This is a genomic window from Exiguobacterium sp. LL15 (genome assembly GCF_024436095.1).
In the GTDB taxonomy this organism is placed as follows: Bacteria; Bacillota; Bacilli; order Exiguobacteriales; family Exiguobacteriaceae; genus Exiguobacterium_A; species Exiguobacterium_A indicum.
In genome coordinates this window covers 779,777-836,065 of the sequence record NZ_JANFNX010000001.1, presented here as the reverse complement: position 1 = coordinate 836,065, position 56,289 = coordinate 779,777, and the positions used below count along the sequence as shown (strand labels likewise).

General features: G+C 45.3%; 64 protein-coding genes (2 of these 64 only partly in view). 15 read left to right on the top strand and 49 right to left on the bottom strand.

Features of this window, described 5'->3' with window-relative positions; translation table 11 throughout:
• The 5 genes in view from NOM72_RS04080 to NOM72_RS04060 are tightly spaced (at most 46 nt apart) and all read right to left on the bottom strand, a layout consistent with a single transcriptional unit that may run on beyond the window.
• Positions 1-660, bottom strand: partial view of a SepM family pheromone-processing serine protease gene (locus tag NOM72_RS04080; RefSeq protein ID WP_023468815.1) — the 5' portion only. It extends 339 nt beyond the left edge of the window; only the first 660 of its 999 coding nucleotides appear in the window; it begins with the start codon at positions 658-660; its stop codon lies off the left edge, out of view.
• On the bottom strand, positions 660-1,151 hold the full coding sequence (gene coaD / locus NOM72_RS04075; protein WP_023468816.1) for a pantetheine-phosphate adenylyltransferase: 492 nt from the start codon (positions 1,149-1,151) through the stop codon (positions 660-662). The genes NOM72_RS04080 and coaD overlap by 1 nt, the downstream gene beginning before the upstream one ends.
• The gene (gene rsmD, locus NOM72_RS04070; protein WP_082202518.1) at positions 1,148-1,729 is read right to left on the bottom strand and encodes a 16S rRNA (guanine(966)-N(2))-methyltransferase RsmD; all 582 of its coding nucleotides are present in this window, start codon (positions 1,727-1,729) and stop codon (positions 1,148-1,150) included. The genes coaD and rsmD overlap by 4 nt, the downstream gene beginning before the upstream one ends.
• A 46-nt stretch (positions 1,730-1,775) precedes the next feature.
• Positions 1,776-2,033, bottom strand: coding sequence for a YlbG family protein (locus tag NOM72_RS04065; protein ID WP_023468818.1), 258 nt, complete (start codon positions 2,031-2,033; stop codon positions 1,776-1,778).
• 24 nt (positions 2,034-2,057) lie between these two features.
• Positions 2,058-2,525, bottom strand: coding sequence for a YlbF/YmcA family competence regulator (locus tag NOM72_RS04060; RefSeq protein WP_217448912.1), 468 nt, complete (start codon positions 2,523-2,525; stop codon positions 2,058-2,060).
• 95 nt (positions 2,526-2,620) lie between these two features.
• Here NOM72_RS04060 and NOM72_RS04055 point away from each other — a divergent pair, with 95 nt between their 5' ends.
• Complete coding sequence (locus NOM72_RS04055; RefSeq protein ID WP_241492307.1) at positions 2,621-3,367, top strand: ATP-grasp domain-containing protein; 747 nt, start codon at positions 2,621-2,623, stop codon at positions 3,365-3,367.
• A gap of 110 nt (positions 3,368-3,477) precedes the next feature.
• Positions 3,478-3,828, top strand: coding sequence for a YugN family protein (locus tag NOM72_RS04050; protein ID WP_023468821.1), 351 nt, complete (start codon positions 3,478-3,480; stop codon positions 3,826-3,828).
• Between the two features lie 146 nt (positions 3,829-3,974).
• Here NOM72_RS04050 and NOM72_RS04045 read toward each other — a convergent pair whose 3' ends face one another.
• The 9 genes from NOM72_RS04045 to cyoE all read right to left on the bottom strand — a co-directional run bounded on the left by NOM72_RS04045 (position 3,975) and on the right by cyoE (position 11,268).
• Complete coding sequence (locus NOM72_RS04045) at positions 3,975-4,232, bottom strand: hypothetical protein (RefSeq protein ID WP_023468822.1); 258 nt, start codon at positions 4,230-4,232, stop codon at positions 3,975-3,977.
• 6 nt (positions 4,233-4,238) lie between these two features.
• Positions 4,239-4,844, bottom strand: a complete 606-nt coding sequence (locus tag NOM72_RS04040; RefSeq protein WP_023468823.1) for an SCO family protein — start codon at positions 4,842-4,844, stop codon at positions 4,239-4,241.
• A 12-nt stretch (positions 4,845-4,856) separates the two neighbouring features.
• On the bottom strand, positions 4,857-5,318 hold the full coding sequence (locus NOM72_RS04035; protein ID WP_023468824.1) for a DUF420 domain-containing protein: 462 nt from the start codon (positions 5,316-5,318) through the stop codon (positions 4,857-4,859).
• A gap of 18 nt (positions 5,319-5,336) precedes the next feature.
• The gene (gene ctaG / locus NOM72_RS04030) at positions 5,337-6,242 is read right to left on the bottom strand and encodes a cytochrome c oxidase assembly factor CtaG (RefSeq protein ID WP_255997868.1); all 906 of its coding nucleotides are present in this window, start codon (positions 6,240-6,242) and stop codon (positions 5,337-5,339) included.
• A 131-nt stretch (positions 6,243-6,373) separates the two neighbouring features.
• Positions 6,374-6,703, bottom strand: a complete 330-nt coding sequence (locus tag NOM72_RS04025) for a cytochrome C oxidase subunit IV family protein (protein ID WP_023468826.1) — start codon at positions 6,701-6,703, stop codon at positions 6,374-6,376.
• A 1-nt stretch (position 6,704) separates the two neighbouring features.
• Entirely contained in the window at positions 6,705-7,334 is a 630-nt protein-coding gene (locus tag NOM72_RS04020; protein ID WP_023468827.1) for a cytochrome c oxidase subunit 3, read from the bottom strand.
• 1 nt (position 7,335) lies between these two features.
• A complete protein-coding gene (gene ctaD / locus NOM72_RS04015; RefSeq protein WP_029342162.1) occupies positions 7,336-9,204 on the bottom strand; it encodes a cytochrome c oxidase subunit I in 1,869 nt (622 codons plus the stop codon).
• Positions 9,205-9,239: 35 nt separating this feature from the next.
• A complete protein-coding gene (coxB, locus tag NOM72_RS04010; protein WP_081637364.1) occupies positions 9,240-10,271 on the bottom strand; it encodes a cytochrome c oxidase subunit II in 1,032 nt (343 codons plus the stop codon).
• A gap of 64 nt (positions 10,272-10,335) precedes the next feature.
• On the bottom strand, positions 10,336-11,268 hold the full coding sequence (gene cyoE, locus NOM72_RS04005) for a heme o synthase (protein WP_023468830.1): 933 nt from the start codon (positions 11,266-11,268) through the stop codon (positions 10,336-10,338).
• A gap of 325 nt (positions 11,269-11,593) precedes the next feature.
• Here cyoE and NOM72_RS04000 point away from each other — a divergent pair, with 325 nt between their 5' ends.
• Positions 11,594-12,487, top strand: coding sequence for a COX15/CtaA family protein (locus NOM72_RS04000; RefSeq protein WP_023468831.1), 894 nt, complete (start codon positions 11,594-11,596; stop codon positions 12,485-12,487).
• A gap of 46 nt (positions 12,488-12,533) precedes the next feature.
• Here the strand turns inward: NOM72_RS04000 and NOM72_RS03995 are convergent, their stop codons facing one another.
• The 4 genes from NOM72_RS03995 to NOM72_RS03980 form a co-directional block, all read right to left on the bottom strand.
• Positions 12,534-13,889, bottom strand: coding sequence for a cryptochrome/photolyase family protein (locus NOM72_RS03995; protein ID WP_255997864.1), 1,356 nt, complete (start codon positions 13,887-13,889; stop codon positions 12,534-12,536).
• Positions 13,890-13,964: 75 nt separating this feature from the next.
• Entirely contained in the window at positions 13,965-17,399 is a 3,435-nt protein-coding gene (locus tag NOM72_RS03990) for a pyruvate carboxylase (RefSeq protein WP_223040601.1), read from the bottom strand.
• Positions 17,392-18,663, bottom strand: coding sequence for an FtsW/RodA/SpoVE family cell cycle protein (locus tag NOM72_RS03985; protein WP_035396702.1), 1,272 nt, complete (start codon positions 18,661-18,663; stop codon positions 17,392-17,394). The genes NOM72_RS03990 and NOM72_RS03985 overlap by 8 nt, the downstream gene beginning before the upstream one ends.
• Before the next feature lie 70 nt (positions 18,664-18,733).
• A complete protein-coding gene (locus NOM72_RS03980) occupies positions 18,734-19,012 on the bottom strand; it encodes an Fpa/YlaN family protein (protein WP_023468835.1) in 279 nt (92 codons plus the stop codon).
• Positions 19,013-19,135: 123 nt separating this feature from the next.
• Between NOM72_RS03980 and NOM72_RS03975 the strand changes: the two genes are divergently transcribed.
• Positions 19,136-19,597, top strand: a complete 462-nt coding sequence (locus tag NOM72_RS03975) for a hypothetical protein (RefSeq protein WP_023468836.1) — start codon at positions 19,136-19,138, stop codon at positions 19,595-19,597.
• A gap of 39 nt (positions 19,598-19,636) precedes the next feature.
• Here NOM72_RS03975 and NOM72_RS03970 read toward each other — a convergent pair whose 3' ends face one another.
• The gene (locus NOM72_RS03970; RefSeq protein WP_023468837.1) at positions 19,637-20,953 is read right to left on the bottom strand and encodes a PhoH family protein; all 1,317 of its coding nucleotides are present in this window, start codon (positions 20,951-20,953) and stop codon (positions 19,637-19,639) included.
• Between the two features lie 40 nt (positions 20,954-20,993).
• Complete coding sequence (locus NOM72_RS03965; RefSeq protein WP_023468838.1) at positions 20,994-21,446, bottom strand: PNPOx family protein; 453 nt, start codon at positions 21,444-21,446, stop codon at positions 20,994-20,996.
• Positions 21,447-21,563: 117 nt separating this feature from the next.
• On the opposite strand from NOM72_RS03965, the gene NOM72_RS03960 reads away from it, so the two are divergent.
• Positions 21,564-21,767 (top strand): YlaI family protein, encoded by a 204-nt coding sequence (locus NOM72_RS03960; RefSeq protein WP_029342171.1) that lies wholly within the window; start codon positions 21,564-21,566, stop codon positions 21,765-21,767.
• 43 nt (positions 21,768-21,810) lie between these two features.
• On the opposite strand, the gene NOM72_RS03955 is transcribed toward NOM72_RS03960, so the two are convergent.
• From NOM72_RS03955 to typA, 3 genes are all read right to left on the bottom strand, one after another.
• Positions 21,811-22,908: a PQQ-dependent sugar dehydrogenase gene (locus NOM72_RS03955; protein WP_255997860.1), complete on the bottom strand. Its 1,098-nt coding sequence runs from the start codon at positions 22,906-22,908 to the stop codon at positions 21,811-21,813.
• Between the two features lie 121 nt (positions 22,909-23,029).
• Entirely contained in the window at positions 23,030-23,383 is a 354-nt protein-coding gene (locus NOM72_RS03950) for a YlaH-like family protein (protein WP_023468841.1), read from the bottom strand.
• 26 nt (positions 23,384-23,409) lie between these two features.
• Complete coding sequence (gene typA / locus NOM72_RS03945; protein ID WP_023468842.1) at positions 23,410-25,257, bottom strand: translational GTPase TypA; 1,848 nt, start codon at positions 25,255-25,257, stop codon at positions 23,410-23,412.
• Between the two features lie 185 nt (positions 25,258-25,442).
• Here typA and NOM72_RS03940 point away from each other — a divergent pair, with 185 nt between their 5' ends.
• Positions 25,443-25,613, top strand: coding sequence for a DUF5325 family protein (locus tag NOM72_RS03940; protein WP_158581850.1), 171 nt, complete (start codon positions 25,443-25,445; stop codon positions 25,611-25,613).
• A gap of 41 nt (positions 25,614-25,654) precedes the next feature.
• On the opposite strand, the gene NOM72_RS03935 is transcribed toward NOM72_RS03940, so the two are convergent.
• The 3 genes from NOM72_RS03935 to NOM72_RS03925 form a co-directional block, all read right to left on the bottom strand.
• A complete protein-coding gene (locus NOM72_RS03935; RefSeq protein WP_023468844.1) occupies positions 25,655-26,440 on the bottom strand; it encodes an inositol monophosphatase family protein in 786 nt (261 codons plus the stop codon).
• Positions 26,441-26,564: 124 nt separating this feature from the next.
• Entirely contained in the window at positions 26,565-26,753 is a 189-nt protein-coding gene (locus tag NOM72_RS03930) for a hypothetical protein (RefSeq protein ID WP_023468845.1), read from the bottom strand.
• 282 nt (positions 26,754-27,035) lie between these two features.
• A complete protein-coding gene (locus NOM72_RS03925) occupies positions 27,036-27,308 on the bottom strand; it encodes a UPF0223 family protein (RefSeq protein WP_023468846.1) in 273 nt (90 codons plus the stop codon).
• Positions 27,309-27,440: 132 nt separating this feature from the next.
• On the opposite strand from NOM72_RS03925, the gene NOM72_RS03920 reads away from it, so the two are divergent.
• Positions 27,441-28,928: an aminotransferase class I/II-fold pyridoxal phosphate-dependent enzyme gene (locus tag NOM72_RS03920; RefSeq protein ID WP_058713751.1), complete on the top strand. Its 1,488-nt coding sequence runs from the start codon at positions 27,441-27,443 to the stop codon at positions 28,926-28,928.
• A gap of 56 nt (positions 28,929-28,984) precedes the next feature.
• On the opposite strand, the gene NOM72_RS03915 is transcribed toward NOM72_RS03920, so the two are convergent.
• The 5 genes from NOM72_RS03915 to pdhA all read right to left on the bottom strand — a co-directional run bounded on the left by NOM72_RS03915 (position 28,985) and on the right by pdhA (position 34,274).
• Positions 28,985-29,290, bottom strand: a complete 306-nt coding sequence (locus NOM72_RS03915) for an SAV0927 family protein (RefSeq protein WP_023468848.1) — start codon at positions 29,288-29,290, stop codon at positions 28,985-28,987.
• Between the two features lie 110 nt (positions 29,291-29,400).
• Positions 29,401-30,813, bottom strand: coding sequence for a dihydrolipoyl dehydrogenase (gene lpdA, locus NOM72_RS03910; protein ID WP_029342176.1), 1,413 nt, complete (start codon positions 30,811-30,813; stop codon positions 29,401-29,403).
• 3 nt (positions 30,814-30,816) lie between these two features.
• The gene (locus NOM72_RS03905) at positions 30,817-32,109 is read right to left on the bottom strand and encodes a dihydrolipoamide acetyltransferase family protein (protein WP_023468850.1); all 1,293 of its coding nucleotides are present in this window, start codon (positions 32,107-32,109) and stop codon (positions 30,817-30,819) included.
• Positions 32,110-32,210: 101 nt separating this feature from the next.
• Positions 32,211-33,188 (bottom strand): alpha-ketoacid dehydrogenase subunit beta, encoded by a 978-nt coding sequence (locus tag NOM72_RS03900; protein ID WP_023468851.1) that lies wholly within the window; start codon positions 33,186-33,188, stop codon positions 32,211-32,213.
• Between the two features lie 3 nt (positions 33,189-33,191).
• Positions 33,192-34,274 (bottom strand): pyruvate dehydrogenase (acetyl-transferring) E1 component subunit alpha, encoded by a 1,083-nt coding sequence (gene pdhA, locus NOM72_RS03895; RefSeq protein ID WP_023468852.1) that lies wholly within the window; start codon positions 34,272-34,274, stop codon positions 33,192-33,194.
• Between the two features lie 377 nt (positions 34,275-34,651).
• Between pdhA and def the strand changes: the two genes are divergently transcribed.
• Positions 34,652-35,191: a peptide deformylase gene (def, locus tag NOM72_RS03890; RefSeq protein ID WP_023468853.1), complete on the top strand. Its 540-nt coding sequence runs from the start codon at positions 34,652-34,654 to the stop codon at positions 35,189-35,191.
• Positions 35,192-35,236: 45 nt separating this feature from the next.
• On the opposite strand, the gene rnjA is transcribed toward def, so the two are convergent.
• Positions 35,237-36,904, bottom strand: a complete 1,668-nt coding sequence (gene rnjA / locus NOM72_RS03885; RefSeq protein ID WP_035406688.1) for a ribonuclease J1 — start codon at positions 36,902-36,904, stop codon at positions 35,237-35,239.
• Positions 36,901-37,116 carry a DNA-dependent RNA polymerase subunit epsilon gene (locus NOM72_RS03880; protein ID WP_023468855.1) on the bottom strand — a complete coding sequence of 72 codons (216 nt, stop codon included), beginning with the start codon at positions 37,114-37,116 and terminating at the stop codon, positions 36,901-36,903. The genes rnjA and NOM72_RS03880 overlap by 4 nt, the downstream gene beginning before the upstream one ends.
• A 173-nt stretch (positions 37,117-37,289) precedes the next feature.
• Here NOM72_RS03880 and NOM72_RS03875 point away from each other — a divergent pair, with 173 nt between their 5' ends.
• Complete coding sequence (locus NOM72_RS03875) at positions 37,290-38,066, top strand: Cof-type HAD-IIB family hydrolase (RefSeq protein ID WP_050677552.1); 777 nt, start codon at positions 37,290-37,292, stop codon at positions 38,064-38,066.
• Between the two features lie 38 nt (positions 38,067-38,104).
• Here the strand turns inward: NOM72_RS03875 and NOM72_RS03870 are convergent, their stop codons facing one another.
• The 5 genes from NOM72_RS03870 to NOM72_RS03850 all read right to left on the bottom strand — a co-directional run bounded on the left by NOM72_RS03870 (position 38,105) and on the right by NOM72_RS03850 (position 43,531).
• A complete protein-coding gene (locus tag NOM72_RS03870; RefSeq protein WP_023468857.1) occupies positions 38,105-38,773 on the bottom strand; it encodes a potassium channel family protein in 669 nt (222 codons plus the stop codon).
• Positions 38,774-38,877: 104 nt separating this feature from the next.
• Positions 38,878-39,900: a cytochrome d ubiquinol oxidase subunit II gene (locus tag NOM72_RS03865; protein ID WP_023468858.1), complete on the bottom strand. Its 1,023-nt coding sequence runs from the start codon at positions 39,898-39,900 to the stop codon at positions 38,878-38,880.
• 12 nt (positions 39,901-39,912) lie between these two features.
• On the bottom strand, positions 39,913-41,310 hold the full coding sequence (locus tag NOM72_RS03860; RefSeq protein ID WP_023468859.1) for a cytochrome ubiquinol oxidase subunit I: 1,398 nt from the start codon (positions 41,308-41,310) through the stop codon (positions 39,913-39,915).
• A gap of 234 nt (positions 41,311-41,544) precedes the next feature.
• On the bottom strand, positions 41,545-42,657 hold the full coding sequence (locus tag NOM72_RS03855) for an N-acetyldiaminopimelate deacetylase (RefSeq protein ID WP_255997853.1): 1,113 nt from the start codon (positions 42,655-42,657) through the stop codon (positions 41,545-41,547).
• Entirely contained in the window at positions 42,641-43,531 is an 891-nt protein-coding gene (locus tag NOM72_RS03850; RefSeq protein WP_029342184.1) for a transcriptional regulator CcpC, read from the bottom strand. The genes NOM72_RS03855 and NOM72_RS03850 overlap by 17 nt, the downstream gene beginning before the upstream one ends.
• A 65-nt stretch (positions 43,532-43,596) precedes the next feature.
• On the opposite strand from NOM72_RS03850, the gene NOM72_RS03845 reads away from it, so the two are divergent.
• Positions 43,597-43,992, top strand: coding sequence for a disulfide bond formation protein B (locus NOM72_RS03845; RefSeq protein WP_023468862.1), 396 nt, complete (start codon positions 43,597-43,599; stop codon positions 43,990-43,992).
• A 49-nt stretch (positions 43,993-44,041) separates the two neighbouring features.
• Here the strand turns inward: NOM72_RS03845 and NOM72_RS03840 are convergent, their stop codons facing one another.
• The 7 genes from NOM72_RS03840 to NOM72_RS03810 all read right to left on the bottom strand — a co-directional run bounded on the left by NOM72_RS03840 (position 44,042) and on the right by NOM72_RS03810 (position 49,837).
• On the bottom strand, positions 44,042-45,313 hold the full coding sequence (locus NOM72_RS03840; protein WP_255997850.1) for an FAD-dependent oxidoreductase: 1,272 nt from the start codon (positions 45,311-45,313) through the stop codon (positions 44,042-44,044).
• 115 nt (positions 45,314-45,428) lie between these two features.
• Complete coding sequence (nadE, locus tag NOM72_RS03835) at positions 45,429-46,247, bottom strand: ammonia-dependent NAD(+) synthetase (RefSeq protein WP_035396689.1); 819 nt, start codon at positions 46,245-46,247, stop codon at positions 45,429-45,431.
• A 33-nt stretch (positions 46,248-46,280) separates the two neighbouring features.
• Positions 46,281-46,727, bottom strand: coding sequence for a BsuPI-related putative proteinase inhibitor (locus NOM72_RS03830; protein ID WP_255997847.1), 447 nt, complete (start codon positions 46,725-46,727; stop codon positions 46,281-46,283).
• A 79-nt stretch (positions 46,728-46,806) separates the two neighbouring features.
• Positions 46,807-47,019 carry a hypothetical protein gene (locus tag NOM72_RS03825; RefSeq protein WP_023468866.1) on the bottom strand — a complete coding sequence of 71 codons (213 nt, stop codon included), beginning with the start codon at positions 47,017-47,019 and terminating at the stop codon, positions 46,807-46,809.
• Between the two features lie 360 nt (positions 47,020-47,379).
• Complete coding sequence (locus NOM72_RS03820) at positions 47,380-48,471, bottom strand: conserved virulence factor C family protein (protein ID WP_023468867.1); 1,092 nt, start codon at positions 48,469-48,471, stop codon at positions 47,380-47,382.
• 86 nt (positions 48,472-48,557) lie between these two features.
• The gene (locus NOM72_RS03815; protein ID WP_035396687.1) at positions 48,558-49,271 is read right to left on the bottom strand and encodes an alpha/beta fold hydrolase; all 714 of its coding nucleotides are present in this window, start codon (positions 49,269-49,271) and stop codon (positions 48,558-48,560) included.
• Between the two features lie 8 nt (positions 49,272-49,279).
• Positions 49,280-49,837, bottom strand: a complete 558-nt coding sequence (locus NOM72_RS03810) for a GNAT family N-acetyltransferase (RefSeq protein WP_023468869.1) — start codon at positions 49,835-49,837, stop codon at positions 49,280-49,282.
• Positions 49,838-49,948: 111 nt separating this feature from the next.
• Here NOM72_RS03810 and NOM72_RS03805 point away from each other — a divergent pair, with 111 nt between their 5' ends.
• From NOM72_RS03805 to NOM72_RS03790, 4 genes are all read left to right on the top strand, one after another.
• The gene (locus NOM72_RS03805; protein WP_235147585.1) at positions 49,949-50,701 is read left to right on the top strand and encodes a hypothetical protein; all 753 of its coding nucleotides are present in this window, start codon (positions 49,949-49,951) and stop codon (positions 50,699-50,701) included.
• Between the two features lie 247 nt (positions 50,702-50,948).
• Entirely contained in the window at positions 50,949-51,242 is a 294-nt protein-coding gene (locus NOM72_RS03800; RefSeq protein ID WP_023468871.1) for a hypothetical protein, read from the top strand.
• Between the two features lie 346 nt (positions 51,243-51,588).
• Positions 51,589-52,914 carry a branched-chain amino acid transport system II carrier protein gene (brnQ, locus tag NOM72_RS03795; RefSeq protein WP_255997844.1) on the top strand — a complete coding sequence of 442 codons (1,326 nt, stop codon included), beginning with the start codon at positions 51,589-51,591 and terminating at the stop codon, positions 52,912-52,914.
• A gap of 65 nt (positions 52,915-52,979) precedes the next feature.
• A complete protein-coding gene (locus NOM72_RS03790) occupies positions 52,980-53,855 on the top strand; it encodes a DegV family protein (RefSeq protein ID WP_023468873.1) in 876 nt (291 codons plus the stop codon).
• A gap of 55 nt (positions 53,856-53,910) precedes the next feature.
• On the opposite strand, the gene NOM72_RS03785 is transcribed toward NOM72_RS03790, so the two are convergent.
• Genes NOM72_RS03785 through NOM72_RS03775 form a run of 3 tightly spaced genes read right to left on the bottom strand, consistent with a single transcriptional unit; the run spans position 53,911 to position 55,570 of the window.
• The gene (locus NOM72_RS03785) at positions 53,911-54,408 is read right to left on the bottom strand and encodes a hypothetical protein (protein WP_055968682.1); all 498 of its coding nucleotides are present in this window, start codon (positions 54,406-54,408) and stop codon (positions 53,911-53,913) included.
• Positions 54,408-55,028 (bottom strand): phosphatase PAP2 family protein, encoded by a 621-nt coding sequence (locus NOM72_RS03780; RefSeq protein ID WP_023468875.1) that lies wholly within the window; start codon positions 55,026-55,028, stop codon positions 54,408-54,410. The genes NOM72_RS03785 and NOM72_RS03780 overlap by 1 nt, the downstream gene beginning before the upstream one ends.
• A complete protein-coding gene (locus NOM72_RS03775; RefSeq protein ID WP_034786059.1) occupies positions 55,028-55,570 on the bottom strand; it encodes a phosphatidylglycerophosphatase A family protein in 543 nt (180 codons plus the stop codon). The genes NOM72_RS03780 and NOM72_RS03775 overlap by 1 nt, the downstream gene beginning before the upstream one ends.
• Positions 55,571-55,715: 145 nt before the next feature.
• Here NOM72_RS03775 and NOM72_RS03770 point away from each other — a divergent pair, with 145 nt between their 5' ends.
• Complete coding sequence (locus tag NOM72_RS03770; RefSeq protein WP_023468877.1) at positions 55,716-56,228, top strand: YjcG family protein; 513 nt, start codon at positions 55,716-55,718, stop codon at positions 56,226-56,228.
• A gap of 4 nt (positions 56,229-56,232) precedes the next feature.
• On the opposite strand, the gene NOM72_RS03765 is transcribed toward NOM72_RS03770, so the two are convergent.
• On the bottom strand, positions 56,233-56,289 hold the final stretch of the coding sequence (locus tag NOM72_RS03765) for a hypothetical protein (RefSeq protein ID WP_023468878.1). Its footprint extends 162 nt past the window's final position; 57 of the gene's 219 nt are visible here — the last part of the coding sequence; its start codon lies off the right edge, out of view; its stop codon occupies positions 56,233-56,235.

Here is a 56,289-nt window from a genome sequence, read left to right as displayed (position 1 = left end):
CTCAGGATCCGTCTTCACGTTCGAGATCGGGAGCGGTTCGTAAATGCCGAGCCCGACTCGCTTGACCTCTTTAGATAACTGATCCACTCGAATCGTCGTCTTCTTGTCTTCCGATTTACGCGTGAACTGAATCGGAACAGCTGTTTTGGCTTTTTTTGCTTGAATCGTCTTCATGAAACCTTCAAATGACGTAATCGGTTTTCCGTCAACACTTGTAATCCGATCCCCTGCCTTCAGTTTCCCTTCGGCTGGACCACCGGGAATGACGCCGGAGACGTAGACCCCTTCGAAATCGACATCGACCTTTTGATCCGCTAATTCATACGCTTCGATTGTTGCGTTATGTTGTGCTTCTTCCATATACAGCTTCTGACGCGTTTCATACTGCGCGTCCGACTCGCCGTCGTACAGATAATCACTTACACTCGATGTTTCGGAGAACGGTAGAAATAAGCTTTCAATGAGAAAGTAAGGCGTTGCCCGACGTTGTGCGATCGTCAGCATCATCAAATCTCCCGGTTCCTTGTCGCCTCCAGATACTTCAATCAAATCTTCCGTCGACGTCGCGTCACCCGGATAGGAGATGAAATAAGGAAGTGGTAAGAAAAATACGATCAAGGCAGCGATGATCGCTGCTAAGGCAGGTTTCCAAGCTTTCATCACAGTTCTCCTTTCGCATATTTCTGACGTAGCGCCTCTTCGACGGAAGGCGGTACGAGATCGGCAACGGAAGCACCATATTTGGCAGCTTCCTTGACGATCGAAGAACTCAAGAAGGAATACTGATTATTCGTCATCATGAATAGTGTCTCGATTTGATCGTTCATCTTCTTGTTGATAGAAGCGACTTGCATTTCGTATTCAAAATCCGAAACTGCTCGTAAACCGCGTACGATCGCGGTTGCTCCAACTTCCGCCGCATAATCGACCAGTAGACCATTAAAGGAATCCACCTTGATTTGAGGTAGGTGCGATGTCACATCGGCAATTAACTCCATCCGTTCCTGGACAGAAAAGAGTGGTTGCTTCGAAGAATTATTCAGTACGGCAACGATGATCTCATCAAAAATCGGAACGGCACGCTCGATGATGTCTAAATGTCCGTTCGTGATCGGATCAAAGCTACCTGGGCAAATGGCGATTCGTTTCATTCGTGGTCTTCCTCCGCTTCCATGAATTCGTACAACGTGATCGAGATGACAGCGGAATAACGAAGTCGACGCACGACTTCTAGTCGTCCGATTTGGTCCGGCAATTCAACCGCTGAGTCATGTTCACAGACGATGACACCATTGTCCGTCAACATGTCGTGTTGCTCTATGTACGTGACATGTTCCGTCAATCGCTCTTTTGCATAGGGAGGGTCTAAATAAATCAACTTAAACGGCTCTTCAGATGCGAGTTCCGCTAAAGCGATCGCTACATCTTTTTTCAAAACACGTGCTTGGTCCGTATAGTGCGTCGTTCGTAAGTTATCTTGGATCGTTTGGACCGCTTTATGGTGTTGGTCGACGAACACTGCCTCATCGCATCCTCTTGAAAGAGATTCAATCCCAAGACCACCGCTCCCCGCAAACAGATCCAGTGCTCGTCCTCCGTTGAAATAAGGACCGATGACGTTGAATAAGGATTCTTTTACCTTATCCGTCGTCGGTCGTGTTTGATCCCCTGGTACTGCTTTTAATCGTGTACCTTTCCGTTCCCCTGAAATGACTCGCATTTCCTTCATTCCTTTCAACAAAGAAGCGACGAGGATGTCCTCATCGCTCCATGGATTATGCTTCTTCTGGCATTTTACCTTTTTTGTTCGCGAACGTCTCCGTGATGAACGGTCGTTCTGAACGTTTGATCGATTCGACGAACGGGAGAGTCGAAATGACTTCCATCACCTGTTCATGCTGATCTAAATCGACATACAGATGAACGTATCGTTCACGTTTAGACGTAAAGTAGACGTTCCCGTAACGGCGTAATTGACGGGATGCTTTCATCGCATTGACATAGACGATGAGTCCCACTCGTTCCTTGATCACGCCAGCCTACCCCCTTCACCTTCGTTATCCGCTACAGCTACAGCTGCCACCGGTCGAACAACCTCCAGCGCATCCTTGATCGAAGAAAGGATTTCCCGTCGGTACTTTAATTTGCGGTGATACTTCTCCAGCGAGCTTCAGACTGATTTGTCCGAGTAACGTCTCGAGTTGTTTTTCCGCCTTTTTAAACTGCGCGACTTCCTCTTGTAAATCAAGTCGCCGTTTGACTTCATGGACCCTTTTCGTGATCGTCTGATAGTCAGGATGATACCGTCCGAATCGCTGTACGAGTTCGTAGTCCTCCTTGACTTGATGAAAATCGCGAATGACAGCCTGTGCCTCTGTTGACTCTTGCTGTGCTTGTTTCGCACATCTATATGCTTGCCCCGTTTCACTTTGAGCGAGAGATCGAATGAGGTCTTCCGCTGCGTTGATGAGGTCAATCGTCTTATCGGTATATATCACAACGAATCTCCTCCTTAACTTTACCATCTTATCATAACATTTCTCTCCCTCCTAGCCTGTTGAATTGTGTATAATTTGTTCAGAAGGAAGGAATGAACTTTATGCAACTGCTCTCTTTTAATATGTTCCGGACGATTGGAATCAAGACGGAACATGCCAAATCAGATTATCACTTTGATTCCTTGAAAAAAATCGAACAGGCGGATGTCGTCCTGTTCCCGGAATACTGGCAAATCCACTCAATCATCTACGGAATGAAAAAACCGATTTTCCCGTCGGCTGCTACGTTCCACTTAGGTCATGACAAGATCGAGATGACGCGGATTTTTCAAACCGTCATTCCGGATAACATCCCTCGAACCGGCATCTATGGAAAAAATGAATTCACCGTCGAACGTGTCTTACGTGAATTTTCGTTTCCGTTCGTTGCGAAGACAGTCCGTAGCTCCATGGGACAAGGTGTCCATCTCATCAAAAATGAAACAGACTGGAAGAAATACACGGATACACACGAGACGTTCTACATTCAGGAGTACATTCCGAATGAGAAGGACTTACGTGTCGTCGTCGTCGGCGATCAAGTTCTTGCTGCGTACTGGCGCGTCGGTGGTGCTCAGTTCTTAAATAACGTCGCTCAAGGTGGTGTCCTTGATTTTGATGATGTGCCACAAGGAGCGATCGACTTCGTGCTCGCTCTCGCGAAACAGCTCGATATCGATCACGCTGGTTTTGATCTCATCATCCGTGACGGACAGTGGTACGTTCTTGAGTTCAATGTCTTCTTCGGTGGGGAAGGTCTCAATCACCTTGGTATCCACGCACCGGATACGATTCTTGAATATGTCGAACGAAAATATGGAAGTTCATGAATTCTTCAAAATGACTTCACATCTTTTACGTCATCGTTTCATTCATTATGGTATGATAGTTTGGAAAGACTAGTATCTACTAGCAAACTGGGGTATAGGGGGATTCAAACATGAAGTTTGAACAATATGGCATCGAAGGCAAGGAACTGAAGTTCGGTCTTCTCGAAACAATCATGGAACATCACCGCTTCGTTCGTGAAGGACAGTGGGATTACGAACGCGCGATGTACGACATGAAATATGAAAAACAATCAACAGGTGAAGTATTCTACCTGCGTGTTCCTGTCTATGCGATCCAAGGCGAGATTGAAGACCGCCATGCTGTCGTTCGTATGATGACACCACTTCTCGGTAAACACTACTATCCACACGGTGTCGAGTATGATGAGACGTTCCCTCCGGAAATCGTCAAAGACTGCGAACGTCGTTTAGCAGCATTGCTCGAAACACTCGAAAAATAAGATCCACACGTAGAGGTTCCAATGAGGAGCCTCTATTTTTTTGTTTTTCATGCCAAACAAAAAAGCTAACGACCTCGCATCATCCACGAAATCATTAGCTGTTCTGTCCACCTGATTGTTATTCCTTAATACACGCGAAATCGCTTTTAACGCGCGACGAATTGTACATAAGATACGACATCGTCTCCGAGCTGAATCCCAAGCTGCTCGCGTACATGAAGATAAAGTGCGTGAAGTGACGTTGCCGGTGCATTGACCTTTACGCTAAATGCAATCTCTTCCCGGTCCATCCGTTTGATCCGGGAGTGATGGATTCCATAATCCTCGATCGCACAAGCAAGTAATTCCTCGATGGCTTGAATAGAGACGGTAACATCTCCTTGCATGTACTCTTCATAAGTCATCTACCTTCACTCCTTTGCTAATTGTGTGACCGAAGACATGACCTCTTCTAAGTCGACCGGTTCATCCGGTGTCTTCGCCATAGACGAAATCGCCCGTACTTTATTCTCACGGTCCAAAATGAACATTTGTGTTCCGTGTGTCACCAAGCCGCTCTCAGCCTTCGAGTAATAGAAATTCAACTGACGTGTCAAACGATCGATGACGACTGGATCTCCCGTCAATACTCTCCACCCTTTGGCATCTGCTTCAAAGTTCGAAGCATACTTTTTCAAGACTTTCGGTGTATCCACTTTTGGATCAACCGTCACTGCGACGAGTTCGACGTCACTTCCGTACAATTCTTCGCTCCGAAGCTTCTTCTCAAGCTTACGGTAATCATTTAACGTCAACGGACAAATATCAGGACAGTTCGAGTAGAAGAACGTCAACACTTTGACTTTTCCGTCTTCCGAATTGAATGATTTTCCGTCTACGGCATTCGTTAATTCAAATGGTGTCGGTTCAGCGATGACAGGTAACTTTTCTTTCATGAAGAAATAATAATATCCCCCGGCTGCCGCAACTAAGATAAGGACGACGGCAGCGACCGTCAAGTAACTATTCTTTTTCAAGTTGGCTCCCCCTTAATGACTCCAGATCGCCCGGAATACGTTCGTCGTCTCACCCGGATCGTAGACGACATATAGTAAGCAATACACGATCACACCAGTAATGGCTGTCAAAAACCAAACGATTGAGGCAACCGGTCCGATTTTACGGTGACGTGCAAAGTTCTTCTTATACGCGTGATAGAGTGCCATCAAACCGAGCACCCCACCAGATGTCGCAAGAAGAATGTGGAAGATCAAGAATCCTGTGTAGTAAGCTTTGACGGACTCTGGACCGCCAAAGGCTGTGTTACCGAGCAGAATCGTCCGCAAGGCATACATGATGAAGAATAATAAAGCGAGTGCAGCTGCAATCGTCATCACGGTTTGGTGAGCTTTCATGTTACGACGCGTTTGGGCGATTAAAAACCAGCCAATCGCTACGAAAATCGCACTGATGACAATCAGCGACACACAAATCAACGGCAAATAACTCATGTTCCAACTTCCTCCAATTTAATCCGCTTTTGGTGTGAAGGACATGCCTTCATCCACGGCAGTACTTTTTGAACGGCGCACCCATGTAAAGAAGGTCAGTCCGAAGAATAGACCATACACGAGTTCTTGACCGAGCTTCATGAGGACACCACCAAAGCGTTGGTCCTCTAATAAGTCATCTGTCGTTCCGAGCAATCGTTCCAGGTTCAATCCGCTTAAATCATTGTTCGGCATACAGTAAGCGAGTACTTTCGCGAATGTCGCCGGATCCTGATACGCTTGATACTGAAAACTTTGACTGAAGATCATGAAGGCACAGGCTGGTGTCAACAACACACCATTCGCTACGATGTAGACCATCTTCTTCAGGTCAGAAAGGCTGTCCGCCTCATTGACCGGTGCAATGATCGGATACCACATCGTCATACTCAAGAAAATCAATGTTCCGTGGAACAGACGGTGAACGGTATAGTTCGTCAAGACATAATCAAAAATAAATGGCATGTGATAGAACGTAAACAAGGCATTAAAGACGACAAGTGCAATCAGCGGCTTGATGAAGAAGCGAAGAATCCTACCAAGATACGGTGTATCGAACAAGCGCTTATAAAGCCACTCTGGTATCGCAATCAACAAGAGCGGCGGTGCGACCATATAGACGAATACCATCTGCAGCATGTGTGCTGAGAACGTGATATGTGCTAGCAGGTCTAACGGACTTCCAAAACCGATGTAAAAAACGATCAATGCCGCGAGCATCGAAAACTTTTGCCCAAGCGTTGTTTCCTGCTCATCCGGACGACGCAACTTTTCTGTCACGACAGCATATAGGATATACAATCCAACGAGTATCAACGCATAATACGGACTCCATAAGACAGTCCATTCGAATTGCGAAAGTGCTCCCCTTAAATTGCCTAACATATTTTTTCACCCCGTTCCTTTCTCTTACAAACTAAGATTACCGTTCCCCTATTTCATTGTAAAGGTTTCTCATAAAACGATTCCAAAATAAAAGACCATCCTGCTAAACGTTAGCAGAATGGTCACATTTCTTACCAGATCAACAGACGAAGCGTCGCAACGATCGTCAAGGCGACGAATACACCGAGACCCATCATGACTTTGATCCATGTGTTGCCTTTGTTGTTCATATGCATGAACATGTAAAGCTGCAGGTAAACCTGAACGATTGCCATGATGATCAAGAAACCACCAGCTGCCCAGTGCGGCATGAGATCAGCCATGACAGCACCGAAAGCGATGAGCGTCAAGAAAATCATGAGTGCGAAACTGATGAGTTGCAGTTGTGTCTCACGACCACGTTCTGCTTTCATCTCAAGCTCGATTTGATTGCGCGTAAGTTGCGGTTCGTGTTTTTCCATCTTATTTCACCATCCCCATGAGGTAGACGACTGAGAAGATAAAGACCCAGACGACGTCAATGAAGTGCCAGTAAAGACTTGAAACATAGTACTTCGGCGCATTCACGACCGTGATGCCACGGTTCCAGTTCCGGATGAGCAATGTCGAGATCCAGAGAAGACCGAACAAGACGTGCGCACCGTGGAATCCGACGAGAGTGTAGAAGGCAGAACCAAATGCACTCGACGTGAACGTATGACCGATGTGGTAGTAGTGATTAAACTCATAAATCTCACCACTTAAGAATCCAAGACCGAGAAGCAATGTGATGATGAGCCAAAGCTTCATCTTTTTCACATCATTACGTTTCATTGCCATCATTGCAAGAACGCTTGTTAATGAACTCGTCAAGAGAAGCATCGTCATGATGAAGACGAGACCCATTTCAAAGATGTCATAACTGCGTAATCCTTCTTTTGCACCGGAGTTATGGAGACCGATGTATGTCCCGAAGAGAGAGGCGAACAAAGTCGTCTCTCCTCCAAGGAAGAACCAGAAGGCTACATATTTATTCTTACCCTCAAGTGTCGCTTTTTCAACATGATCCGGAATACCGGTGATCGGGTTATTCGGTACTGAATGATGACCCATCTTACTTCGCCTCCTTTTCTGCTTCAAGGCGTAGATCTTCTTCGACGACTGATTTCGGGATGTAGTATCCTTCATCGTCAATCCAAGAACGGAAGAACATCGCGATCAATGTCATCGCAAGACCAATCAAGGCAACGACGAGACCAACAGTTCCATAGTCTAGGCGAAGAATGAATCCGAGACCTGCAAGGAATAGACCGACTGACATGACGAATGGCAAGATCGTGTTATTCGGCATGTGGATATCGCCGACTTCTTCCGATACAGAAACTGTTTTGTTTCCTGCCATTTTTTCGAGCCAATACGTATCCAAACCTTTGACGAGTGGGATTTGAGCGAAGTTATACTCTGGAGTTGGAACTGGAAGTGTCCACTCAAGTGTACGTCCATCTCCCCAGACGTCGCGTTTTACATATTCTTTTGACATCAATGCTGCTGCAATCGAAATGACGAGAACGATCGTCGACACACCCATGAAGGCTGCACCGATTGATGAAAGTAAGTTCATTGTTTCCCAGCCTTGGTTTGGCAAGTACGTGAAGACACGACGTGGCATACCTGTAAGACCAAGAATATGTTGCGGGAAGAACGTCAAGTGGAAGCCGATGAAGAACAACCAGAATTGAATTTTTCCCCAGAATTCGTTGAGCTGTTTCCCGAACATAAGTGGGAACCAGTAGTAAAGACCTGCGAAGAGACCAAAGACAACCCCACCAACGATAACGTAGTGGAAGTGAGCTACTACGAAGTAACTGTCATGGTACTGGTAATCGGCAGGTGCAACAGAAAGCATGACCCCTGTCATACCACCAACAAGGAATGATGGAATGAACGCGACCGAGTAAAGCATTGCGACTGGGAACGTCAATTTACCGCCCCATAGCGTAAAGAGCCAGTTGAAGATCTTGACCCCTGTCGGTACGGCAATCGCCATCGTTGCTACGGCGAAGATCGCGTTTGCGACCGGACCGAGACCAACTGTGAACATGTGGTGGACCCATACCATGAATCCGAGGAAACCGATCAACATCGTCGCAAAGACCATCGTCGTGTAACCGAAGAGACGCTTACGAGCAAATGTAGGAATGATTTCAGAGAAAATACCGAATGCCGGTAAGATCAAGATATAAACTTCCGGGTGACCGAAGATCCAGAAGAGGTGTTCCCAGATGACGATGTTCCCGCCCGCTGCCGGGTCGAAGAAATGCGCTCCGAAGAGTCGCTCGAACGTCAAGAGGAACAATCCAACCGTAAGTGGTGGGAATGCGAAAACGATCAAGGCAGAAGCAACGAATGCTGTCCATGTGAAGAGCGGCATCCGCATCAGTTTCATACCTGGTGCACGCATGTTCAAAATCGTAACGAGGAAGTTAATCCCCCCCATAAGTGTACCGAAACCAGAAATCTGAAGACCCAACGCGTAGAAGTCTACACCGAGAGACTCAGGTACCGTCGAGAGTGGTGCGTATGCAGTCCACCCTGCGTTCGGTGCAGCGCCGAAGAACCAAGAAAGGTTCAACAAGACTCCACCGAAGAAGAACAACCAGAAACCAAGTGCATTCAAGAATGGGAACGCAACGTCACGTGCCCCGATTTGAAGCGGTACTGCTGCGTTCATGTATCCGATCAACATCGGCATCGCTGCCAAGAAGATCATCGTCGTACCGTGCATCGTAATCAATTGGTTAAAGAGTTCACCGCTGACGAAATCGTTCATCGGTTTAATCAATTGAAAACGAATCATTAGGGCTTCTACGCCACCGACTAGAAGGAAGAACAATCCAGACATGATGTAGAGAATCCCGATTTTCTTATGGTCGACTGTCGTTAGCCAGTCCATGATGCCGCTTTTTTTCTGCGGCATACCCATAGTATGTGTCCCCACTATGATTCCCCCTTAAAAAATTATTGGAGCTTTTTGTCCAATAGATAATCTGCCAATTCGCTCAATTCTTCATCGCTGATCTGATCTTCAGAGAATCCAGGCATTTTCGTACCTTGCTTCTCTTTTTGAGGATCGCGAATCCATTTTTCGAGGTTTTCTTTATCATGGTCGAGGTAACCCGCGATACGTTGACGATCACCGAAGTTCGTCAAGCTAGGTGCGACTTTCCCGCCACCATGACAGCTGAGACAGTTCTGGGCATAGACTTTCTCGCCAGTCGTCCAGTTCTTTTCATTCTTTTTATCAAGCTGCTTCGTCTCTGCTTCTTTCGCAGCTTTCATATCTTTCAACCAGTTGTCGTAGTCGTCTTGTTCAAGTGCAACGACTTTGAAGTCCATCAATGCGTGAGAAGGACCACACAACTCGGCACATTTACCGTAGTAAGTGCCTGCTTCTTTTGCTTGTAACCACATTTCGTTCTCAAGACCTGGGTTCGTATCTGTTTTACCAGAAAGAGCTGGTACCCAGAATGAGTGAATGACGTCTTTAGACGTCAAGTTAACAGCAACACGTTTACCGACTGGGATGACAAGTTCTTGTCCTGTCGAAACACCTTTGTCTGGGTATTCGAACTCCCACCAGTAGAGGTTTGCTGTAACGTTGATTTGTTCGTTTTTCTTCGCTTCTTTTGCATCTGCGAGTTCAACCGTAGTTTTGATCGTCGGAATTGCAAGAACGATCAAAAGAAGAATCGGAATGACTGTCCAGATGATTTCAAGCGTATGGTTCCCTTCGACTTGCTTCGGAACCGTGTTATCACCTGATTTACGACGGAATTTCATAAGTACGTAAATATAAATGACGGCTACGATCGCAAGGACGAACAACATGACCCACAAGCTAAGCTTGATGATCTCAAGTTGCATCTCAGCGCCTTCTCCGCGAGGCTGTAGCGCAGACAATTCCGGAATTCCACAACCTGATAACATGAGTGCCATCAAGCCGATTGGAAGAAGCCGGAAGAGCATTTTTACTGATTTTTTCACAACCATCCCCACTTTCTTTGTCCCCAATTTTGTCTTTCGTAATGGTGTACGTGAATTATGTCAAATCGTTTTAGAGAGAAACGAGTACGACCGTCACGATCCAAGCCGTGAAATAAAACAGTGAGAAGAAGAACATCTTCGACGCCCATTTGATTTCGGCTTGTTCATCTTGGATCTTCAGACCTTTCAGTCCCATATAGAGCCAATATCCACCGAGCAATGCCATGACGATCATGTAGATGATGCCATAGTGTGCTAAGAGGAGTGATGATGGAATGAGTACTGCAATCCACCATACAATTTGTCGTTTCGTGATCGCGAATCCGTTTACGACAGGTAACATCGGGATACCTGCTGCCCGATACTCCTCTGTCCGTCGCATCGCGAGTGCAAGGAAATGTGGTGGTTGCCACACGAACATGATGAGGAATAAAATCCACGCATCAATGTGAAGCGTCGGAGTGACTGCCGCAAATCCAATGATTGGTGGCACAGCTCCTGATATACCACCTACGACTGTATTGATCGTGTGCGTCCGCTTTAACCACATCGTATAAATCACGACGTAAACGAATGATCCGATCAATCCGAACACTGCCGCCACATGGTTGACGATCAACAACAATACCGTACCGGTCGCAAGAATACCGAGTCCTAGTGCGAGTATCCGCTGTCCATCCATCTTCCCAGTAACGCTTGGTCTTCCCATCGTCCGTTCCATCTTGTAATCGATGTCCCGGTCAATGTAGTTATTGAGGTAGCAACTTCCGGCAATGACCAATCCACTCCCGAGAAGCGTCCACAGTAACATCCACTTGGTTTGCCACAAGTACAACAGGACATCATCCGTTATGTACGATGCTGCTACGACATACCCCGCGAAGACCGTAATTAGATTGGCACGAACAATCCCCATTTTTGCTAGGGTAATATAGTCCTTGAATGTCGGCTGATCTGCTTGCTCGATCGCCATATCCAGTGCCTCTCCAGTAACTTTCGCCATGCTGTTCCCTCCTTTTCACCGTCTGCTTCCGTTTAGCACCTAAGCTTCACGTAATTTCTTCACAGAAATAACACAGACATGCCACGAAACGCCCTTTTCTCTATAAAAGATACCACATATCGAGGACCGTGACGTATGAAAATACTTTCGACATAATGAACAAAATGTGAAATCTATGTGATTTTCATCACAGTTCACCATATTTACCTAATACTAGAATAGCGTTGTTCTAAAAGATTGCAACCCTTTCAGTACTTTTTATGCGATACTAGACCTATGGAAATCCATGTATTTCGTATTTTTTTAGAAAGGTGGTGTCCAAATCTTGAATCGAAAACTTTCGATGTTTTCAGCCTTCGTCACGTTTACGATGATGATCGTCTTACTGATGGGTGGGACAGTCACAAAAACGGATTCGGGAGATGGTTGCGGAACGGATTGGCCACTCTGTCACGGGGAACTCATTCCGACGAACCCAAGTGTTGAAACGATGATTGAATATAGTCACCGCGCTGTGACTGGAGTCGTTGGACTCTTAATCATTGCCTTATGTCTCTGGACGCTCGTTGCCTTCAAGGATCGATTAGATACGAAGATCTTTGCGTTTCTTGCTTTCATCTTCATGTTGATTCAATCAATCGTCGGTGCTGGAGCAGTCGTTTGGCAACAATCAGACCTCGTCATGGCGTTACATTTCGGGATCTCTTTGATCTCCTTTGCTTCGCTATTGATTTTGACACTGTTGATCATGGAGCGTCCGGGTCAGGAATTCAGGGAATCTGTCCCAGCATTCTTACGGAAGCTCTTGTATGGTCTACTCATCTATACGCTGATCGTCGTTTATACGGGTGCTTACGTACGCCACGTCGGCGCTACATATGCTTGCGTTGGTTGGCCTGTCTGTTCTCAACCGTCCATGACGTTCGAAGCGTGGGTGCAGATGATTCACCGGATCATGGCAGGATTATTGTTCCTGTTTACCTTATTCGTCCATGTCGTTGCGATTCGCTTAAAGCATCGGACGACAACGATTGGTATGGCATTCGCGACGTTCTTCATCTCGTGCCAAGTCGCCACTGGGGCTTGGATCGTTCTTGGTGGACATGCTACGTATGTGCCGTTACTCCACGCCTTCTTGATCACATGTTACTTCGGTGTCTTATCTTACTTGACGTACCATGCATTCCGAACGCGTAAGGCAAATAGTCGTCTTCAATAAGGTCATAAAAAAGGATGTCCCTCGCTTGAGGGACATCCTTTTTTCGTTATTTGAATCGAGCAATCGCACGCTTTCGCGCTTCGTCATGTGCGACGATTGGTTCTGGATAGCCATAATCCTTGCGTTGCTCAGCAGTCGGTTCATGAATATACTGCTTTGATAAATCCTTGATTTCCGTGACATACTTTCGAATGAACGCTCCATCCTTATCGAACTTCTTCGATTGAGTCGTCGGATTGAAGACGCGGAAGTACGGGACGGCATCCGTTCCGACTGATGCTGCCCATTGCCAACCCCCGATGTTTGATGCCGCTTCATAATCAACGAGTTTCTGCTGGAAATATTGTTCGCCTTTCTGCCAATCGACCAACAAGTCTTTTGTCAGGAAAGAAGCGACGATCATCCGTAGACGATTATGCATCCACCCTGTTTGATTCAATTGCCGCATCGCTGCATCAACGATCGGATAGCCCGTCTTGCCTTCACACCACGCCTTGAAGCCCTCTTCATCTTTCTCCCATTCGATTTCCCGATATTGCGTATTGACGGCTTGTCGTTTTGATTCCGGGAAATGCATTAAAATCATGTAATAGAATTCACGCCAGATGAGTTCGGTGATGAAGGTCTGTTTCCCTTTTGATTCTTTTGCCTCCTGAACAGCTGCATAGACGGTCCGAATGCCGATTTCTCCAGTCCGTAAATAGCGAGAAAGTAAACTCGTACCGTCGACAGCAGGAAGATCACGGTTCTCTTCATAATCTTCAAGCGATTGTTCGACGAATTTCTTCAAGCGTTGTTTCGCCTGCTTTTCACCAGGATGGAAGACGGCTTCCGACTCTGCCTTTTTAAAATAAGCGTTGATGAAACTATTATCGTGCTGACGCTTTTGATAATGATCCCGCAGCGTTTGCCACTTGACTTCATATGGTGCAGGAATGTCTTTTTTCATGAATGCATTCTTATATGGCGTGAATACTTTATAGAACTTTCCATCTTGCTTTTTAATGTCATGCGGGTGAAGAAGATGCCGGTCTAGTAGTCGCTCCGTCTGACGATCTTTACGCTTTTTAATGATTTTTTCATCTCGCGTCTTGAATGGTTCGACATATTCCGCATTAAATAATAAAACGTCCGCATCACCAGTTGCGTCTAAGAAAGCCTGTTCATCGCCTTCGATGAAACGGATTGGCATCTCTTTCTCTTTGCAGGCATCAGAAAATATTTCGAGCGCTTGGAAGAAATATTGTTGCCGTGCTTCATATTCTCCGATGTAATCCGGATTGAGCCAAAAGACGAACTCGACCGTCGCCTTCGGATTTTCATTTAGTAATTCAACAGCACGTGCCAACATGTGGTTATCTTGTAATCGAAAATCACTTCGTACCCAACAAATAATGTTCAATCGTATCCTCTCCCACTACGTATTGAATGAAAAACAGGCAGCCCGCCGAGCGTGCGCCTGTTTTTCGTTGTGACCTTATACGAATTCAATCAATAAGTCTTGACTCGCGATGGCTTCGCCTTCCTTGACGTGGACGGCTTTGATTTCACCGTCTTCCGGTGCTTGGATTGTCGTTTCCATCTTCATTGCTTCCGTGACGAGGAGTTGCTCTCCTTTACGGACACGTGTACCCGTCTCGACGAGTACCTTCAGCACGCTACCCGGCATTGAAGCACCGATTTGTTTCGCATTGCTTCGATCTGCTTTTGGACGACTTGATGAACTTTCCTTAATACTGATGTCTTTGACTTCGACTTCACGAGGAACACCGTTCATTTCATAATAGATCGTCCGCATACCATGATCGTCTGGCTGACCGATTTGAATCAACTTGAGGTAGAGTGTCTTGCCTCGTTCGATTTCAACCTCGATCGTCTCCCCTAGACGCATTCCATGGAAGAACGTATTCGTATCAAGAACAGAGATATCGCCATATCGCGCGACATACGAACTGTAGTCCATGAAGACTTTTGGATAGAGCGCGTAAGCGAGTGCATCAAATTCTGTAACGGGACGTTCAAGTTTTTCGAACAACTCATGTTTGATCGCATCAAAATTGAGTGGTTCCATCATCTTACCAGGACGTTCTGTCAGTGGGGCAGCTCCCTTGAGAATAGCCTGTTGAACGTCTTTCGGGAAACCATCCGGTGGTGTTCCGAGCTCCCCTTTCATCAGTTCGACGACTGAATCCGGGAAATCAAGTCCACTTGCACGGTGCAAGACATCTTCTTCCGTCAGATGATGTTGAACCATGAAGAGTGCCATGTCTCCGACGACTTTTGACGATGGTGTGACTTTGACGATATCGCCAAACAGCATATTGACACGCGCATACATTTCTTTGACTTCAGACCAACGATCCGCAAGTCCAACTGCTTTTGCTTGTTGCTGTAAGTTCGAATACTGTCCACCCGGCATCTCATGGTCGTAGACCGTTGGATTCGGTGCGATCATATCGAGTTCGAATGCTTGATACAGATGACGCACGTCCTGCCAATAATCCGAAATCTGTTCAAACTTCTGTGCTGATACGAGCGGTTGACGTGGATGACCACTTAAGGCATGAATCAAGCTACCACCCGCTGGCTGACTCGTCAGTCCCGACATGCTTGATGCGGCGACGTCTACGACGTCGACACCTGCATCGATCGCACGCGCATACGTATAAATCCCGTTCCCACTCGCATCGTGTGTGTGGAGATGGATCGGTAGCGATACCGCATCTTTAAGTGCTGATACGAGCGCATAGGCTGCTTCCGGTTTCAAGAGACCCGCCATATCCTTGATGGCAATGATATGAGCGCCGCTTTCTTCCAGTTGTTTCGCCAGATTGACGTAATACGGCAGGTGATATTTCGGTCGATTCGCATCGAATAGATCCCCTGTGTAACAGACAGCTGCTTCCGCGATTTTACCTGTCGGCAAGACCGCATCGATCGCAAGTTGGATCGACTCGGGGTTGTTCAAGCTATCGAAGATTCGGAAGACGTCTACTCCTGCCTGCGCCGCTTCCTTAACGAACGTATGGATGACGTTGTCCGGATAGTTTTTGTAACCGACGCCGTTCGCACCACGAAGCAACATTTGAATGAGGACATTTGGCATCTTTTCACGCAATTTCATCAGACGAACCCATGGATCCTCCGACAAGAATCGATAGGCAACATCAAATGTCGCGCCTCCCCATGCTTCGACAGAGAACAGTTCAGGTAACAGTTTTGCTTCCGCCTCTGCAATCGCAACGAGATCCTTCGTCCGCATCCGCGTCGCAAGGAGCGACTGATGGGCGTCACGGAATGTCGTATCTGTCAACAAAACGTTTTCCTGAGCTGCCAACCATTTTGCGACGGCTTCTGGACCTTCCGCATCGAGAATCGCTTTTGCACCTGGTGTATAGTCTGTCGGGAGATTTTTCGGAATCCGGACGTCACGTGCAAGCGGCTTGTCCAATTTTCCGATTCCCGGGAATCCATTGACGGAAACCTCTCCGATGTACGTCAAAAGTTTCGTTCCCCGGTCTTGACGTTTCGGGAAGATGAATAATTCTTGTGTATCATCAATGAATGATGTGTTGTAATCCCCGCTAACGAACGCATGGTGCTTCAAGACGTTACTCAAGAATGGAATATTTGTCTTGATCCCTCGGATTCGGAATTCACTTAAATTTCGACGCATCTTCGCGACGGCTTGGTCGTATGTCAAACCATGCGTCGAGATTTTAACAAGCAGCGAGTCATAATATGGTGAGATTTCCGCTCCAACATAAGCATTTCCACCATCGAGACGTACACCAAAACCACCTGGTGAACGATAGGCTTTAATTTTCCCTGTATCCGGCAAGAAGCCGTTTTCCGGATCTTCTGACGTGATTCGGCTTTGGATCGCAAAACCAAGCATCTTAATGTCTTCTTGTTGCGGAATACCAACGAGGTCGCTATGTAACGATTCGCCTTCAGCAACACGGATTTGTGTCTGGACGATATCAACGCCTGTGATCATCTCCGTAATCGTGTGCTCGACTTGGACACGTGGGTTGACCTCGATGAAGTAGAACGATTCATCTTGTGTCACGAGAAATTCGACCGTACCCGCATTTTCGTATCCGACATGTTTCATCAAAGTGACGGCTGCGTCACAAATCTTTTGTCGACCTTCGTCTGATAGCGTCACACACGGCGCCACTTCGACGACTTTTTGGTGACGACGCTGTACGGAACAATCACGTTCAAACAAATGAATGATGTTCCCATGGGCGTCACCGATGATTTGAACTTCGATATGTTTTGGTCGTTCAATTAATTTTTCGACGTAAATCTCATCCGAACCAAACGCTTTTAAGGCTTCAGATTTCGCACGTTCGATCATGTCTGGGAGCTCTTCTTCTGTCCGGACGACACGCATACCGCGTCCACCACCGCCAAGCGATGCTTTGACCATGAGTGGATAGCCTGCTTCTTTTGCGAACGCATATGCTTCATCAATGGATGAGATCGGACCATCCGTTCCTGGAATGACAGGAAGACCGGCCTCAATCGCTGTCGTTCGTGCCCGTACTTTATCCCCGAACTTATACAGATGCTCTTCTTGCGGTCCGATGAAGATGATTCCTTCTTCACGACAACGTTTGGCTAGCTCAATATTCTCAGAGAGGAATCCATAACCAGGATGGATTGCATCACATTCGGCTTTTTTCGCTGTTGCAATGATATCTTCAATATCGAGATAGGCTTCAATCGGTTTTTTCCCTTCTCCGATCCGGTACGCTTCATCGGCTTTATAGCGATGAAGAGAACCCATATCCTCTCGCGAATAAATGGCAACGGTACGAATACCGAGTTCTGTCGCTGCACGGAAAACGCGAATCGCGATCTCCCCGCGGTTTGCTACGAGAATCTTCTGGATTTTAGTCAACTGATGCTCCCCCTTTAGTTAATGAGCTTGTGGCACTCATCGAACGTGCAGTCCGCACTTCTTTCTGATAAGCCACTCGATATTTGTTTTGCATGGAAATGTTCGCCATTACACCAAGCATCGTACTCATGACGAGTAACGATGACCCACCGTAACTGATGAATGGCAAGGTGACGCCGGTTCCTGGAAAGAGACCAGACATCGCCGCGATATTGATACATGTCTGAATGAAGATAATACCTGAAATCCCAAGCGCAAGCATACTCGAATAAATAGAAACACACCGGTTAGCGATAATCGCCCCTTGAATCATCAAGTAGAACAGTAGACCAAGCACGACGAGGACACCGACGAATCCAAGTTCCTCCGAGATGATCGACATGATGTAGTCAGTTTCAGGTTCAGGCAAATAACCATACTTCTGAAAGCTATTCCCGAGACCTACTCCGAATAATCCCCCGTGTGCAATCGATATGACGGAGTTGATGAGCTGATATCCCTTACCTTCTGCGTCAAGGAAGGGATTCAAACTTGCCTGAATCCGTTGCATCTGATTATCCGAAAAGTTGTTCCAGGCATACATGAAGATGATTGGTACGGTGACGACACATAACATGATGTAACCACTCGGTAATCCAACTGCGAATAAAATCATCGCCGTGATGAGCAACAGAATGAACAATCCGCCGTCATCCGGTTGCATGCGAATGATGATTGCGTATGGTGCCAGTAACACAACCATCGGAATCAAAATCCAGTCCGAGAAACTAAGTAAAATTCTTCGGCCTGGAGACGTCGCTTTGATTTGACGATGGATGAAGTGGTGGACGATCCCAATCACGCCGTCCATCTTCCCTTTGTGCTTTTGATCAAAATAACTCGCAAGTCCGACGACGAGGACGAATTTACAGAGCTCAATCGGTTGAATCAAGAAGATACCGAAGTTCAGCCATGCACGAGCACCATTGAGTGGAGCCGAAAACAACGTTGCCATCAACATCAACCATGTAATCGCGTACAAGAGTAAGCGAATAACCGGTCCACGGAACACCTCATGATTTACTTGCGAAACGAAAAGGAACAAGGCGATCGCCATCGCATCAAACATCAACTGCTTCTCAAAGAAGGACGTATTCGCATAATCCCCACCGTTCCACACGCTCGCACTATAGACCATGACCGTACTGATCGCCATGAGGATGAGCATCGTAAAGAAGAGACCATAGTCAAAAAATGCTCGTTTTTCTTTAAACTTCGCTAACATATGTACACGTCCTTTTTTCATTTTCTAAAAAAAAATACCCAAACGCCGCATTTCACGTTTGAGTAGAAAATCAGCACGTCTCCGCATCATGTAAATCAGATAATTGCTGTTCAAGTGATTCGAGTAATTGTTTCCCCTCACCCGCATCAATCAGTTCAAGACGTACCGCAAAATCAATCTGACGGGATAATCCGAACATTTGTGTATCCAATACTTCCTCGTAAAGAGGACATTGTGGCATCGTTAAATTCGCAAGCTGGACCTCGATCAACCGGCGGATTTTTTGTGCATCCGCTTCTAGTAGCTCAAGAGCGCGCTGGCGATGAACTGTCTCGATTTCAGTTGACAATCCAATCCCTCCTCATCAAATGACGCGTTCCTGTTATAGCTAAACTTTACCTTACTTTCGCCAACAATTCAACGTTTCGGTATAATGGATTTGTTGGACTTACACATTTAGGGGGTAGAACAAATGATTTTTCCGATTAACGGTAAAGTACGGCATCAGTTGACGATTGATCCGACAGTCTGGATCTTTGATGAACGAAAGGTGGAAATCGAGAAAATCGGTCAACCAGCCGACACAAGTGAACAAGAAGCGTACTACGCGAAAATGGGGGCTGCGTGGGATAAAGGCATCATGGAAGGCAGTCGTACGGATCACAATCGTCCGATGACACGTGCTGAAAAAGAAGCCGCGCTTCAAGGGTCATTCGCCATGGCGCTTGCACCGTTCATCCGGAATGCCGAACTTTTACCAGATGCGATTGCCATTCGTTTTGAAGGCGAAGAAACGGTTGAACTTCCACTTGAGCAACTCGACGAAGTGTATCTGCAGTTCTCACAAGACGGCAAAGTATTAGCAGATGGACCCGTTCATCTGTTACACGGACAACGGATCGTCAAATCCGTTCATACGGTTACCGTCATATAAGGAAAACGTGGTGCGCCTGAATAGACGCACCACGTTTTTTCATAGTAAATCGGCTGCGAGGCGCGCCAAGTTCGAGCGCTCCCCTTTGACGAGTTTGACGTGTCCCGTCATCTTCTCATTTTTAAGTCGTTCTACGGCGTAGGATAAACCATTGGAATACTCATCTAGATACGGATGATCAATCTGTTGTGGATCCCCGACTAACACGATTTTCGAGTTTTCACCGACACGTGTCAAAATCGTCTTGACTTCATGTTTCGTCAAATTCTGCGCTTCATCGATGATGATGAATTGTCCCGGCATACTGCGTCCCCGGATATACGTTAAAGCTTCCAGTTGAATCGTCTTCATTCCGGCGAGAATGTTACCTAGTTCGTCTCCCGATCCCGTATTGAAAAGGTGTTCAAGGTTATCGTAGATGGGTTGCATCCACGGACGAAGCTTCTCTTCCATTTCACCCGGCAAGTAGCCGATATCGTTTCCCATCGGTACGACCGGACGAGCAACGACCAGTTTTTTATATTTATGCTCGTCTTCCACTTGCAGGAGACCCGCAGCGAGTGCAAGTAATGTTTTTCCGGTACCTGCCTTACCAACGAGTGTCACAAGTGGTACATCGTCACGTAATAATAACTCAAATGCCATCCGTTGTTGGACGTTTCGTGGAATGACGCCCCAGACTTGATCGACATCGATCGAAAGTGCCCGAATGATTGGCAGGTTCTGATCAACGACGGCGATGGCTGAAGCTTTCGACATGTTACTTTTTAAGATGACGAACTCATTCGGTTGCACTTTTTCTGGCAAGACATCCACCGAAAGCCGTTTGTCCTGATAGAAGGCATCAATATATTCCTGATCGACGGTCACTTCGATGAATCCTGTATAAAGACCGGTCAAATCAGCGATATGATCTGTCATATAATCTTCAGCGACTAATCCATACGCATCCGCTTTGACGCGGACTAAGATATCTTTTGAGACGAGAATGACATCTCGTGGGGTCGCTTCGGTTTGTTGTTCCTGATGAATCGACCACGCCAGTTCAATGATCTTATTATCGTTCGATTCATGCGTAAACGGCGAACCTTCATGAATGGAGTCCCCAATATCGACGCGAAGAATACCGCCATTTCCGAGTGGCACTCCCGCATGAAGCTGACCCGTTTCTCGTAATTGGTCTAAAATGCGAGCTGTTTCTCGTGCATTACGTCCAACCTCATCCATGTTGCGTTTTTTTCCATCTAGTTCTTCTAATACGATCGCTGGTATGACGACGTCGTGCTCCTGGAATTGGAAAAGAGAAAGTGGATCGTGAAGCATGACATTAGTATCAAGTACGTATATTTTTTTCATTCCATCGTTCGCCCCTTTAGAGTCGAGTTTGTGATGAATGTTACGCTTTTAGGATGCGATGAACGAGTTGATCCAACCGTTCAGCTGCCTGTTCATCGTATGTTTTTTCGATAGTTGGTCGTTGTGTGACCGCTGCTCCGTAAAACAAGATGTCACGTACCTCCTCAACGCGTCCCTCATAAAAAGCGAGTGGCAACGGAAGGTCTTCTTGCGGCGTAAACGCCTTGACGTCCGTACACGTTAAGCTGTACGTCGATTGATCTGCAAAAAAGATCAATGTGAAGACCGGATGTTCTCGTAATGTTTTAACGAGATGAGAATCTGCTTCGATTGTAAAACGAACCGTTTGCGAATCCGTCGCATGTACCCAACTGATTGCGTGTGTGATGGGCCAATGTTTGGATTGATCATGCGTAATCAAAAAAACAAGTGGTAATTGCGATAGTGCTTCTAGTTGATCTGAGTTGAGCTGTTGTTCAACTTTATTTGCCATGACATCACCCCCTCTACGACTTAGTGATGATATTTCGAGATATACTTCTCGTTTCCCTTTTTTACATCTGAATAATCTTCTAATATGATATACTAAGAAAAAAAGGGAGGACCTGGCATGCGAGTGAAATGTACGATTTGCGATAAGCGTGAAACGATTGATGATTGGTCCTTCACGGCGAAGCGATTACGCAATAAACCTGTTCGTGTCCACATTTGTGATGAATGTCGATCACGCGTAGAAGAACGGACACTTGAACGCCACGCTTCTGGGCAATTCCATCTATACCCGACTTGGGAAACGAAACGAAAACACTGGTAAACAAAAGGTCTGCGGGGAAATTCCCTGACAGACCTTTTATTGTTCATCGATTGATACGAACGAGTCGATCATCATCTGCCGATGGATTCCCTCTTCCGTCCGTATTATTTGTAATATAGTAAATCGATGTCTCGTCAATCCAGACATCTCGAATCCGACCTTGATTTTCGACGATTGTCTTGACTTGCTTCGTCTCTAGATCGATGGTTTGTAATCGTTGTCCGACAAGTGTTGCAAAATAAAGTGTATTCTCTGCCGTTGCAACTCCACTTGGTGCTACAGATTGTTCTCCTACTTCGTACCACGGCGTCACCAGTCCATCTGCTTGTTCTTTCCCTTCAATCGTCGGCCATCCATAATTCTTTTGCTCGATTCGGTTGATTTCATCATGCCCACTTTGCCCATGTTCACTTGCATACAGTTGATCATCGACGAAAACAAGTCCTTGTGGATTCCGATGACCGAGACTGTAGACATATCCTTTTTGATTCCCCTCGAACGGTTTCCCTTCAGATGTGATGCGTAAAATCTTTCCTGCCAATGAATCAATGTCTTGCGCTAGTTCGGGATTTGCTGCGTCTCCTGCTGTGATGTAGAGTGCGCCCTCAGGTCCCCACTCCAGTCGTCCCCCGTTATGAATCGTCGCTCCGGGAATATCATCGAGTAAGACACGTTCTTCCGTCCACTGATCACCCTCTTCTTTTATCGCAATGACGCGATTCGTCGCTTGTCCTTGTTTGGCGTACGTATGGTAGACGTATGCTGTCTGATTGTCCTTAAAATCAGGATCAAGTACCATCCCAAGCAATCCACCTTCTCCTTCAGCGAGGACATCCTCTTTCAGCTGAAGGCGCATCCGTTCATAATCATCTTTTTCTCCTTTGACAATCGTTCCTTCTCGTTCCGTGATGTAAAATACCTCTCCTTTTCGGACAATATTCCACGGAGCGTTTAGTTCTTTAAATACGACACCTTCTTGTGCTTGAGATGATTGCGTCGCTTCTTGATCACCTGAATCCTGTTGATTGTTTTCTTGTGTCGTCTGATTCGTTTCCTCTGTTGACGATTCTTCTGACGTTTGTGTACAACCCATCAGAATACCCGCTAACAGGAGGGGTGATATGACATACTTGATCTTCAATGTTTTCTCCCCCTTTTAGTATTCTAGTTCCCGCTACGCTTTAAATCATGCATCTGAATTGGCTCAAAAAAAGAACGAACCTCCGAAGAGATTCGTTCTTTTGATTCATGACACGCTTCCGTCAAGAAGCTGTCCGTTCACGTTCACGCTTGACCATCCACATCCGGAAGCGATAAATACCAAGTACGAAGACCATCGCAAGGAGTACTTCAGGAATCGGCCATGTCCAGAAGACAAGCGTCAATGCTGCCGAGAAGACGGCGAGCAAGAGATAGACGATCAGTGATTTCCACCATGCTAGTTCCTTAGCAAATCCTAACTTAAAGACGACAAGCGTCAAGATGACGACGGTGATCATTAAAGGATAAAATCCCGCTTCGATATTATTCGGATCACTTCCGATACCGAGAAGTTTCGCGATGAACGGAATATCGTATTTCGAGAAATCAGAAGCAACGGCAGCTTGTGCATTCATTGCCAGTCCCCCTATTCGTTCAAGACTTAATCTTTACCTAGACGACGACGTTTTTCTTGCTTTTCACGTTCGTTCTTGTTCAAGACTTGTTTACGGAGACGAACCGATTGTGGTGTGATTTCACAGTACTCATCTTCGTTCAAGAATGTCAACGACTCTTCAAGTGAGAAGACACGTGGACGTTTAAGAACGTTCGTTGAGTCTTTTGCAGATGCACGCATGTTCGTTAATTGTTTTGCTTTAACGACGTTGACAGCGAGATCGACATCACGGTTACATTCGCCGATGATCATACCTTCGTATACTTCAATACCAGGCTCGATGAAGATCGTTCCGCGGTCTTCAAGAGCTGAGATCGCGTAAGCAGTTGCTTTACCTGTTTCGATTGAGACCATAACACCACTACGACGTCCACCGATATCCGCTTGGATGAACGGACGGTATTCTTCGAATGTGTGGTTCATGATTCCGTATCCGCGTGTAGCAGAAAGGAATTCGTTACGGTAACCGATCAAACCACGTGAAGGAACGATGAATTCCATTTTTGTTTGACCGTTGTCCATTGTTTGCATGTTCGTCAATTCACCTTTGCGGAGACCGATCGATTCCATGACAGAACCTGTGTACTCTTCTGGTGTATCGATGACGACGCGTTCGAATGGCTCGACTTTGACGCCTTCTTCTTCTTTGATGATTACTTGCGGTTTCGATACTTGAATTTCGTATCCTTCACGGCGCATGTTTTCGATCAAGATCCCGAGGTGAAGTTCCCCACGACCAGAAACGATCCAGCGGTCCGGTGAATCTGTGTTTTCGATGCGAAGTGAAACGTCTGTTTCGAGTTCTTTTTCAAGACGCTCTTCGATTTTACGTGAAGTAACGAGATCCCCTTCACGACCAGCGAATGGCGAGTTGTTGACGATGAATGTCATTTGAAGCGTTGGCTCATCGATACGTAATAATGGGAGTGGATCAACGTGTGAAGTTGGGCAAACCGTCTCACCGACGTTGATATCTTCCATACCAGCGATCGCGATCAAATCTCCAGCTTTTGCTGTTTCGATTTCGACACGTTTTAGACCGAAGTAACCGAACAACTTCGTAACACGGAAGTTCTTCGTTGAACCATCAAGTTTTGAAAGCGAAACGCTATCGCCAACTTTGATTTCTCCACGGAAGACACGACCGACACCGATCCGTCCGAGGTAGTTATCATAGTCAAGCATCGTCACTTGGAACTGAAGTGGCTCCATTGTGTTATCGACAGGTGCTGGTGTGTGCTCAAGAATTAAATCAAGAACGTTTGTGATTGTATCTTCTTGTTTCTCTAATTCAGGTTCAAACGAACTTGAGCCGTTGACTGCCGATGCATAAACGACTGGGAATTCGAGTTGATCTTCGTCAGCTCCGAGGTCGATCAAGAGATCCACGACTTCGTCGACGACTTCAAGAGGACGGACCATCGGTTTGTCAATTTTGTTGACGACGACGATTGGTTGAAGTCCTTGCTCGAGTGCTTTTTTCAAAACGAAACGTGTTTGTGGCATACAGCCTTCACGTGCATCGACAACGAGGATAACGCCATCAACCATACGCATGATCCGCTCAACTTCTCCACCGAAATCGGCGTGTCCTGGCGTATCAACGATGTTGATGCGTGTGTTCTTGTAATCAATTGCAGTGTTTTTCGCAAGAATCGTGATTCCACGTTCCCGCTCGATGTCATTTGAGTCCATTGCGCGTTCTTCGACTTGTTCGTTCGTACGGAACGTACCAGACTGTTTTAAAAGCTCATCGACTAATGTTGTTTTACCATGGTCAACGTGGGCGATGATCGCAACGTTGCGTAAATCATTTCGTACTAATGTTGTCATAGGTGTGTACCTCTTTCTATTCATTTAAATAAATCTTATCATACTTTCGGTCAACTTTAAGAGTATAGCACAGGTAGAGTCCTAATTGGCAATGACTAAGATTCGACATCAGTCCGAAAGCCTTTTCATTATCCTTTATTCACGCTACACTGTTAACGTACTCACGGATAGAGGGGGAAAAGAACATGCGCCTGCTATTTTTATTACTCGCCATGCTTGCCGTAGGATCCATGGCAGCCATCGGCATCTTCATCGCGGAACAAAACGTCCCGATGACGATCGCCTCTGTCATCTTGATGATTGTTACGATGGGTGCTGGGTTCGTCTTAAAAGCACGTTTACGAAAACAAGCATGAGCAAAAAGGTTCCTTTCGTTCAAGACGAAAGAAACCTTTTTTCAATCCTCTTGTGTTTGTACGAATGTCAACACATCTTCAACGAACGTCTGGCTCCCTGCTAGCACACTCGTTTGTTCGAGAAATGACATCGATTCACCTGTGATCGTTCCGACACGCCCACCGACCTCTTCAATCAACAACTGACCGGCTGCGTAATCCCAAGGCATATTACGCATTGTGATATACCCGTCAACACGCCCTGCAGCTGTCCATGCGAGTTCGAGTGATGCTGCACCGATTGCTCGTACACCTACCGCGTGTCGTACGAGTGGCGCAAGACGATCCGTATTGATTCGACGATTTGGTGTCACCCAGGTCGCGTTCATACAGATGATTGCTTCTTTAACACTCCGCTCCTCGATTTGTGGTAATCGTATGCCGTTTTGATAAGCACCATGCCCTTTGATGACATGGAACAACTCGTCCGCCATGACATCGTAGACGAATCCATAACGTAACTCACCATCTATCATGATCGCAATCGAGATGGCAAACATTCGTTTTTGACGGATAAAGTTCATCGTTCCATCAATCGGATCAACGAACCAGATCGTGCCTTCGAGTGTATCGGGTCGAGCGATTCGCCCTTCTTCCCCATAAATATGATGATTCGGATAGCGATCTAAAATACCTTGAATCAATAAATCCTCGACGGCTTGATCAATCTCTGTCACTAAATCGCTTTTTCCGGTTTTTTGTTCGACGTGATACGAACCATCAATTTTTTCGCGAATGTACTTTCCCGCTCGTTTGATCAAATCTATCGCATCCAACTCAATCTGCATTTGAGTTCACTCCTTCATCGTTGTTTCCAGCTTCTTCTATAGTAACAAAAAAAGAAAACCAGCGAACAGTTCGCTGGTTGAAGAGTTGATATTTTATTATAAGGTAGAGATTGGAACGTTGAAATCAAGCTTCAAGACGTACCATCTCTTGACGATATTTTTCGAGGCGCTCTTTACTTGCGCCAACAGCTTCTGCGTCACTTGCCACCATCGCATCGTGTAATGTAGCAAGCTCATAATCGATTTCGAGACGCAATACAGGAATGCGTTTTTCTGCATCTTTTCTCTTGTATGCTTCTATCACTTGTTTCACAGTAACCACACTCCTTCGCGGGATAAACAGAGGTTTAATTTGTCAGACAATTGCGACTTATTAGTGGATTGAATCTATAATAGTACGATTCAACTTAGATGTAAAGCATCTAATTTTAAAAAATACAGTTTCACATATTTGTAAGGCCAACGTCTTGTATGTAGTATATAGCCGCTTCCTTTCCACTTTAAACAAATGTTGATCATTTCCCGCACATTTCCAGTCGGATTAAAAGATAAGACTCCTACGCGATCGCATAGGAGTCTTATCTTCATGATCCAATTATTTCTTCATACGAACAATCGGTTCTTCCTGACGTTTCGCTTGTTGCATCGTCCGATAACTCGAGCAACCGGTCTCTTCCATATAAAACTGATCCCACTGTTTTTCCTCGGATTTCGAGGTGACGATTTGCTTGAATTCACGATACGCTTCGAGCAACCGTTGTCGTTCAACACCTGTCTCATACGCTTGCTCGACTAAATTAAAGAAGTCGATGACTTTCACGATTTCTTCAGTCGACCAATCGGAATTGAGCGGATAATTCAATGCCATCATTCCCACTTCCTTTCTGCACTTTTCTATTTTACACGGAAAAGAAGCATAAAACAGTTGCAACCGTCCGAAAACTTGTTATAGTTAGCTTGTTTGATTGTATTTTTATTCGGTTTTAAGGGGGGAAATCTGGTGCAAACAAAAAGCTTAACACAGCTCGATACACCTTTATTCGATGCGCTACTCGCGCATGCGAAACGTCAACCAATTCAATTTCATATTCCCGGTCATAAAAATGGTCAGGGAATGGATCCAGCCTTTCGATCGTTCATCGGTCAGAATGCGCTCGATATCGATTTAATCAATATCGCTCCCCTTGATGATCTCCATCATCCAAAGGCAATCATTAAGGAAGCTCATCAATTGGCAGCTCAAGCCTTCCACGCCGACGAAACGTTCTTTTCCGTACAAGGAACTTCAACGGCCATCATGGCGATGATCATGAGTGTCGTCGGACCTGATGATAAAATTCTCGTTCCTCGGAACGTGCATAAATCGGTGATGTCAGCTATCGTTCTTTCTGGTGCGCATCCGATTTTCATTCACCCTGAATTCGATGAGACATTCGGAATCGCGCACGGCATCACACCAAGCGCGGTAGAACGTGCCCTTGCACTTCATCCCGATACAAAAGCCGTTCTCGTCATCAACCCGACCTATTTTGGCGTTGCTGGTGACTTAGAAAGCATCGTCAAGCTTTCCCATAGTAAAGGTATTCCGGTACTCGTCGACGAAGCACACGGCGTCCATATCGCCTTCCACGAAGATATGCCGCTGTCAGCGATGCAAGCAGGAGCTGATCTTGCCGCAACCAGCGTGCATAAACTCGGTGGCTCACTTACAGGAAGCTCTGTCCTGAACGTTCGTCGCGGACTTGTCTCTCCAGATAAAGTTCAAGCAGTGCTCTCGATGTTGACGACGACATCGACATCTTACCTGTTGCTCGCTTCTCTTGACTGCGCTCGGCGTCATCTTGCGATCAACGGTGAAGCGATGAATCGTCGGGCACTTGAACTTGCGACACGGATGCGCTTTGGATTAGCGAAGCTTCCTTATCTCGCTGTTTTCGGTGAATCCGATCTTCATTCGAGTGCGACGTTCGCCTTTGATCCAACGAAAGTGCTTGTTTCCGTCAAAGGGCTTGGCATTTCTGGTCACCTCGTCGAAGAGTTCTTACGTGAAGAACATCGGATCGAAGTTGAACTTTCTGATTTGAACAACATTCTCGTCATCATCACGTCTGGCGACTCAGAAGAGACGATTGATGCCTTTTTACATGCGATGTCATTACTTGTCGCACGTTATCAAAATAATGCCGCCGAGACGACTGATCATTCGATTGTTCTTCCAGACATCCCAGCGCTCGCTCTCAGTCCTCGTGATGCATTCTATGAAGAGACAGAGACGATTCCGTTGGTCGATGCGGTCGGGCGGATTTCGGCTGAATTCATGATGGTATATCCACCTGGTATTCCTATCTTCATCCCAGGCGAAATGATCACGGCAGACAACCTTGCCTATATTAAAGAAAACATCGAAGCCGGTCTTCCGGTTCAAGGTCTTGAAGATCATTCGCTTGAGACGATCAAAGTCATTCAACAATCGAATGCGATTCGGTGAAGACAAGATAAAGCAGTAATCCTTAGTTAATGAGGATTACTGCTTTTTTTGTCATTTCATTCTGCGTACTCATCGTTTGGTGAACAAGGAATGAATGCTGCGAGTGCTTCACCGATTACTTCGACATCCTCTCGTTCAATCGCAAATGTACGAATTAAGACATCTCCATTCAACACATCCTGTTGATCGAGTAACGCTGACTGACCACCGGTTAAACTGACGACAAGTACTTTCCCGAAGAATTGTCCCGTACAGACGACAGCAAAATCATAGCGGGCGAGTGCAGTCGTCCAGCCGACAAAACGAACCTTATCCATTTCCGATACGTAATACAGCTCCTCTAAGGTAGTCACGGATTCCATGTGCGTCCACCCTCTCCGATTTTTACTTTTTCTTTTCCTTTTTTGTATCAAGACCAAACAAAAAAACACCTCATACACGGTCGGCTCCCCGTGTATGAGGTGTTTCGAAATTATTTAATGATGTGGATTGGGCTACCGATTGCAACTTCAGCAGTTTCCATTGCGATTTCACCGAGTGATGGGTGCGCGTGGATTGTGAGTGCGATATCTTCAGCTGTCATACCAGACTCGATTGCGAGTCCCATTTCAGCGATCATATCAGATGCGCCTGTACCAGCGATTTGCGCGCCGATCAAGAGACCATCTGATTTACGAGTGATCATTTTCAAGAAGCCGTCTGGCTCGTTGAGTGCAAGTGCACGACCATTCGCAGCGTAAGGGAATTTAGACGCGATGTAGTCGAGTCCTTCTTCTTTCGCTTGTGCTTCCGTGTAACCGACAGTAGCGAGTTCTGGGTCTGTGAAGACGACCGCTGGAATCGCGCTGTAGTCGAGGTATGCAGGGTGTCCTGCAGCTGCTTCAGCAGCAATTTTAGCTTCGAATGAAGCTTTGTGTGCAAGTGGTGGTCCTGGAACGATATCACCGATTGCGTAGATGTTTTCGTTTGAAGTACGGCACTGATCGTCGATTTCGACAAGACCACGGTCGCTGACTTTGACTTCTGCCATTTCAAGACCAAGATCACCAGTGTTCGGACGGCGACCGACAGTGACGAGGACGTAGTCCGCTTCAACTGTTTGTGCTTCACCGTTGACTTCGAATGTTACTTTAACGCCATCTTCCGACTCTTCCACACTTTGAGCAAGTGCTTCGTTGTGGATTGTGATGTTACCTTTTTGTTTGAGCTTTTTCTTAACGACTTGCGTCATAGCAGGCTCGAAACCAGAAAGGATGTCTTTTGTTCCTTCAAGAATGACGACTTCTGTATCGAAGTTCGCATACGCTGTACCAAGCTCCATCCCGATATATCCACCACCGATGACGATGAGTTTTTTCGGGATTTCAGGAAGGTTCAATGCGCCTGTTGAAGAAAGAACGCGTTTTGACCATTTGAAAGCTGGAAGTTCGATTGGAGTCGAACCTGTCGCGATGATACATTTCTTGAATTTGTAAGGAGTCGAAGAATCTTCGTTGATGATACGGACTGTATCTTCTGATTGGAAGTAAGCTTCCCCAACGACAGTCTCGACTTTGTTCCCTTTAAGAAGACCACTAACGCCGCCAGTCAATTTGTTGACGACAGATTGTTTCCAAGATTGAACTTTCGAGAAATCGACAGTTGCATTCTCAGAAGTGATCCCCATATCGCTTGAACCTTTAGCATGCTGGAAGTTATGACCTGCAGTGATCAAGGCTTTTGATGGGATACATCCAACGTTTAAGCAAACACCACCGACGTTTTCACGTTCAACGATTGTTACTTTCATACCGAGTTGCGCGCCGCGGATTGCAGCAACGTAACCACCAGGGCCAGCCCCTATTACGAGTAAATCTGTTTCTTGTGCGAATTCACCTACTACCATTGCTTATCCCTCCATGATGAGAAGTTGTGGGTCGTTCAATAGGCGTTTAACTAAGTTAAGCGCGTTTTGTGCAGTTGCACCATCGATGAGACGGTGGTCGAAGCTGAATGAAAGTGCAAGAACTGGTGCAGCAACGATTTCGCCGTTTTTAACGACTGCTTTTTCAGCGATACGGCCGATACCGAGGATTGCAACTTCTGGGTGGTTGATGACTGGTGTGAACCACTGACCGCCAGCAGAACCGATGTTAGTGATCGTGATTGATCCGCCTTTCATCTCTTCGCCAGAAAGTTTACCTTCGCGTGCTTTACCAGCAAGGTCGTTGATGTCGTCAGCGAGTGAGAAGATCGATTTACGATCTGCATCTTTAACGACTGGTACGACAAGACCGTTGTCTGTATCTGCAGCGATACCGATGTTGAAGTAGTTTTTGTAGACGATTTCTTCGTTTACATCGTCGATTGATGCGTTGATTGCTGGGTATTTTTTAGCAGCAGCAGTCAATGCTTTTACGACGAACGGAAGGTAAGTCAATTTCGTACCTTGAGCAGCCGCAACTTCTTTGAAGTTTTTACGGAGTGCTACGAGGTTCGTAACATCGACTTCGTCCATGAGTGTTACGTGTGGAGCTGTATGTTTCGAGTTAACCATTGCTTTCGAAATCGCTTTACGGATTCCTTTGATTTTCTCGCGTGTTTCAAGTTCAGGTTGAGCAGCAACGTATGGCTTAACTTCTGTTTTTGGTGCAGAAGCAGCTGCAGCTGGTGCTTTTTCTTCTGTTGCTGGTGCTTCAGAAGTTTGACCACCGTTTGCGAATGCATCGATGTCTTCTTTGACGACACGACCGTTGTCTCCAGAACCTTGGACTTCACGGATGTCGACACCTTTTTCACGTGCATATTTACGGACAGATGGCATCGCGATGACGCGTTCTGATTTATGGATTTGAACCTCGTTTGGTTTGTCTTCCACTTTTTGATCCGTATCTTGAACGTCTTTCGCGTTGTCTTCAGCTTTTGGTTGCTCTGCTTCTTCAGAAGGAGCAGAACCTTCGCCTTCGACTTCGAAAGTGATGAGGACGTCGCCAACGACAGCTACGACACCTTCGTCAACTTTAACTTCTTTAACAGTACCATCAACTGGTGATGGGATTTCAACGACTGCTTTATCGTTTTGTACTTCAAGAAGAACGTCGTCTTCCTTGACAGTGTCGCCCGCTTTTACGAACCACTTTACGATTTCACCTTCATGAATACCCTCACCGATATCCGGCAATTTGAATTCAAATAAACCCATTTGAATATGCCTCCTTTTAGTTCACTCTTCTAGTCGATTGTTATCTGTAAAAACGGAAGCAAGGAGAGAATGGACCCCTCTCCTTATTTTCCGAAATGCTCTTAGAAATTGTAGACAGTTTTGACTTTCTCAACGATATCTTTGTGATCTGGGATCCAGACGTCTTCACCTTGTGCGAATGGGAAGATTGTATCTGGAGCAGCAACACGAAGAATTGGCGCTTCGAGGTCAAGGATTGCACGTTCTTGGATTTCAGTTGCAACCATTGCAGCGATACCCGCTTGTTTTTGTGCTTCTTGAACGACGACGACACGGTTTGTTTTCTTGACAGAAGCAAGAATCGTATCGATATCGATTGGGCTGATTGTCATCAAGTCGATGATTTCGACGCTGATGTTTTCTTTTTCGAGCTCTTCCGCTGCTTTAAGTGAAGCGTGTACCATCGCACCGTAAGTGACGATTGTTACATCTGTACCTTCACGTTTTACATCAGCTTTTCCGAGTTCGATCGTGTAATCGCCCTCTGGCACTTCACCGCGGAATGAACGGTAGAGTTTCATGTGCTCGAGGAATACGACTGGGTCGTTGTCGCGGATTGACGCGATCAAAAGACCTTTTGCATCGTAAGGTGTTGAAGGAATGACAACTTTAAGTCCTGGTGACTGAGCCATGAGTCCTTCGAGGTTATCTGCGTGAAGTTCCGGTGTTTTAACACCGCCACCGAATGGTGAACGGATTGTAACAGGTGCACTGTATGTGCCGCCTGAACGGTAACGGAGACGCGCAAGTTGTGCTGCGACTGAATCGAATACTTCGAATACGAATCCGAAGAATTGGATTTCCATGATTGGACGGAATCCTGTCAGACTGAATCCGACAGCAAGACCACCAATACCTGATTCTGCAAGTGGTGTATCGAAGACGCGGTCTTCGCCGAGCTCATCTTGAAGACCTTCTGTCGCACGGAATACCCCACCGTTTTTACCGACGTCTTCACCGAACAAGAGAACTTGTTCGTCGCGTTTCATCTCGACGCGCATTGCGTCAGTGATCGCTTGGATCATCGTCATTTGTGCCATGGGTTATTTCGACTCCTTTGCTGTATACTCATCAAGCTGCTCTTGCAGGTTTTGTGGAAGCTTCTCAGCCATCACGTTGATGAAATCTGTAACTTTTTGTTTTGGTTCTTTGTCAGCTTGTGCAAGTGCTTCCTTAACGTCAGCTTTAGCTTGCTCGATGACTTCGTTCTCTTTATCTTCGTTCCAAAGACCTTTTGCTTCCATGAAAGCACGGAAACGGACGAGTGGATCTTGTGCTTGATACTCATCATCCATGTCTTTTGTACGGTAACGTGTTGGATCATCACCAGCGAGTGTGTGTGGTCCGTAACGGTAAGTCAATGTTTCGATCAATGTCGGAACACCGTTGAGTGCTTCAACACGCGCTTGTTTCGTAGCTGCGTATACAGCAAGAACGTCCATACCGTCGACTTGGATACCATTGATACCAGCAGCGACAGCTTTTTGAGCGATTGTTTTCGCCATAGATTGTTTTTCGACAGGTGTCGAGATTGCGAAACGGTTGTTTTGAACGACGAAGATTGCAGGTGCTTTGAAAGCTCCAGCGAAGTTCATACCTTCATAGAAGTCCCCTTGTGAAGAACCACCATCACCTGTGTAAGTGATTGCGACTTGTTCTTTACCGCTTTTCTTAAGACCGAGAGCAACACCAGCCGCTTGAACGATCTGCGCACCGATGATGATTTGTGGCATTAAGACGTTAACACCTTCAGGAATCTTACCACCTGTGATGTGACCGCGTGAGAACAAGAATGCTTTGTAAAGTGGGAAGCCATGGAAGACCATTTGTGGAATATCACGGTATCCAGGAAGAATCCAGTCATCTTTATCCAAAGCGAATTGCGTACCAATCATTGACGCTTCTTGTCCAGCTACTGGAGCGTAGAAACCAAGGCGTCCTTGACGGTTAAGTGAGATTGCACGTTGGTCCCAGATACGTGTGTATACGAGACGGCGCATTAATTCCGTAAGCTCTTCATCCGAGAGGTCTGGCATAGCGTCTTTATTGACGACTTCACCTTTCTCGTCAAGAATGCGGAACGTTTCAAAGTTTTCTTCCACGTTTTTAAACATGTTTACGTTCATCTTTTCACCTCATCCTTTCACTGCGTTCAGCGAAATATTCCTCTGACTGATTTGCCCACATGACAATAGTGTCCAAAAAACGAAGTCCCGTGTGACTATCCTTTGAACATGTGTCTGTGTACCTATTCAGTTGAGTAAACTGTATTATCATGAATCGACACGTTATAGTGTCTTGTTCATTACGTTACAAGTATAAATCTGTAACACCTTAAAATCAAAGGAAATGTTTTATTTTTTTCGTGCTTCACATTGTGAATTCAATCACAAAACTAGAATATTCCATCTTCTGTATCATTCGATATTTTCCTACTGTGTTAGTTGTCATCATTCCCCACTTTCCTATGCTATACTTTTTGTAGACGAAAGGAGTGTTGTTCATGATCACCATGAATGAAATCGTACGCGAAGACGTTCCTGCTCTTCACGAACGGTCAGTAGAAGTGACCTTCCCTCTCAGCGATGAGGATAAGGAAACGATGCGACTCATGCGCGAGTTCCTCGCCAACAGTCAAGATGATGAAATTGCGAAGAAATACGATTTACGAAGCGGCATTGGACTTGCAGCACCACAAATCGGTGTCAACAAGCGCATGTTCGCGATCCGCTTACCAGATGGTGATGATTTGCTGGAATTTGGTATCTATAATCCAAAAATCATCAGTCATTCCGTCGAGCAGACGTATTTAACGGGCGGCGAAGGATGTCTGTCCGTCGACCGTGAAGTCGAAGGACATGTACCGCGCTATATGCGTATTACCCTAACTGGCATCGATCATAACGGAAATCCTGTAAAATTACGTTTAAAAGGGATGAAAGCAATCGTCTGCCAGCATGAATACGATCATCTAGATGGCGTCATGTTTTATGATCGGATTGATAAAAAAGAACCGTTCAAGGAATACGGTCCTGCCACGTAATACAAAAATCCTCGTTTCCGTTTTCGGAGACGAGGATTTTTTGAATCAGACTTCCATGATGATCGGCATGACCATTGGATGACGTTGTGTTTTTTCTGTTAAATACGGTGTGAGCGTATCATTGATGACTTGTTTGATGTCCGTCCATTTCGTATTACGGTTCGCAAGCGATTGATCAAGTGAACGCTTGAGAAGACGTTCAGCATCTTTAATCAAATTACCCGACTCACGCATGTAGACGAAACCACGCGAGATGATGTCCGGTCCAGAGACGAGACGATTCGTCTTCGAGTCAAGCGTCACGACGACGACGACGAGTCCCTCTTCTGAGAGAATACGGCGATCGCGTAAAACGATGTTTCCGATGTCTCCAATTCCTTTCCCGTCGACATAAACCGCATTCGCTTGAATCTTTCCAGTGATAGCGGCTGCATTCGCATCTAATGCCAGTACTTCACCGTTATCCATGACGAAACAGTTCTCTTCCGGTACGCCAGCATCCATCGCAAGCGACATATGCTTCTTCAGCATCCGGTATTCCCCGTGAATCGGCATGAAGTATTTCGGATTCAATAGACGTAACATGAGCAACTGCTCTTGTTGACTACCGTGACCTGATGTATGGATATCATTTAGTTTACCGTACATGACATCTGCGCCAGCTTTGTACAGCTGATTGATCGTCTTTCCGACAGAAACGACGTTTCCTGGGATTGGTGACGAAGAGAAGATGACGAGATCATCCGGAATGATCGAGATTTGACGATGTGTTCCGTTTGCGATACGGCTAAGTGCAGCCATTGGTTCTCCTTGTGAACCCGTACAAAGGATAGTCAACTCATTTGATTTATAACGTTTCATCTCGTTCGGCTCGATGATCGTACCCTTCGGCGCTTTGATGAAATCAAGTTCTTGACCAATCATCATGACCTTGTCCATGCTACGTCCGAAGACGACGATTTTCCGTCCTGCTTCTACAGAAGCATTGACGACTTGTTGCAGACGATAGATGTTCGACGCAAACGTCGCGAAGATGATCCGTCCTTCCGCTTTACGGAAGATGTCTGAGATCGTTTCACCGACTACGCGTTCACTCATCGTAAACCCTTCTACTTCCGCATTCGTTGAGTCCGATAGAAGACACAATACGCCTTCTTTACCGAGTTCAGCCATTTTCGCTAGATCAGCCGGCTCTCCGACTGGCGTGAAATCGAACTTGAAGTCCCCTGTATGCACGATGTTCCCTTGTGGTGTTTTGACGACGACACCGAACGAATTCGGAATCGAGTGCGTCGTACGGAAGAACGAAATGCTTGTTTTGCGGAACTTGATGATCGAATCCTCATCGATTTCATGAAGTTCTGCATTACGAAGCAAGCCATGTTCTTCTAATTTTACTTTGATAAGTCCCATGGCGATTTTACCTGCATAGATTGGTAAATTGACTTGCTTAAGCAAGAAAGGTAATCCACCGATGTGATCCTCGTGACCGTGTGTGATGAAGACGCCTTTGACCTTATCCTTGTTCTTGATCAAGTACGTGTAATCTGGAATCACATAGTCGATTCCAAGTAATTCATCTTCTGGGAACATGACACCCGCGTCAATGACGATGATCTCATCTTGGAATTGAACGACATACGTGTTCTTCCCGATTTCCCCGAGTCCACCGAGTGCGAAAACGGCGGCCTGATGGTTTTTGACGAACTTCATTCGAACGTCGCAACCTTGAAATCAGGATGTTGTTGTTCGTATGTCAAAAATTCTCCGCTGACTTCGCGGATGAACTCGATGTTGATATCTTTGAGGTGGTCAATCGTTGATCGCACGTCACGAATGCTTTCCCCTTCTACATACATTGTTTCTGTCCGTTCACGAACAGGTGCTTCCGAACGAAGCGGTTGGTAAAATACTTTAAAAATCATGCCTAGCAACTCCTTATCAGTACATTGTTTTTTGTCCTTAGTACAGTATACACGATACATGGACTATTTTTCATCCTTATTCGGCATGTTCCCTTCCGGCAACACGCTTTTGGTTATGCTATACTTTCTCATGAAAAGGTCATTTCGACCAAATAAAAAGAGAAGGTGAAACCATGGCAAATCAGAAAGTCGTCTTTTTCGATATCGACGGAACCTTATTGCATGATGGTCATTTTGTTCCGGAATCAACAAAACAGGCAATTCGTAAGCTTCAAGAAAACGGTGTATATGTAGCGCTCGCAACCGGACGTGGACCTGCGATGTTGTCTGGAATCCGTGAATTGCTCAACATCGATACGATCATCGGTTACAACGGACAAATCGTCGTTCATCAAAATGAAATCATCTACAAACGTCCGCAACCGAAGACGGATTTGACACAGTTGACACAACAAGCACGTGAAAACGGACATACACTTGTCTATCTCGGTGAAACAAAAGGCTTCACGACGAAATCGAATGACGTTCATGTCGTTGATTCACTCGGAGAGCTTGACATGCCGTTACCGGTTCACGATGAAGAAGCATTTTTATCGCATGATGTTTTCCAAACACTCGTCTACTGCACAGCTGAAGAAGAGAGCGATTATGTTAAACGCTATGACGCATTTGATTTCATTCGTTGGCACCCACATGCAATGGATGTCATCAATGTCGGTTCCTCGAAAGCAGAAGGGATCAAACAATTCCTGAAATTGACGAATATTCGCCGCGAAGATACCTTTGCATTTGGTGATGCTTTAAACGATCTAGAGATGCTTCGCTACGTCGGAACGGGTATTGCAATGGGCAACGGACTTCCAGAAACGAAAGCTGCCGCTGACTATGTCACGAAACCCATCCTTGAGGACGGTATCGCACACGGATTAAAAGAATTCCAACTCATTTAATTAAGTAAATATAAAGCTGAGGCACGCCTCAGCTTTTTTTAGTTCTTCACTTTATGAATCGCACGCTCTAGACGGTCGAGATCCTCATTTTCACCAATGACGACGAGATAGTCCCCTTTTTCAATCATTTCATCAGCTTGTAAAGAAATCAGAACGTTTTCTCCACGTTTAATGGCGACGACGTTCGCTCCGTATTTGCTCCGTAGATCAAGGTCAATCAATGTTTGTTTTGCCATCCGATCACTGACTTTAATTTCAACGATCGAAAATTCTTGAGATAAATCGAGATAGTCAAGAATATTTGAACTCATTAAACCATTTGCAATCCGGACTCCCATATCCCGTTCGGGGTGAACGATGAAATCTGCTCCGATTTTTCGTAATACTTTTTCGTGGTAATCGTTCGTCGCTTTGACAGTAATCGATTGTACCCCAAGCTCTTTTAAGATCAATGTCGTCAAGATGGATGCTTGAATATTTTCCCCGATCGCAACGATGACATGATCGAAGTTTCGGATTCCTAGACTCTTTAAGACGTTCTCATCCGTCGTATCCGCGATGACGGAATGCGTCGCAATTCCCATGAATTCATTGACGCGCTCCTCGTCGGAGTCAATCGCTAAGACATCATAGCCATTTTTCGATAATTCACGGACAATCGAGCCACCAAAGCGCCCTAGTCCAATTACTGCAAACTCTCCATTCATTTTCACAACTCTCCTTCACAATCGCTCTTCCTTAGTAGTGTACCTGATTCAATTTAAAATTACTATAAACGCCCCTGCGATTCGCAGAGGCGTTTATTCATCCATTATTTTGAGGATTTCCCACGTACATAATCGTTATCGAACAAGAAGAGTCGTAAAATCAAGTACAACGCCGGAATCAAGAGTAAGAGTCCGAAGATGAAGACAACGACGAGTGCGGAAGCCATTGTTTCGTTAACGACCGCTTTGTTGATATCGATATATGGATACAAGATATATGGTAAGTGCGTATAACCGTAACCGAACCATGCCACTCCATACTGTAGCATGACCGCGACGAAAGCAATTCCGTAATTCTTCTTCATGTAGACGAGTGTCACCGCAACGAGGAAGAAGATGAAACTAGCAGCGAACCACCACCAGTTCCCGTTTAAGATGTTCTCATAGTGCCATGCCGCTTGATTTTTCAATCCAAAGAAGACGAGTGCACAGACTAGAATCGTCGGACCACTCCAGAAGAGCGCCCACTTACGAATCAATGGCGTAGCCCCTTCATCCTTCGCTTTATCTGCATAGAACAAGAGGAACATCGCACTGATATAGAGGACGGATACGATAGCGAGTGCTACGACCGACCAAGAGTAAAAGTTCGTAAATAATTTTGTTCCTAAAAACTCAACCGTTTCATTCGTTTTACGAATGAATCCACCTTGACTGATCGTCAATGTCGTTGACATCGCCGCCGGAATCAATAGACCAGTTGCTCCATATAAGAACGTATAGAACATGCTGTCATTTGATCCATAATTGGCGAATGCATAGAAACTACCACGAATCGCAATCAATACGAGAACGATCGAGGCTGGCACGAGTAGTGCCGTACCGAAATAGTAAGCGGTATCCGGGAAGAACCCGACTAATCCGACGAAGAAGAATACGAAGAAGACATTCGTTACCTCCCACACTGGTGAGAGATAACGAAGAATCAATCGATTCGTTAAATGATCCCGCTTCGTATATTTTGAATAAAAGGCGTAAAATCCAGCACCGAAGTCAATTGAGGCAACGATGAGATATCCGTACAGGAAAGTCCAAAGGACCGTAATTCCTAGTGTTTGAACGTCCAAATCGTTCCCTCCTTACTTGTTATCATCCACGAACATAGCTTCCCCACGTGCGTGGTGGTTTTCAGCAAGTTCTTGAAGTTCTTTTCCAACCGGGTTTTTCTTGAACATCCGTAATAATACGACTGTACAAATCGTACCGAGCATCAAGTACAAGGCACTGAATAGAATCAACATCGGACCAACAGCAGTTGATGTCGTCGCCGCATCTGCTGTCCGCATGATGCCGTACAGTGTCCAAGGTTGACGACCAATTTCAGCATACATCCAACCTGCTTCAATTGAAATCATCGCCAGAGGTCCACCGATGAAGACACCTCTTAAAATCCATTTGTTATAAGGATTTAATTTTTTCAAACGGAATGCCAAGATGAACAAGGCAGAGATGGCAGCCAAATACATACCAATCGAAACCATGATATCGAAGAAATAGTGAACGATCAGCGGTGCTTGATCTTCTTTTGCGAACTCATTTAGACCAATGACTTCTGTATCTGGAGCTCCACCCGCAAGAATTGAGAGTGCATATGGGATTTTGACGGCACCCTTGATTTCATAACTGCCGTCTTCTTGCTGATCAAGTATCCCACCGAAGATCAACTCGGCTTCACTTGTCGTTTCAAAATGCCATTCAGCAGCTGCGAGTTTCTCTGGCTGGTATTTCGCCAAGTATTTCCCTGAGAAGTCCCCGACAAGTGCCGTCGAGAAGGCAAAAATCAATCCAGCCATGACCGTTAAGCGAAGTGCTTTTTTATGATACGCTGTTTCCGCTGCTGAGAGTGTTTTTTTGCGGAGTAAGTGGAACGCCGCGATTGCCGCCAAGATGAAGGCGACTGTTAAATAAGCCGATACGATGACGTGTGTTGCTTTTGTAGGTGTTGCTGTATTGAACATTGCTTTTAATGGTTCAATTTGCGTTAGCGTTCCGTTGACGATCTTAAATCCTTCTGGTGAGTTCATGAAAGAGTTGACCGTCGTAATGAAGAATGCTGATGCTGTCGCACCAATGACGACCGGAATCCCGATCAACCAGTGTAACCATGGGTTTTTGAACCGATCCCACGTGTACAGATAAATACCGAGGAAAATCGCTTCAAAGAAGAATGCGAATGTTTCCATAAATAGCGGTAGTGCGATCGTTTGACCAGCTACTTGCATGAGTGACGGCCAAAGTAGTGATAATTGCAATCCGATGGCCGTCCCTGTCACGACACCGACTGCGACGGTAACGACGTATCCACGCGTCCACCGTCTTGCTAATAAAATATAATCCGGATCTTTGCGTTTCAGACCGATGAATTCAGCTGCGAGTACCATGAGCGGTACCCCGACACCAATCGTCGCGAATATAATGTGAAACGCTAATGTGAGCCCTGTCAACAATCGACTGAGCAATACGGGATCATTGAACATGTATATAGCCCCCTCTTCCTAAAACATACTTCTCTATATGGTCTATAACCGTATCATAGAGAACATAACCCTTTATGTCTGTTTATAATGTTTGATGTAACAAATTGTTCACATGTGCACGTGATTTTTTTCACAAAATGTTCGAAAACTCCTATTCTTACATATATAAAAAGCTTTCCCATTCTTGATTTCGAAAGGGAAAGCTTAATGTCCTTTATTATTTCATAAAACTTTTTAAACATATTCTCGTAAATAATGATCGAGTAAATCAATCACAAATGGAATAGCGGATTCATCTGGATTCAAGGTTGGTTGATGAAGTCCAGATGTCGGATTGTCGACTCCAAGCCAAAACATCATCCCTGGAATTTCCTTCAACATGAATCCAAAGTCTTCTCCTGTCATTGCTGCATCACATTCAATGTAGTTCGCATTCATCTTGACGAATGATGAAAATTTATCAACGATGTGTCGGTCATTGACGACCTCGTAATAACGATTTCCGAATTGCAGATCAATCTTGACGCCAAAGGAAGCTTCGATTCCTCGAATGATGTCACGAACGCGTCGTTCCAGTTTTTCCATGTCTTCTCCATTGAGTGCGCGCATCGTACCGTCAAGAACTGCTCTACCGGCGATGACGTTTTCTCGAATCCCGGCATCGACCTTTCCGATCGTGATGACGCTACAGTTCATCGGATTGATTGATCGGCTGACGATTGTTTGCAATTGCATGATCAAGGCTGCTTGCGCGACGACCGTATCAATCGTCAAATGAGGAAAGGCCGCGTGACCACTTTGACCATAGATCGTGATATGGACTTCTCGAGCACTCGCGAACAAGACGCCGGGACGGCTTGCAATCGTACCGACTGGATACTCCGGTGCGACGTGAAGACCATACATCTCACTTGGACGATATTTTTCAAACAACGGACTTTTAATCATCGGTTCTGCCCCGCCCGGACCTTCTTCCGCTGGTTGGAATAAAAAGACGACATCATCCATGACCGGCAATTCAATGATTCGTTTCATCAACCCTAACGCAATCGACGTGTGCATATCGTGACCACAGGCATGCATGAAGCCTGGATGTTCCGAGCAAAATGGAAGACCTGTCGCTTCTTCAATCGGTAACCCATCAATGTCTGCCCGGTATCCAATCGTCCGATTTCCAGTCAATCCTTTCACTCGAACGAAAACTCCCGTTTCAAACGTATCATACGTGACACGATCTGGTGGATAAGCACGAATTTGTTCCAATATAAAAGCTTGCGTCTTAAATTCCTTGAACCCTGGTTCTGGTATTTTATGAAGCGCGCGCCGCATTTCAATGGCGTATTCCATCTGACTGACTTCCTCCTTCTTCTTTTACGATGTCCCAAAATGCTTGAACTTGTTTTAGTTCAAGCATCGATTCCGTAGACAAAATCCATGTATCTCGCTTTAATATCTTTCCGGACGATGTTTTTAACGGAAGCTGCATGACTTCATTTGATTGTTGGATCGTCGACTCGGGTAAAATCGCAAATCCAATTCCATGTAGAGCCATCTGCTTACATGTCTCGATTTGATCGACGACCAGCGTCCGCGATGGTGGACTTGCGAACCGATCTTGCCACCATTCTAAAATTTCTTGATAGTACGTTGAATCACTCTTGAACTGGATGAATGGTCGATCCGTCACGCGTAACTGTTCGATTGACGTCAACTCACTATCGACTAAATAGAGCGGATCCGAGAAAAGACGTTCTTTAACACCTTTCCAGTCCGGGTTTCCACGAATGATCCCGATATGAAAATGTTCCTCTAACATATGACGCATCATCTCACTGGACCATCCCGTGACGAGCTGAACACGGACATGCGGATAACGCTCAACGAATCGTTTCAAGACACGCGGGAGCCAGTATTGCCCCATGATGGAAGCGACGGCAATCCGAAGCGTTCCATAAACGGCACCCTCTTCTGCTGTCAATTCACTTTTTAACTCAAGTTCCTTTCGATTCATCTCTTTTGCGAGACCGATTACTTTTTCTCCTTGTGGTGTGATGCTTAACCCACGCGATGAACGAATGAATAATTTTGTTCCCCAGCGTCTTTCAATCGCAACGAGACGTTGACTAAGCGCAGGTTGCGAGACGAATAATCGTTCGGCAGCGCGCCTCATATTCAATTCTTCCGATAAGGTGATCAACATTTCCATTTCCGACACTTGCAATGTGAGATTCGACTCCTCATGATATAAGATGGCATTAGTTTAACACGTTAGAAAGGACGATACATATGACACGCTATCATTTTATGTTCATCATCTCAACGATTGCAACGCTTGGCAGTCTCTATTTCAGTGAAATTCGTGGATTCATCCCCTGCCCTCTCTGTTGGTGGCAACGACTATTCATGTATACGACTGCCTTTTATTTGCTCATCTCGCTATTCCGGTCGAAAACGATTGATCCACTCTTCGTCCGCCTGTATGTGCTTGCCGGCTTTGGTGTCGCCTTGTACCACGTCATTCTTGAGCGCTTACCCGATGGCGAAGCGTTATGTACAAGCGGCTGTCTCATCAAGTGGGTCAACTATTTTGGTTTCTTGACGATTCCGATGATGAGTCTCATTGCCTTTACATTACTCTTGATTCTAGCGTTCTATCCAGCACGTTCGAACAATGAAGCATAAGATACAAAAAAGAGAAGTCGATTCGACTTCTCTTTTTTGTCGTTTGATATCACGCCCATCGATTGAAGACGCTGACGGCGCTTGAGAACGCAAGCTCTGAGAGCTGTCCCGTACCTTCACACCAGTCCCCGACGAAAGCGACACCTGCATGATCCGGAATATGAGTCGCAAGCGGCGCTTGCCCCATTTTCCATTTGATTTCTTGTACGACTGCTCGTTTGATCGTTCGTTCTGCGACGATACGTTGTCGCCAATCTGCAAAATGAACATCAAGCATCTGTTCGATTCCTGTTCGGACATGTCCAATATAATCAGGATCCTCAAGTCGATCGTGTTCAAGATAGGCGATTGCTTGAAGGACTTGACCATCCTTCGGTGCAAGACTTGCATCATAATGTGATAAATCCGTGATGAACGCTCGATGCGAACGGTCGTAGATGTATGAATACGGTGTTTGGATATACGGATGAAGTCCAAGATCATACACGAATACTTCTACCGGTTCATGGCTCGCGTACGGTGTAACAAATCGTTGAATGGCAGTTGGGGTTGCTATTTTTAAGATTTCACGCGGTGGTACGGCAAAGATGATCCGTTCGACGTTCCATTCTTGTTTCTTTCGATCACGTACTAAGAATCCTGTCTTAGTCGATTCGACTGCTGTTATTTTTGTTTTTTTCAGGATCTCTCCACGGTTTTCTAGGATGATCCGTTCCAACTCCTGAACTAACCCTTGCCATCCACCTTCGATGTATGAGACAGGCTTGCGCGTCCGAAAAAGTTTTTGATAATACTCGAAATAGACGTCTGACGGAATTTTTTCGGGTTCTGCCGTAAAAAAGTTCGTTGATGCCAAATCAAGCATCAACTGTGCCACTTGTTCATCGACTCGTTCTGTTTTTAACCATTGCCCGATTGATTGTTGCGGATCCCCTCGTTCGACTCGTAAAATCGTTTTAATGATTTCCCATGTGAAACGTACTTTGTTCGTTCCTTCGATGACTTCTGTTTTCAATAATCCCCAGGCATTCGCAGGAATTGCCGTCAAATGACCTGAAAACTCATATTTCGCACGACTTGCTGAGAAATCCAGCCACGTCACTTCGATACCGAGCTGTTTCGTTAATTTGCGAAGAATCGATTGATCGCGTCCATAAATCGCATGAGCACCGTAATTAAACGTAAATCCTTTTACGGTTTGAGAGGTGGCACGTCCTCCAAGTAATCCCGCATCCCAGAGCGTGACCGGCGTTCCTTGTTTTGCGAATAATGCCGCTGCCGTCAAGCCGGATAACCCTCCACCTATGATACCAATCGTCATACTCCCGCCTCCTCAATCGTCATTTCTTTTCTTTTCCCATAACGATTGAAGAAGAATCGAAGAACATGAAAAAAGGCGCGATTTCAATCTTGAAATCACGCCTCCTTATTTTGGATTATGCTTTCCACCATTCATCGAGTGGTGAGACCGGCATATGATGCTTGTGTCCAACACGTTTATACTGCGTCTCTAACTTTTCTTGACTTGCTTCTGAAATCGTCTTTCCTTCCAAGTAGTCATCGATTTCTTCATATGTCATACCAAGTGCCACTTCGTCTGGTAGTGCCGGACGATTTTCCTCAAGGTCTGCTGTCGGAACTTTTTCAATCAAGACTTCTGGTGCGTTCAAGTAACGTAACAGTTGTTTCCCTTGCCGTTTATTCAGTCCTGTCAATGGCGTCAAATCACATGCACCATCACCGTGTTTCGTGTAGAATCCCGTCACGAATTCAGCTGCATGATCCGTTCCAACGACTAAACAGCCATAATGAGCAGCTAAATCATATTGGCTTTTCATTCGCTCCCGCGCTTTCGTATTTCCTTTACTAAAGTCGGAAAGTTCTGCACCTGTCGCTTCTTTGAACGCCTGCATCGATGCTTCAACTGCTGGTTTAATGTTCACACGAAGCGAATGATCCGGTTGAATGAACGTCAAGGCTGTCTGTGCGTCTGCTTCATCTTGTTGTTCCCCGTAAGGCAAGCGGACCGCATAAAATGCGACATCTTTCCCCTCTTCTTTTCGCAACTCTTCAACTGCCAGTTGGCACAGACGACCTGCGAGCGAAGAATCTTGTCCCCCTGAGATGCCCAATACGAATCCTTTTGCTCCTGTATGGTTGAGATACGCTTTCAAGAAGGCTACCCGCTCGTTTACTTCTTGTGCTGGGTCAATGACAGGCTTTACTCCTGTTACTTGGATGATTTCTTTTTGCATGAATCGCTTCACTCCTTCACATTGTGTTGATCGTCATTTTGAATCAATCATTTGTTGATCCGTCGTTTGTTTTGCACTTGCTCCCTTGAATTGACGGATTGTCGATACGCGAACTTCCTTGCTATCACCTAAAGAGGAGATTGGTAATTCAACCGTATACTGTTTCGTTTCATGTTTCGTGAACGTATCTTTTTCAATCGCTTGCGTGAATACTTGCTCTTTCTCAAAATCATACGTTACGTGTTGTTGCGCATCAATCAATTGAGCCTGAAAACGTTGTGAGGAAGGATACGTCACGTTCACACTGTGATCATTTGGATTCGTTAAAGAAATGTCTAATTGCATCATGTCGTCCTGCTTTGTCGTTTTGACTGCGATCCGAATCGGTTCGTTCGTAGTTGTTGTTGCCTGTTGTTTCTTTTCTTGGCAACCTGCTAAACAAACAGAAAGCAGTAGCAGAATGAAAACGAGACGTTTCATCTCATCCCTCCTTTTATCTCTAATAATTTTATCACAAAAAAAGCGAGAGAGGATTCTCCTCTCTCGCACGGTTATTCACTTATGCCACAGGTAAAGTCGATGGATTCATCTTGAATGAAAACAATTGCTCTAGTCCTGTCGCAAACAGTTCGTCACAAATATCCTCTGCCGCGTTTGCTGGTGCGACTAATGTAATCGTACGACTGTCGATTGTTTCGATCGTTACATATACCCCTGTTTTTGTCCGTTCCTTATATCCTACTGCTAAATCCGTTTCAGCGAAAAGTAACATATCCCCGATTCTCCCCTTTTCTCATTCATAATGCCCAGCCAAGAGATGACCTACATGTTCCGAATTCGTTATTGTAGGTTAACTGTACCAAAGGGCAGAAAAAAGAAGAAAATTGTCATTCGACATTTCATTTCAAAACAATATTTCAATTTCATCAGGGATATTTTGGAATAATCCATTTAGTTGTTAGATGCAAGCGTTTTAATAAGCATTTCCAACACATTTCATTTCGATTTCAAAAAGATGACAACATGATTTTGATTATTTTACCAGTATTTTTAGGAAACAGGGAATATATACCTAGACAATTAGTGACTCATTTTGTCGAATGATTCTCTCACTCAATTATTTTTTAAGTTCTCATGAACTTTCATCTATCATTCGATTCATTTGCTGCCAAACCGTTCCTAGTGCTTCTTCCCCACTCTCGATCCGCGTTAATGCGAGTTCGGCTTGTAGAGCTACTTCATATTCCCGGTCTCGGCTTGCTTCACGCAGTCTTGGGATTGACTGTTCCGTTCCGACATCAAACAGGAAGCGTGCAGCTCGCCAGCGTACTAATTTATTTTTATCCGCTAACGCTTCCATCATCATTGGTTCAGCTTCTGGCATCGCCCAATCTGAAATCGTATCGCCTGCTGTCCGACGAACGATCCCTGACGGATCATGCAGTGCACTCGTCAAATACTCTAACAGTTCTTCTCGGTGATCTTCGAACATCCCAAGCTTTACAATCGCTTGACGCCGAATTTGCATCTTCTCATCCTGTAACAGGCGAGCATAAGCTGGAACCCATTCCATCTCAACAGGTAATTCATCGAGCGCCGCGAATCGTTCTTTCCAATCGGATGATTGAATCGCTTGACCGCTAAACGTAATATCTTCTCCTGCTGCGAGCGACTTGAGACGTTCGATACGTTCGACTGGATAGGCAATCTCAATCTCATTCGCTACTTCACGCAAACTTTCGTCAAGATCTCCGTATCGAGGTGCTTGTTCCACCCAGCGTCGATCGCTAATGACATTCTGAACGAATGGTTGGACGAATAGCGCTGCTTCTCGGAAACGTTCCGACAGTCCTTCTCGTTTTTCTTCTAATCCTTTCACACCTTTGATTTGCATCGGTACGCCTAAAATGAACTGCACGAATAGATGGACAGGCTCATACTCAGCATCTGTCTCGTGCTGTTCAACATCATTCAACGTTTCACCGAACGCACGTCGTATATCGATGACAAGCGAGCGCCAATCATATTTCGGATAACGCTCGATCGATAAAAAGTCACTGACCTGATAAACGAACTTAACGCCAGGTATTTCAAGTAATCGCTGAATGTGTTCCGGTGCGCCAAAGGCATGCTCGAATGTCTGCCCCTTTTCCGGAAAGACCTCATCAACGATGACTTTCATGTTATTTGGACTTGGTGTTGGTTCAATCGCTACGATTTTCATGTGTATCCCCTCCATTTCTATCATTTCAGATATCTAATCTGAAATGCAAAGCAAATGCCCTACAGACGTGACTGTAGGGCAAAAACTTACTTGAATGCCTCTTCGATGATTGCAACGAAAGCATCCGGTGTCTCAAGCATCCCCATGTGTCCACTGTCTGTTGACCGATGTATGAGATGATCATTCTTTGGTGCAAATGCACTTTCCTCTGAAATCAGTTGATCTTTCGTGCCGTGAATGATGACACCCTTCACGTTTGACCTCGTCAAGACCTTCGTCATATCTCGCCGATCTCGCATCGCAGAGAGCGCACGAATCGCTCCTTCGACCGTCATCATGTACCCGATTTCAAGTGCTTCAGCGACAGCGAACTCATCTGCCCCTTCAGCGAATAAGGATGGAACAAGACCATTGACGAATTCTCTGACACCGACTTCTTCAACGCGTGTGATGTTTTGATTTCGTTTTTGTTTCGCTTGTTCATCATCTGCTTTAGCTGTCGAATACACAAGACCGTATCCACTGATTTGATCCGCATACCCTTCAACGATTGCAGCTGTGATGTATCCACCAAAGGAATGTCCGATGATGATCGGCTTTTTGATACCACGTCGATCAAGTTCATGCATGACCCATTCGGCAAAGCCTTCAATCGTATCCGGACCAACATCAAGTCCCTCATGCCCCGGTAAACTTAGTGGTAAGACATCAAAGGAATGTCGTAAATTTGCCTCTACCCGATTAAAATAATCTGTTCCTCCTGTAAATCCATGCAGGAGTACAAGTGTTTGTTTTTCCATTGACTACCTCATCCCTTCCATTCAGATGCGAGCATACGGTACATCGTCAAATCCATGAAACGACCATGACTGTATGCATAATCTTCTAGTAATCCTTCTGCTTTGAATCCTAATTTTTGAACCAATGCGTTAGAAGCGAGGTTTTCAGGTGCGACGAGGGCGCTGATTCGATGGAGAGCAAATTCTTCAAAGCCATATGTCAGAACAGCTCTTGCCGCTTCCGAAGCGACACCACGTTGCCAATAATCTTGACTAACTTCAAAACCAATTTCAGCCCGATGGTATTGAGACAGCCAGTTATGAAAACCGATCGTACCGATCAATTGATTCGTTTGTGCATCAGCAATTGCCCAGCGAATCGCTTTACCTTGCGTGAACTGTTCTTTAAAGTAACTGATGACATTTTTAGCTTCATAGACCGTCACGAGCGGATCTGATCCGTAATAATACATGACTTTATCGTCCGATAGGATTTTAAACAATTCGCGTGCGTCACGGTTTTCGAGCTCACGTAATATGAAGCGCTCGGTCCGCAATTCCGGGAAAGGCTTTCGCAAGCCCCACATGCTCCATCACCTCTCTTTATGCTTCTCTATGTAGTATGCCCGTTTTCAGAAGTAAATATCCTTTCAGGCAATTCGAAGTTTTGCTACTATTAAATTATGAAGGAGTTAGTCATGGAAAGGAAGCGAAGTGGTATGTCGAGTGCGTTACTTTACTTATATGAGGACGAGGAAAATCAACGATTAACGATGTCAGGAGTACATTTCTCTGATTTCGCTGCAGCCGTCGATTTGAAACGTCCTTTACTCATTTCAGGAAGTGATTTCAAACAGACGAAACAATCGTTTCGAACGATGCTTCATTACATCGAAGCGCATGAGATCGAACAGTTTTCACAATCAACGGATGTCCAGCGTCATCCTTTGACTGCTATTGATATTCGCTCCTCTCATTCACTTGATGTATTGACGGATGTCGAAATCGCGGAGTTATTATTTTTAATGCATATGAAACGAGGGACACCGCTTCCTTTCCTTGACTCGATCGAGAATGAACTGGTCTATTTTAGCGAACACGATGGTCTTCATGCTTCTGTCTACTTGAAGGATTGGTCACGGGTAGAACAACTTATCTCTGATCTCGTACAACGGAAATTTCGTCAGCACGCACGATCCGTCGCCTCGATCGCTTTAACAGCTGAAATCATGATTCATATCCGTCATCTTCTCAAAGAAGGAGTATTGATTGATTTCGAAAGTGCAAAACGGTCTGTTTTCTCAAGAAATATCACGATTCCCGTCTATGTAGCAGGACGGTACGAAGACATGAACGTATTACATGAAGATTTTGAAGCAGAGAAAGAATCGATCCTTCGACGTGGATCGCTTGTTTGTCGCAAAAAGAAATGGAGTTTTGAGTTAGATTGACCTTTAGCATCTTTTTCTTTTGGAAAAGGATGCTTTTGTTCTATTTGAATTTCATATCACGATTGCCTCTTAACAGGTATTCCTATCCATATGACAATATTGTTAAAAAATTTTTCGAATTTTCACACAAAATAAGACTAGCATCTTGTGAAGACTTCGCTATAATGAGGATAACCTTTTCAAGATAGAAGTTAGACCCTGTTTTTTATAGGGATAGTACTGGAATCAGCAGAAGGAGGAATTCAATATGGATCAGTTAAAAGTGAACGGAATTGGCTCATTCACGAAATTTGCGACAAATGGGAACATCCTGAAATTAAAGGATGCGACACTCGGTGAAGTGAAATTGTCGCTGAATGAAGCGAGTTCAATGACCATCGCCCCTGTCGATGAAGAAAATGGACTTTTCATCATTAGAGGGCAACAGCAGGAATCGCTTGTTGAACTGACGTTACCACGTCAATCCTGTGAGGTCGTTCACGCTTGGCTCCTCCATAAATTGAAACGCCACAAAAAAACGCGCTCGATTGCAACGAGCTGATATGTAATCCGAAACGCCTCTAGTAGAGAAACTCATCTCTACTAGAGGCGTTATTTATTTTCAAAAATTCGGTGATGAATTTTCAGAAAATATTGTTTTATTAAATTCTTCATGTTATCCTTAGAAAAATTCAAACAGGAGGTTTTAAACATGACACACGTAACGCTCATCCAAGAACGACTGATTGTGATTAAGAGTAGGGACTGAAGATTCATTTCTCGTTTGAGAAAATGAAGATCCAGGCCCTTTTCGTCATTTCGACAAGGCGTCTGAGCAAACGACGCCTATCCACAAACTTAGTGGATGAGGCTTTTTTTATGAAATTAGGATGAATGGAGGACAACACATGTTTAAGACAAAAGATACATTTGCTTTAGGATTTATGATTTTCGCTTTATTTTTCGGTGCGGGTAACCTGATTTTCCCACCGGAACTCGGAGCGCTTGCGGGCACACAGTTCCTTCCTGCCATCCTCGGTTTTATCGTAACAGGTGTCGGTCTTCCTTTACTCGGCTTACTTGCAGTTGCCTCTATCGGAGGTGGCATCAAAACACTTGCTGCACCACTTCCTCGTTTTATAGGTGCTGCATTGACGTTTGCACTCTATGTTGCGATTGGTCCCTTTTTCGGGATCCCACGAACATCGGTCGTCACATATGAGCTCGGAGTCGTACCATTCCTTGGTGCTCCCTCACAAATGACGTTGATCATCTCATCAAGTCTCTTTTTCCTTGCTACACTCTATCTCGTACTACGACCAGGAAAATTACTTGAGATCATCGGACGTTTTATCACACCATTGTTATTGATCGCCCTTGCCGCATTAAGCATTAGTAGCATCATTTCACCACTCTCGAGCGTCGCTTCACCAAATGAAGCATATGAGACGACTGGACAAGCATTCATTCAAGGTTTCCTTCAAGGATACTTAACGCTTGATGCACTCGGCGCCTTAGTATTCGGTGTCGTCGTACTTCATACATTAAAAAGTCGAGGCGTTCATGAACGAAAAGCACAATTTAAAGTCGTGACTCGCGCTGGAATCATCGCTGCCACCGCTTTGACTCTCGTATACGTCGGACTTGGGATGATCGGGCGGAATACGTTCGCTGCCATTGGCAAAGTCGATGGTCCTGCACTTCTTCAACATTATGCGAATACTGCGTTTGGCTCAATCGGTTTAGCCGTACTTGGTCTTGCGATTCTGCTTGCATGTTTGACGACATCAGTTGGTCTCGTCACCGCATTTGCAGAATATATGATGACGATTTCCAACCGTGTATCTTTAAAAGCGGCAAGTATCTTCACGACTGCTCTTGGTCTTACGGTATCGATCGTCGGATTGCAAACATTGTTATCCATTGCTGTTCCGGTATTGATGTTCCTTTATCCAATCGTCATCGTCTTGATCGCATTGACATTCATGCGTCATCTGTTCCGTCGTAAGTCGGTTGTTTATCAATCAACTCTTGGTGTAACAATTTTCTTCTCATTCTGTAGTGCGTTGAATCAACTTTCGCTTTTCCCGGGAAATCTTAAGACGTTCTATCAATCCTTACCTTTAGTGGATCAAAGTTTAGAATGGTTATTCCCAACACTCATCGCCTTCGGTATCAGTTCATGGTTTGGACACGTTTCCAGTGCTTCTATCACACAAAAACGCGCTAGCTAGTGATTCCGCTTTCATCGCTATGGTATGATGAACAAAATGGTTCTATTAATGGAGGCGTCATATACATGGATAAGATTGCTTGGATTACCGACAGCATGGCTTTTTTTGAGCCAGGAGAGGCTGAAAAAATCGGAGTCCATGTGATACCGACTTTACTCATCTTAAACGGAGAGTCTTACCGGGAGTATGTCGATATCTCGATTGAACAGCTTGATCAAAAAATGCGAGAAGATTCTCACGTTTCACCGACGACTTCTCAACCATCATTCGGTGACTTCGTAACCTTGTATGAACAATTGCTTGAAGATGGCTATGATTATGGGTATGCGATTCATATCACGAGTGGACTGAGCGGCACATATTCGAGTTCCGTCGCTGCAGCTGAAGCTGTCGGTTTCCCCTTATACGCGATTGATTCGTATACAGGTGCTGCGAATCAGCAAGAACTTGTCCGGATCGCACAACGACTCGTTGCTGCTGGTAAAGGTCCAGATGAAGTCATGTCTACGCTTGAGACATTCAAACACAAATCGCATTTTTATCTGATCATCGGAAATATGGAGACGATGCGACGGAGCGGACGTGTCTCAGGAAGTCAATTTTTACTAGCAAACATGCTCAATATTAAACCAATCGCTCAATTTAATGAGGAAGGACGACTTGTCCCATTTAAAAAAGTCCGTTCCATCAAAAAAGCTTTTAAAGAAATGGTCAGTGAAATTTCATCAAAAGTCAGTGCTCATGGTGTATATGATCGGACGCTTTATGTCAGTCATACGCTCGCTCATGCCGCTGCTGAAGAATTACGGCGCTTGATTTCTACAGAACATCCGGAGCTTCAAGTACGCATTACCCAATTTGGTCCTTCCATCTTGGCACATGCTGGCGCTGAGACGGTCGGTGTGTACTGGTTCGATGAGATTCCTTTACCAACAACTTGATATCTTGCACGAAACGATGAAAACCGGACGGTCTGCTTGAGACCGTCCGGTTTTTTCATGTCGTTTCATACTTACGAAATAGTTCTTCTAATAATACGGCTTCGTCCGTCGTCCGTTGAATCGGCTCATGCGGAAGCGTGATTACACTGGATAACGTCTCAGAAGGATATACATCAATCGAAACTTGTTCCATTTCGATGAGATACTCAAGGATGGAATCAAGTGATGTCTCCTTATTGAACTGACGAAGCCAATTTTCATATCGACGATCCACTTTTCCTTCTTTAAGCAAAATCTTTCCACCGTCAATGATCGCCCACTTCGGTGGCGCATCGATTTGAAAGAGTTCCAACTGCTGGTACTCTTCCATCGTTCGTTTCGTCACCGGAACAACACCGTTAATCGATACTAACCGTTTTAATCTAAGATGCGCTCGCATCGTCATAAAACGAGGTCGCCCAGCGACTCGCTCGACAAGCAACGTCGGCTTGTCGATGGAGCGCATCGTCTCTTCATCAAATAATAAACTATGATCAACATCTAACAGTAACATCAAGCCACTCCTTTTTTTCTACGGGAGACGATGAATGCATAGGAGCTACATAAAAGAATCGCGGCAAAACAATATCCACCGATGACATCTGAGAAATAGTGAACGTTTAAAATGATTCGAGAAGCTCCCATGGCGAGGAATAATCCAATCGTCACGATCGATACAAGTACCTTCCCACCTGTTTTCAAATGACGAAACGCAACAACGAGAAATCCGGTATAGACGGCAAAAGCCATCGCTGAGTGACCACTCGGAAAACTGTATCCTACGCCACCGACCAATTCATTTAATGAGGGGCGCTCTCGGACAAAGGCAAATTTAACGACTTGATTCAATACACCTACTGATATTGCCATGATTACATACCAGATACTTGCAATGCGATCCCGCCACAAAACATAACTCAGTATTCCAAGTAACACCGTCATCGTCATCGCCCCTGGACCTGATCCGAGTTGAGTGAACCAAGAAACGTAATCCCCTGGGACGTGTTGCGACATATATGACGATAATTGAGCATCAAATAAAAAATAGCCTGTCGTCCGAATGGAGACAGCGATGATCACGAATAAGACGACAGCGATGGATGCACCAATCCATGCCCCTCTCGCACCTCGCATCAGTATGTCCCCTTACGTTCTTCTAATTCTTCTGCTGAATAGTCTTCCTTATCTCGCAAACGATGCGCTAGTCGTCCGGATGCATTTGCTGCGATGGCTGCGACGATATCATCCATGAACGTATTGACTTTTCCGTCCCCAAGCTTCGTATCGAGTTCTTTGATGATACCGACCTTTGCTTTATCCAAATAGCCGAACGTCGTAACCGCAATCGAACCATACGTGTTGACGGCACCAATCGCAATCGTCTCATCTACGCCAAATAGCCCTTCATCGCTTTGGATGATGGACAGGAGGGGTTCTGATAATAACCCTTTTTCCGCCAAGATGTCTAGTTCTGCTCCGACGAGAATCGCATGTTGTAATTCACGTTTTTCAAGAACACGTTCTACTGAACTGACACATGTTTCAATTGTCAGATCCACCGTGTAGGGGGCCTGCATTTGGTAAACGATCTCAGCGATTGCATGAATCGTCACCCCTCGTTCATGTAACTTATCGATAGCTGCCTGTTTGACCTCTTTTGAATGTGTTTTCTTCATGACTATATCCACCTCTCCAACAAAGTACTTCATTAGTATACACGGATTCTGAACCTCCTCTCAAACTTCTTTGACATCGACGCCAGAATCCGTCATGATTATTTTGTAAAGCGTTATCATTTCAGGGGAAAGTAGGGGATTTTCGATGAACATCGGGGTTGTATTGTTTCCATCGAAACGCGTTCAAGATTTTGCAAATTCATACCGAAAGAGATATGACTCGAAGTATGCACTGATCACACCTCATATCACGCTACGGGAGCGGATGGAAGTTGATGAGACAGAATTAGACCACATCGTGACGGAGTTGAATCGAATCGCGTCCGAAACGAAGCCTGTCAATTTGCACATCCAAGGAGCTCGTTCGTTCCATCCGACGAACAATGTCTTGTTCCTTAAAGTAATGCCGACGGATGAGTTAGAACAATTACATCGCGCTTTGCATACGGGACCACTCGAACATAAGCCGAAATACGATTTCTTGCCACACATCACAATCGGTCAAGAACTGTCGGATGTCGAACTGTTCGATGTACTAGAACGTCTCAAGATGGAAGATATCCGTTTCCAAGAGGACGTCACGAAAATGGCTTTATTGTATGAACTGGAGAACGGTGCTTGGAGTGTCTATGAGACATTCCGCTTCACAGGTCAATGAATGATTAAACTTCCCGGTCGAAGCTTCGACCGGGAAGTTTTAGTTCTGGTAATACACCGTA

Excerpts from the sequence above, each read along its gene's own strand:
- NOM72_RS03770 (WP_023468877.1), top strand. The coding sequence starts at position 55,716 with ATGAACATCGGGGTTGTATTGTTTCCATCGAAACGCGTTCAAGATTTT.
- NOM72_RS03970 (WP_023468837.1), bottom strand. The coding sequence starts at position 20,953 with ATGAAAAAAATATACGTACTTGATACTAATGTCATGCTTCACGATCCA.
- NOM72_RS03785 (WP_055968682.1), bottom strand. The coding sequence starts at position 54,408 with ATGTTACTGTTAGATGTTGATCATAGTTTATTATTTGATGAAGAGACG.
- NOM72_RS03880 (WP_023468855.1), bottom strand. The coding sequence starts at position 37,116 with ATGATTTTTAAAGTATTTTACCAACCGCTTCGTTCGGAAGCACCTGTT.
- nadE (WP_035396689.1), bottom strand. The coding sequence starts at position 46,247 with ATGCAAAAAGAAATCATCCAAGTAACAGGAGTAAAGCCTGTCATTGAC.
- coxB (WP_081637364.1), bottom strand. The coding sequence starts at position 10,271 with ATGGTTGTGAAAAAATCAGTAAAAATGCTCTTCCGGCTTCTTCCAATC.
- NOM72_RS03925 (WP_023468846.1), bottom strand. The coding sequence starts at position 27,308 with ATGGCATTGAATTATCCGCTCAATTCCGATTGGTCGACTGAAGAAATC.
- NOM72_RS03805 (WP_235147585.1), top strand. The coding sequence starts at position 49,949 with ATGGAAAGGAAGCGAAGTGGTATGTCGAGTGCGTTACTTTACTTATAT.
- NOM72_RS03935 (WP_023468844.1), bottom strand. The coding sequence starts at position 26,440 with ATGCAGATTGAGTTGGATGCGATAGATTTGATCAAACGAGCGGGAAAG.
- NOM72_RS03815 (WP_035396687.1), bottom strand. The coding sequence starts at position 49,271 with ATGGAAAAACAAACACTTGTACTCCTGCATGGATTTACAGGAGGAACA.
- brnQ (WP_255997844.1), top strand. The coding sequence starts at position 51,589 with ATGTTTAAGACAAAAGATACATTTGCTTTAGGATTTATGATTTTCGCT.
- NOM72_RS03825 (WP_023468866.1), bottom strand. The coding sequence starts at position 47,019 with ATGTTACTTTTCGCTGAAACGGATTTAGCAGTAGGATATAAGGAACGG.
- NOM72_RS03780 (WP_023468875.1), bottom strand. The coding sequence starts at position 55,028 with ATGCGAGGTGCGAGAGGGGCATGGATTGGTGCATCCATCGCTGTCGTC.
- NOM72_RS03840 (WP_255997850.1), bottom strand. The coding sequence starts at position 45,313 with ATGACGATTGGTATCATAGGTGGAGGGTTATCCGGCTTGACGGCAGCG.
- NOM72_RS03870 (WP_023468857.1), bottom strand. The coding sequence starts at position 38,773 with ATGAATGGAGAGTTTGCAGTAATTGGACTAGGGCGCTTTGGTGGCTCG.
- typA (WP_023468842.1), bottom strand. The coding sequence starts at position 25,257 with ATGACAACATTAGTACGAAATGATTTACGCAACGTTGCGATCATCGCC.
- NOM72_RS03965 (WP_023468838.1), bottom strand. The coding sequence starts at position 21,446 with ATGGCAAATAAAGTTGAACAACAGCTCAACTCAGATCAACTAGAAGCA.
- NOM72_RS04020 (WP_023468827.1), bottom strand. The coding sequence starts at position 7,334 with ATGGGTCATCATTCAGTACCGAATAACCCGATCACCGGTATTCCGGAT.
- NOM72_RS03845 (WP_023468862.1), top strand. The coding sequence starts at position 43,597 with ATGACACGCTATCATTTTATGTTCATCATCTCAACGATTGCAACGCTT.
- NOM72_RS04035 (WP_023468824.1), bottom strand. The coding sequence starts at position 5,318 with ATGAGTTATTTGCCGTTGATTTGTGTGTCGCTGATTGTCATCAGTGCG.
- NOM72_RS03790 (WP_023468873.1), top strand. The coding sequence starts at position 52,980 with ATGGATAAGATTGCTTGGATTACCGACAGCATGGCTTTTTTTGAGCCA.
- NOM72_RS03810 (WP_023468869.1), bottom strand. The coding sequence starts at position 49,837 with ATGTGGGGCTTGCGAAAGCCTTTCCCGGAATTGCGGACCGAGCGCTTC.
- NOM72_RS03775 (WP_034786059.1), bottom strand. The coding sequence starts at position 55,570 with ATGAAGAAAACACATTCAAAAGAGGTCAAACAGGCAGCTATCGATAAG.
- NOM72_RS04050 (WP_023468821.1), top strand. The coding sequence starts at position 3,478 with ATGAAGTTTGAACAATATGGCATCGAAGGCAAGGAACTGAAGTTCGGT.
- NOM72_RS04045 (WP_023468822.1), bottom strand. The coding sequence starts at position 4,232 with ATGACTTATGAAGAGTACATGCAAGGAGATGTTACCGTCTCTATTCAA.
- lpdA (WP_029342176.1), bottom strand. The coding sequence starts at position 30,813 with ATGGTAGTAGGTGAATTCGCACAAGAAACAGATTTACTCGTAATAGGG.
- coaD (WP_023468816.1), bottom strand. The coding sequence starts at position 1,151 with ATGAAACGAATCGCCATTTGCCCAGGTAGCTTTGATCCGATCACGAAC.
- ctaD (WP_029342162.1), bottom strand. The coding sequence starts at position 9,204 with ATGGGTATGCCGCAGAAAAAAAGCGGCATCATGGACTGGCTAACGACA.
- NOM72_RS03940 (WP_158581850.1), top strand. The coding sequence starts at position 25,443 with ATGCGCCTGCTATTTTTATTACTCGCCATGCTTGCCGTAGGATCCATG.
- NOM72_RS03985 (WP_035396702.1), bottom strand. The coding sequence starts at position 18,663 with ATGTTAGCGAAGTTTAAAGAAAAACGAGCATTTTTTGACTATGGTCTC.
- NOM72_RS04055 (WP_241492307.1), top strand. The coding sequence starts at position 2,621 with ATGTTCCGGACGATTGGAATCAAGACGGAACATGCCAAATCAGATTAT.
- rsmD (WP_082202518.1), bottom strand. The coding sequence starts at position 1,729 with ATGAAGGAAATGCGAGTCATTTCAGGGGAACGGAAAGGTACACGATTA.
- NOM72_RS04060 (WP_217448912.1), bottom strand. The coding sequence starts at position 2,525 with ATGGTAAAGTTAAGGAGGAGATTCGTTGTGATATATACCGATAAGACG.
- ctaG (WP_255997868.1), bottom strand. The coding sequence starts at position 6,242 with ATGTTAGGCAATTTAAGGGGAGCACTTTCGCAATTCGAATGGACTGTC.
- NOM72_RS03960 (WP_029342171.1), top strand. The coding sequence starts at position 21,564 with ATGCGAGTGAAATGTACGATTTGCGATAAGCGTGAAACGATTGATGAT.
- NOM72_RS03855 (WP_255997853.1), bottom strand. The coding sequence starts at position 42,657 with ATGGAATACGCCATTGAAATGCGGCGCGCGCTTCATAAAATACCAGAA.
- NOM72_RS03915 (WP_023468848.1), bottom strand. The coding sequence starts at position 29,290 with ATGGAATCCGTGACTACCTTAGAGGAGCTGTATTACGTATCGGAAATG.
- NOM72_RS03830 (WP_255997847.1), bottom strand. The coding sequence starts at position 46,727 with ATGAAACGTCTCGTTTTCATTCTGCTACTGCTTTCTGTTTGTTTAGCA.
- rnjA (WP_035406688.1), bottom strand. The coding sequence starts at position 36,904 with ATGAAGTTCGTCAAAAACCATCAGGCCGCCGTTTTCGCACTCGGTGGA.
- NOM72_RS03820 (WP_023468867.1), bottom strand. The coding sequence starts at position 48,471 with ATGAAAATCGTAGCGATTGAACCAACACCAAGTCCAAATAACATGAAA.
- NOM72_RS03950 (WP_023468841.1), bottom strand. The coding sequence starts at position 23,383 with ATGAATGCACAAGCTGCCGTTGCTTCTGATTTCTCGAAATACGATATT.
- cyoE (WP_023468830.1), bottom strand. The coding sequence starts at position 11,268 with ATGGCGAAAGTTACTGGAGAGGCACTGGATATGGCGATCGAGCAAGCA.
- NOM72_RS03900 (WP_023468851.1), bottom strand. The coding sequence starts at position 33,188 with ATGGCACAAATGACGATGATCCAAGCGATCACTGACGCAATGCGCGTC.
- NOM72_RS03875 (WP_050677552.1), top strand. The coding sequence starts at position 37,290 with ATGGCAAATCAGAAAGTCGTCTTTTTCGATATCGACGGAACCTTATTG.
- NOM72_RS03800 (WP_023468871.1), top strand. The coding sequence starts at position 50,949 with ATGGATCAGTTAAAAGTGAACGGAATTGGCTCATTCACGAAATTTGCG.
- NOM72_RS04025 (WP_023468826.1), bottom strand. The coding sequence starts at position 6,703 with ATGGAAAAACACGAACCGCAACTTACGCGCAATCAAATCGAGCTTGAG.
- NOM72_RS03975 (WP_023468836.1), top strand. The coding sequence starts at position 19,136 with ATGATTTTTCCGATTAACGGTAAAGTACGGCATCAGTTGACGATTGAT.
- def (WP_023468853.1), top strand. The coding sequence starts at position 34,652 with ATGATCACCATGAATGAAATCGTACGCGAAGACGTTCCTGCTCTTCAC.
- NOM72_RS03860 (WP_023468859.1), bottom strand. The coding sequence starts at position 41,310 with ATGTTCAATGATCCCGTATTGCTCAGTCGATTGTTGACAGGGCTCACA.
- NOM72_RS03905 (WP_023468850.1), bottom strand. The coding sequence starts at position 32,109 with ATGGGTTTATTTGAATTCAAATTGCCGGATATCGGTGAGGGTATTCAT.
- pdhA (WP_023468852.1), bottom strand. The coding sequence starts at position 34,274 with ATGAACGTAAACATGTTTAAAAACGTGGAAGAAAACTTTGAAACGTTC.